Annotated in this window: 49 protein-coding genes and 1 pseudogene (1 of these 50 running past the window's edge); 22 read left to right on the top strand and 28 right to left on the bottom strand. The window is 73.6% G+C overall.

Annotation, left to right across the window (positions count from 1 at the left end):
* The 6 genes from ACGFX4_RS24505 to ACGFX4_RS24480 all read right to left on the bottom strand — a co-directional run.
* Window positions 1-731: the start of a uroporphyrinogen-III synthase gene (locus ACGFX4_RS24505; protein WP_393078162.1), read on the bottom strand. It extends 892 nt beyond the left edge of the window; 731 of the gene's 1623 nt are visible here — the first part of the coding sequence; its start codon is at window positions 729-731; the stop codon falls past the left edge of the window.
* Window positions 728-1702 carry a hydroxymethylbilane synthase gene (gene hemC / locus ACGFX4_RS24500; protein WP_393078341.1) on the bottom strand — a complete coding sequence of 325 codons (975 nt, stop codon included), beginning with the start codon at window positions 1700-1702 and terminating at the stop codon, window positions 728-730. The genes ACGFX4_RS24505 and hemC overlap by 4 nt, the downstream gene beginning before the upstream one ends.
* Before the next feature lie 41 nt (window positions 1703-1743).
* Window positions 1744-3126 carry a glutamyl-tRNA reductase gene (locus tag ACGFX4_RS24495; protein WP_393078159.1) on the bottom strand — a complete coding sequence of 461 codons (1383 nt, stop codon included), beginning with the start codon at window positions 3124-3126 and terminating at the stop codon, window positions 1744-1746.
* A gap of 34 nt (window positions 3127-3160) precedes the next feature.
* On the bottom strand, window positions 3161-4024 hold the full coding sequence (locus ACGFX4_RS24490; RefSeq protein ID WP_345697707.1) for a redox-sensing transcriptional repressor Rex: 864 nt from the start codon (window positions 4022-4024) through the stop codon (window positions 3161-3163).
* A 101-nt stretch (window positions 4025-4125) separates the two neighbouring features.
* On the bottom strand, window positions 4126-4803 hold the full coding sequence (locus ACGFX4_RS24485) for an exonuclease domain-containing protein (protein ID WP_393078156.1): 678 nt from the start codon (window positions 4801-4803) through the stop codon (window positions 4126-4128).
* 136 nt (window positions 4804-4939) lie between these two features.
* A complete protein-coding gene (locus tag ACGFX4_RS24480) occupies window positions 4940-5215 on the bottom strand; it encodes a glutaredoxin family protein (protein WP_393078154.1) in 276 nt (91 codons plus the stop codon).
* A 93-nt stretch (window positions 5216-5308) separates the two neighbouring features.
* Here ACGFX4_RS24480 and ACGFX4_RS24475 point away from each other — a divergent pair, with 93 nt between their 5' ends.
* The 3 genes from ACGFX4_RS24475 (at window position 5309) to ACGFX4_RS24465 (ending at window position 9067) form a co-directional block, all read left to right on the top strand.
* Window positions 5309-6265: an HAD family hydrolase gene (locus ACGFX4_RS24475; protein WP_393078151.1), complete on the top strand. Its 957-nt coding sequence runs from the start codon at window positions 5309-5311 to the stop codon at window positions 6263-6265.
* A gap of 480 nt (window positions 6266-6745) precedes the next feature.
* Complete coding sequence (locus tag ACGFX4_RS24470) at window positions 6746-7624, top strand: ECF subfamily RNA polymerase sigma factor, BldN family (RefSeq protein WP_393078148.1); 879 nt, start codon at window positions 6746-6748, stop codon at window positions 7622-7624.
* A 255-nt stretch (window positions 7625-7879) separates the two neighbouring features.
* Entirely contained in the window at window positions 7880-9067 is a 1188-nt protein-coding gene (locus ACGFX4_RS24465; protein WP_393078146.1) for a DUF5667 domain-containing protein, read from the top strand.
* A gap of 46 nt (window positions 9068-9113) precedes the next feature.
* Here the strand turns inward: ACGFX4_RS24465 and ACGFX4_RS24460 are convergent, their stop codons facing one another.
* The 9 genes from ACGFX4_RS24460 to proC form a co-directional block, all read right to left on the bottom strand.
* Window positions 9114-10118 (bottom strand): lysophospholipid acyltransferase family protein, encoded by a 1005-nt coding sequence (locus tag ACGFX4_RS24460; RefSeq protein ID WP_393078144.1) that lies wholly within the window; start codon window positions 10116-10118, stop codon window positions 9114-9116.
* Between the two features lie 7 nt (window positions 10119-10125).
* Window positions 10126-11208: an NAD-dependent epimerase/dehydratase family protein gene (locus tag ACGFX4_RS24455; RefSeq protein ID WP_393078141.1), complete on the bottom strand. Its 1083-nt coding sequence runs from the start codon at window positions 11206-11208 to the stop codon at window positions 10126-10128.
* Between the two features lie 142 nt (window positions 11209-11350).
* Window positions 11351-11449 (bottom strand): 30S ribosomal protein bS22, encoded by a 99-nt coding sequence (locus ACGFX4_RS24450; protein WP_003948845.1) that lies wholly within the window; start codon window positions 11447-11449, stop codon window positions 11351-11353.
* Between the two features lie 125 nt (window positions 11450-11574).
* Window positions 11575-11784: a helix-turn-helix domain-containing protein gene (locus ACGFX4_RS24445; RefSeq protein WP_253796863.1), complete on the bottom strand. Its 210-nt coding sequence runs from the start codon at window positions 11782-11784 to the stop codon at window positions 11575-11577.
* A gap of 127 nt (window positions 11785-11911) precedes the next feature.
* Complete coding sequence (locus ACGFX4_RS24440; protein WP_393078138.1) at window positions 11912-12811, bottom strand: phosphatase; 900 nt, start codon at window positions 12809-12811, stop codon at window positions 11912-11914.
* The gene (locus ACGFX4_RS24435; RefSeq protein WP_393078135.1) at window positions 12808-13995 is read right to left on the bottom strand and encodes an acetoin utilization protein AcuC; all 1188 of its coding nucleotides are present in this window, start codon (window positions 13993-13995) and stop codon (window positions 12808-12810) included. The genes ACGFX4_RS24440 and ACGFX4_RS24435 overlap by 4 nt, the downstream gene beginning before the upstream one ends.
* Window positions 13996-14012: 17 nt before the next feature.
* A complete protein-coding gene (locus ACGFX4_RS24430) occupies window positions 14013-15224 on the bottom strand; it encodes an MFS transporter (RefSeq protein WP_393078133.1) in 1212 nt (403 codons plus the stop codon).
* Window positions 15225-15321: 97 nt separating this feature from the next.
* A complete protein-coding gene (locus tag ACGFX4_RS24425; protein WP_393078130.1) occupies window positions 15322-15975 on the bottom strand; it encodes an HAD family hydrolase in 654 nt (217 codons plus the stop codon).
* Between the two features lie 42 nt (window positions 15976-16017).
* Complete coding sequence (gene proC, locus ACGFX4_RS24420) at window positions 16018-16839, bottom strand: pyrroline-5-carboxylate reductase (protein WP_345697719.1); 822 nt, start codon at window positions 16837-16839, stop codon at window positions 16018-16020.
* A gap of 191 nt (window positions 16840-17030) precedes the next feature.
* Here proC and ACGFX4_RS24415 point away from each other — a divergent pair, with 191 nt between their 5' ends.
* The gene (locus ACGFX4_RS24415) at window positions 17031-17462 is read left to right on the top strand and encodes a hypothetical protein (protein ID WP_393078128.1); all 432 of its coding nucleotides are present in this window, start codon (window positions 17031-17033) and stop codon (window positions 17460-17462) included.
* 115 nt (window positions 17463-17577) lie between these two features.
* A complete protein-coding gene (locus ACGFX4_RS24410; protein ID WP_393078125.1) occupies window positions 17578-18831 on the top strand; it encodes a hypothetical protein in 1254 nt (417 codons plus the stop codon).
* 7 nt (window positions 18832-18838) lie between these two features.
* Here ACGFX4_RS24410 and ACGFX4_RS24405 read toward each other — a convergent pair whose 3' ends face one another.
* The 5 genes from ACGFX4_RS24405 to ACGFX4_RS24385 form a co-directional block, all read right to left on the bottom strand.
* Window positions 18839-19357, bottom strand: a complete 519-nt coding sequence (locus ACGFX4_RS24405; protein WP_393078123.1) for a hypothetical protein — start codon at window positions 19355-19357, stop codon at window positions 18839-18841.
* A gap of 41 nt (window positions 19358-19398) precedes the next feature.
* Window positions 19399-21243, bottom strand: a complete 1845-nt coding sequence (gene ilvD, locus ACGFX4_RS24400; protein WP_393078121.1) for a dihydroxy-acid dehydratase — start codon at window positions 21241-21243, stop codon at window positions 19399-19401.
* An 84-nt stretch (window positions 21244-21327) separates the two neighbouring features.
* Window positions 21328-22083: a class I SAM-dependent methyltransferase gene (locus ACGFX4_RS24395; protein ID WP_393078118.1), complete on the bottom strand. Its 756-nt coding sequence runs from the start codon at window positions 22081-22083 to the stop codon at window positions 21328-21330.
* A 55-nt stretch (window positions 22084-22138) separates the two neighbouring features.
* On the bottom strand, window positions 22139-22972 hold the full coding sequence (locus ACGFX4_RS24390) for a sugar phosphate isomerase/epimerase family protein (RefSeq protein ID WP_393078338.1): 834 nt from the start codon (window positions 22970-22972) through the stop codon (window positions 22139-22141).
* A gap of 398 nt (window positions 22973-23370) precedes the next feature.
* Window positions 23371-24327, bottom strand: coding sequence for a Ppx/GppA family phosphatase (locus ACGFX4_RS24385; RefSeq protein ID WP_393078115.1), 957 nt, complete (start codon window positions 24325-24327; stop codon window positions 23371-23373).
* A 141-nt stretch (window positions 24328-24468) separates the two neighbouring features.
* On the opposite strand from ACGFX4_RS24385, the gene ACGFX4_RS24380 reads away from it, so the two are divergent.
* Window positions 24469-25224 (top strand): alpha/beta fold hydrolase, encoded by a 756-nt coding sequence (locus ACGFX4_RS24380; RefSeq protein WP_393078113.1) that lies wholly within the window; start codon window positions 24469-24471, stop codon window positions 25222-25224.
* On the opposite strand, the gene ACGFX4_RS24375 is transcribed toward ACGFX4_RS24380, so the two are convergent.
* The 4 genes from ACGFX4_RS24375 to ACGFX4_RS24360 all read right to left on the bottom strand — a co-directional run bounded on the left by ACGFX4_RS24375 (window position 25214) and on the right by ACGFX4_RS24360 (window position 30779).
* Window positions 25214-25600: a hypothetical protein gene (locus tag ACGFX4_RS24375; protein ID WP_393078110.1), complete on the bottom strand. Its 387-nt coding sequence runs from the start codon at window positions 25598-25600 to the stop codon at window positions 25214-25216. The two genes, ACGFX4_RS24380 and ACGFX4_RS24375, sit on opposite strands and share 11 nt — an antisense overlap.
* On the bottom strand, window positions 25597-26874 hold the full coding sequence (locus ACGFX4_RS24370; RefSeq protein WP_393078107.1) for an SUKH-4 family immunity protein: 1278 nt from the start codon (window positions 26872-26874) through the stop codon (window positions 25597-25599). The genes ACGFX4_RS24375 and ACGFX4_RS24370 overlap by 4 nt, the downstream gene beginning before the upstream one ends.
* Complete coding sequence (locus ACGFX4_RS24365) at window positions 26871-30260, bottom strand: toxin glutamine deamidase domain-containing protein (RefSeq protein WP_393078104.1); 3390 nt, start codon at window positions 30258-30260, stop codon at window positions 26871-26873. Before ACGFX4_RS24365 ends, ACGFX4_RS24370 begins: the two co-directional genes overlap by 4 nt.
* A gap of 153 nt (window positions 30261-30413) precedes the next feature.
* Window positions 30414-30779 carry a hypothetical protein gene (locus ACGFX4_RS24360; protein ID WP_393078101.1) on the bottom strand — a complete coding sequence of 122 codons (366 nt, stop codon included), beginning with the start codon at window positions 30777-30779 and terminating at the stop codon, window positions 30414-30416.
* A 286-nt stretch (window positions 30780-31065) separates the two neighbouring features.
* Here ACGFX4_RS24360 and ACGFX4_RS24355 point away from each other — a divergent pair, with 286 nt between their 5' ends.
* Window positions 31066-31845 carry a hypothetical protein gene (locus ACGFX4_RS24355; RefSeq protein ID WP_393078336.1) on the top strand — a complete coding sequence of 260 codons (780 nt, stop codon included), beginning with the start codon at window positions 31066-31068 and terminating at the stop codon, window positions 31843-31845.
* Between the two features lie 91 nt (window positions 31846-31936).
* Here the strand turns inward: ACGFX4_RS24355 and ACGFX4_RS24350 are convergent, their stop codons facing one another.
* The 4 genes from ACGFX4_RS24350 to ACGFX4_RS24335 form a co-directional block, all read right to left on the bottom strand.
* Entirely contained in the window at window positions 31937-32377 is a 441-nt protein-coding gene (locus tag ACGFX4_RS24350; protein WP_393078098.1) for a hypothetical protein, read from the bottom strand.
* Window positions 32377-38802 carry an RHS repeat-associated core domain-containing protein gene (locus ACGFX4_RS24345; protein WP_393078095.1) on the bottom strand — a complete coding sequence of 2142 codons (6426 nt, stop codon included), beginning with the start codon at window positions 38800-38802 and terminating at the stop codon, window positions 32377-32379. Before ACGFX4_RS24345 ends, ACGFX4_RS24350 begins: the two co-directional genes overlap by 1 nt.
* 295 nt (window positions 38803-39097) lie before the next feature.
* Window positions 39098-40261 (bottom strand): NADH-quinone oxidoreductase subunit D, encoded by a 1164-nt coding sequence (locus tag ACGFX4_RS24340; RefSeq protein ID WP_393078092.1) that lies wholly within the window; start codon window positions 40259-40261, stop codon window positions 39098-39100.
* Window positions 40258-41277 (bottom strand): SAM-dependent methyltransferase, encoded by a 1020-nt coding sequence (locus ACGFX4_RS24335; protein ID WP_393078090.1) that lies wholly within the window; start codon window positions 41275-41277, stop codon window positions 40258-40260. Before ACGFX4_RS24335 ends, ACGFX4_RS24340 begins: the two co-directional genes overlap by 4 nt.
* A 106-nt stretch (window positions 41278-41383) precedes the next feature.
* On the opposite strand from ACGFX4_RS24335, the gene ACGFX4_RS24330 reads away from it, so the two are divergent.
* The 15 genes and pseudogenes from ACGFX4_RS24330 (at window position 41384) to ACGFX4_RS24260 (ending at window position 57566) form a co-directional block, all read left to right on the top strand.
* Entirely contained in the window at window positions 41384-42598 is a 1215-nt protein-coding gene (locus ACGFX4_RS24330; protein WP_393078087.1) for a sensor histidine kinase, read from the top strand.
* Window positions 42599-42620: 22 nt separating this feature from the next.
* Complete coding sequence (locus ACGFX4_RS24325) at window positions 42621-43310, top strand: response regulator (RefSeq protein WP_393078084.1); 690 nt, start codon at window positions 42621-42623, stop codon at window positions 43308-43310.
* A gap of 141 nt (window positions 43311-43451) precedes the next feature.
* Window positions 43452-44309, top strand: a complete 858-nt coding sequence (locus ACGFX4_RS24320; protein WP_393078082.1) for a Rossmann-like and DUF2520 domain-containing protein — start codon at window positions 43452-43454, stop codon at window positions 44307-44309.
* Window positions 44309-45214, top strand: a complete 906-nt coding sequence (gene panC / locus ACGFX4_RS24315) for a pantoate--beta-alanine ligase (RefSeq protein ID WP_393078079.1) — start codon at window positions 44309-44311, stop codon at window positions 45212-45214. The genes ACGFX4_RS24320 and panC overlap by 1 nt, the downstream gene beginning before the upstream one ends.
* A 91-nt stretch (window positions 45215-45305) precedes the next feature.
* A complete protein-coding gene (gene panD / locus ACGFX4_RS24310; protein WP_345697735.1) occupies window positions 45306-45755 on the top strand; it encodes an aspartate 1-decarboxylase in 450 nt (149 codons plus the stop codon).
* A gap of 16 nt (window positions 45756-45771) precedes the next feature.
* A complete protein-coding gene (locus ACGFX4_RS24305) occupies window positions 45772-47487 on the top strand; it encodes an L-aspartate oxidase (RefSeq protein WP_393078075.1) in 1716 nt (571 codons plus the stop codon).
* Between the two features lie 70 nt (window positions 47488-47557).
* The gene (nadC, locus tag ACGFX4_RS24300) at window positions 47558-48520 is read left to right on the top strand and encodes a carboxylating nicotinate-nucleotide diphosphorylase (RefSeq protein WP_393078072.1); all 963 of its coding nucleotides are present in this window, start codon (window positions 47558-47560) and stop codon (window positions 48518-48520) included.
* Between the two features lie 25 nt (window positions 48521-48545).
* Window positions 48546-49340 (top strand): type III pantothenate kinase, encoded by a 795-nt coding sequence (locus ACGFX4_RS24295; protein WP_393078070.1) that lies wholly within the window; start codon window positions 48546-48548, stop codon window positions 49338-49340.
* Between the two features lie 204 nt (window positions 49341-49544).
* Window positions 49545-50969, top strand: a complete 1425-nt coding sequence (locus ACGFX4_RS24290; RefSeq protein WP_393078067.1) for a peptidoglycan-binding protein — start codon at window positions 49545-49547, stop codon at window positions 50967-50969.
* A complete protein-coding gene (locus ACGFX4_RS24285; RefSeq protein WP_393078065.1) occupies window positions 50966-51670 on the top strand; it encodes an ABC transporter ATP-binding protein in 705 nt (234 codons plus the stop codon). Before ACGFX4_RS24290 ends, ACGFX4_RS24285 begins: the two co-directional genes overlap by 4 nt.
* Before the next feature lie 2 nt (window positions 51671-51672).
* Entirely contained in the window at window positions 51673-52941 is a 1269-nt protein-coding gene (locus ACGFX4_RS24280; protein WP_393078333.1) for an ABC transporter permease, read from the top strand.
* Between the two features lie 129 nt (window positions 52942-53070).
* Window positions 53071-53739: a hypothetical protein gene (locus ACGFX4_RS24275; RefSeq protein ID WP_393078062.1), complete on the top strand. Its 669-nt coding sequence runs from the start codon at window positions 53071-53073 to the stop codon at window positions 53737-53739.
* Between the two features lie 249 nt (window positions 53740-53988).
* A complete protein-coding gene (locus tag ACGFX4_RS24270) occupies window positions 53989-55704 on the top strand; it encodes a hypothetical protein (RefSeq protein ID WP_393078059.1) in 1716 nt (571 codons plus the stop codon).
* Between the two features lie 127 nt (window positions 55705-55831).
* A pseudogene (lysX, locus tag ACGFX4_RS24265) lies at window positions 55832-57400 on the top strand (bifunctional lysylphosphatidylglycerol synthetase/lysine--tRNA ligase LysX); the annotation flags it as partial.
* Window positions 57401-57404: 4 nt separating this feature from the next.
* Window positions 57405-57566, top strand: a complete 162-nt coding sequence (locus ACGFX4_RS24260; RefSeq protein ID WP_345697744.1) for a hypothetical protein — start codon at window positions 57405-57407, stop codon at window positions 57564-57566.
* Window positions 57567-57671 lie beyond the last annotated feature (105 nt).

Here is a 57671-nt window from a genome sequence, read left to right as displayed (position 1 = left end):
GCGACCTGCTCGCCCACCACGGCTATCACCGGCGTCGCCGGGTCGACCGGGGCCGAGACCGGCGAGGGCAGCACCCGGGCGGCCTTGAGGTCGGCGGCGATGGTGGCCAGCGTGGAGGTGAAGGTGCGCTGGCGGGTGGTGGTGCCGGAGAGGGTCGCCGACAGCGCCGCGTCGGGCTTGCGGCCGCACGCCACCAGGGCGTTGGCGGTCGCGGGCAGCTGGCCCAGGGTGGTGCGGACGACCAGGGTGGTCTCGGGGGCGCCGAGGTCGACCGGCTGGCCGGCCAGCAGCGCGCTCGCGTCGACGAAGCGCAGGTCGGCGCCGTGGCCGCCGCGCAGCGGGACGCCCGCGTAGGCGGGCACGCCGACCGACTGGGCGACGCCCGGGATCAGCTCGAACGGGATGCCGGCCGAGGCGCAGCAGAGCATCTCGTCGGCGGCGCAGCCGTCCAGGCCGGGGTCGCCGTCGATGGTGCGGACCACGTGCTTGCCGGCCCGGACGGCGTCCGCGACCAGCCCGGCGACGTCGAGGGCGGGGTCCTCGGCGGGGTGGTGGACGGTCACGCCGGCCGGGCAGTGGGTGCGCACGGCGGCGGCGGTCATCGGGTCGGCGATCAGCACGTCCGCGGTGGAGAGCACGTCGACCGCGCGGAGGGTGAGCAGCCCGGGGTCGCCGGGACCGGCACCCAGGAAGGAGCAGCGGCCGGCAGCCGGAACAGGATTAGCGGTCATCGAACTCGCTCCCCCATCAGGTTGGCCGCGCCGGCTGCGAGCAGCCGGGCGGCGAGGGCGCGGCCCAGGGCGGCGGCCTGCTCCTCGGCGGCCTCGTCCTGGACGATCGGGCCGTTGGCGGTCATCTTCAGCAGGGTGGCGCCGTCGACGGTGCCGACCACGCCCTCCAGCCGCAGCTCGGTTCCGGTCCAGCCGGCCAGCGCGGCGACGGGCGCCGAGCAGCCGGCCTCCAGGGCGGCGAGCAGGGCCCGCTCGGCGACCACGGCGGCCCGGGTGGGCAGGTGGTCGAGGGCGGCGAGCCGCTGGGCGAGCGCGGGGTCGACGCACTCGACGGCGAGGGCGCCCTGGCCGGGGGCCGGGAGCATCAGCTCGGGGTCGAGGTGCTCGGTGATCTCGGTGGAGCGGCCGAGGCGGTTGAGGCCGGCGGTGGCGAGCACCACCGCGTCCAGTTCGCCCTTGGCGACGTAGCCGATCCGGGTGTCGACGTTGCCGCGGATCGGGACGGTCTCTATCGCGGCGCCGTTGGCGGCGGCCCAGGCGTTGAGCTGGGCCATCCGGCGCGGGGAGCCGGTGCCGATCCGGGCGGGGTGCCCGGCGAGCTTCTCGACGAGCTGCTCCAGGGCGAGGCCGTCGCGGGCGACCAGGGCGTCGCGGACGTCCTCGCGCTCGGGGACGGCGGCCAGCAGCAGCCCGGCGGGGGCGGCGGTGGGCAGGTCCTTGAGCGAGTGGACGGCGAGGTCGATCCGGCCTTCGAGGAGCGCGTCGCGCAGGGCGGAGACGAAGACGCCGGTGCCGCCGATCTGCGCGAGGGCCTCGCGGGAGGTGTCGCCGTAGGTGGTGATCTCGACCAGCTCGACGGGGCGGCCGGTGACCCGGGTCACCTCCCGGGCGACCATGCCGGACTGGGCCATGGCGAGTGCGCTGCGGCGCGTGCCGAGCCGCAGGGGCGTCACTGACTCTTGACCGTTCATGAGGGGATCGTCCTGGTCGTGCTGGTGGGCGGACTGGTGGTTCATCTGGCTGCTCCGGTGGGAGCGGTGCCGGACTGGGCGGCGGGAATGCCGCCTGCCGGGATCGACATCCCGGCCTGACTGCCGACCGGGGTGCCGGAGACAGCCTGCACTGCCGCGGGGTCCAAGTCGAACAGTTCGCGCAGCGCCTCCGCGTAGGAGGCGCCGCCGGGCTCGGCGGCGAGCTGCTTGACCTTGACCGTCGGCGCGTGGAGGAGCTTGTCGACCACCCGCCGGACGGTCTGGGCGATCTCCGCGCGGGAGCGCTCGTCCAGGTCGGGGAGGCGGGACTCGAGCCGGCCGAGCTCGCCGGCGACCACGTCGGAGGCCATCGAGCGGAGCGCGACCACGGTCGGGGCGATCCGGGCGGCGCGCTGGGCCTGGCCGAAGGCGGTGACCTCGTCGGCGACGATCCGGGAGACCGCGTCCACGTCGCCGGCGCCGGGGGTGGCGGCGTGCGCGTGGGAGAGGCTCTCCAGGTCGACCAGCAGGGCGCCGGGCAGGCCGTGCACGGCGTGGTCGACGTCGCGCGGCATGGCGAGGTCGAGGAAGGCCAGCGGGGCCGCGGCGGTGCGCTGGGCGATCGCGGCGGCCACCTCGGTGGCGCTGATCACGGTGCCGGCCGCGCCGGTGCAGGAGACCACCAGGTCGACGTCGGCGAGCGCCTCGGGGACCTTGGCGAAGTCCAGCGTCCGGGCGCCGCCGCCGAGGATCTCGGCGAGCCGCTCGGCGCGGACGGCCGTCCGGTTGGCGATCAGCAGGTCGTGCACACCGGCCCGGGCCAGGGTGGCGGCGGCCAGCGAGCTCATCGAGCCGGCACCGACCACCAGGGCGCGCTTGCCGGCGATCTCGCCGGCCCCGGCGGCGACCTGCTCCAGGCCGAAGGTGACCAGGGACTGGCCGGCCCGGTCGATGCCGGTCTCGCTGTGGGCGCGCTTGCCGACCCGCAGGGCCTGCTGGAACAGCTCGTTGAGGCCGCGGCCGGCGGTGTGCTCGTCCTGCGCCTTGGCGAGGGCGTCGCGCAGCTGGCCGAGGATCTGGCCCTCGCCGACGACCATCGAGTCCAGGCCGCAGGCCACCGAGAAGAGGTGGTGGACGGCGCGGTCCTCGTAGTGGACGTACAGGTGCGGGGTGAGCTCCTCCAGGTCGACGCCGCTGCGGGCGGCGAGCAGCTGGGAGAGCTCGGCGACGCCGGCGTGGAACTTGTCCACGTCCGCGTAGAGCTCGATCCGGTTGCAGGTGTTGACCAGGGCGGCCTCGGCGACCGTCGCGCTGGCGGCGGCGTCGTGCAGCAGGCGCGTCGGGGTCTCGCCGGTGAGCGCGGCGCGCTCCAGCACGCCGACCGGCGCGGTCCGGTGGCTCAGCCCGACTACGAGCAAACTCATGACTGCCCCCCTGCTGCGGTACAGGAATTGTGCTTCACGCCGGCATCACCGCGGAGATGTCGCCGTCCGGGCCCTTGCCCGACTTGCCCTTGCCCGCGTCGGACTTGGCGGTACCGCCCGCGGCGCGGCGCAGTTTGGCCGCGGCGGCGCGGACCGGGCCGGGGGCGCGGTCGAGGACGGAGTCGCCGGAGGTGGGCTCGTCGCCGGCCTTGCGCTGCTCGTGGAAGGCGAGGATCTGCAGCTCTATCGACAGGTCGACCTTGCGCACGTCGACACCGTCGGGGACGGTCAGCACGGTCGGGGCGAAGTTCAGGATGCTGGTCACGCCGGCCTCCACCAGCCGGTCGCAGACCTGCTGGGCGGCGCCGGGCGGCGTGGTGATCACGCCGATCGACACGTGCTGGGAGGCGACGATCTCCTCCAGCTCGTCCATGTGCCGCACCGGCAGCCCGGCGGCGGTGCTGCCGACCACGGCCGGGTCGGCGTCCAGCAGGGCGGCCACCCGGAAGCCGCGGGAGGCGAAGCCGCCGTAGTTGGCGAGCGCGTGGCCGAGGTTGCCGATGCCGACGATGACGACCGGCCAGTCCTGGGTGAGGCCGAGCTCGCGGGAGATCTGGTACACGAGGTACTCGACGTCGTAGCCGACACCGCGGGTGCCGTACGAGCCGAGGTAGGAGAAGTCCTTGCGCAGCTTGGCGGAGTTCACGCCGGCGGCGGCGGCCAGTTCCTCGGAGGAGACGGTGGGCACCGAGCGCTCCGACAGGGCGGTCAGCGCCCGCAGGTACAGCGGCAGCCGGGCCACGGTCGCCTCCGGGATGCCCCGGGCACGCGAGGGACGGCGCGCGGCGCCCGAGTCGGGCGTCTGCGGAGAGCTGGGTGAGGGTCGGCCGATTGCCACGGTGCTCCTGTGGGTGAAGCTGGGCTTGGACAGCCAGGCTATGCGTTTGTGAACGTGTGCACAAAGATGGTGTCCGATTTGTCCCTGCACAGTGACACGCATCACTCGCCACCGGCCGTGCTCGCCAGCCGGCCCGCCGGCCGGACACCGGGCAGCCACGGCCCGGCCGGCAGCGCCCGGCTCAGCACCGGGACCTGCCCCTCGCCGTCGAGCGAACGGGCCCGGCCCAGCCGCGGCCACGGCACCGCGGCCGCCACCGGCAGCTCGGCGGGCGGGCCCGCCTGCGCGTCCAGGCAGTGCCGCAGCAGCCCCGCGGCGGCCCGCGCGTCACCGAGCGCGGTGTGCGCCGGGTACCAGCCCAGGCCGGCCGCCCGGACGCACGCGGCCAGGCCCCAGCCGCCCGCCTCGGGCAGCAGCTCGCGGGCCAGCCGCATGGTGCACAGCAGCGGGACGGCGGGCAGCACCACCCCGATCCGGGCGAACTCCCGGTCCAGGAAGGCGTGGTCGCAGGTCACGTGGTGGCCGACCAGCACCCGGCCGGCCAGCAGGTCCAGCAGCTCCGGGGCGAGCTCGCGAAAGCGCGGGGCGCCGACCACGTCCTCCTGCGCTATCCGGTGCACGTGGGTCGGGCCGACCGGCCCCAGCGGGTCGACCAGCGAGGAGAACTCGCCCTCCGGCCGCAGCCCGTCGTCCAGCAGGACGACGGCGATCTCGACCACCCGGTGGCGCCACGGGCTCCGGCCGGTGGCCTCGACGTCGACGACGGCATAGCCGGGCATCGCGCCCTCCTCTGCAGGCAGCCCCCGGCGGACAACAAACGGGTTAGATCGTAAGCCCACCATTCAGGAAGTCGTAAGAATCCCGTCAGCTTCGTGAGCAACCCCACTCCGGGGCCGGGAAGCCGGGGCCCGGGGGCTACGCGCCGAGGGCGGTGCGCAGGCGCTTCTCGTCGACCCGCCAGAAGTCGTGCTGGCGGCCGTCGACCAGGGTGACCGGGATCTGCTCCCAGTACTTCTCGTACAGCTCCTCGTCGGCCAGGATGTCCTTCTCCTCGAAGGAGGTGCCCAGCTCCCCGGTCACCTTGAGGATCACCGCACGGGCCTCGTCGCACAGGTGGCAGCCCGGCTTGCCGATCAGCGTCACGGTGGACTCGGCCGGGTTCTTCTTCTCACGTCGCAGCAGGCTCACCACCCCATTCTGCCCGCCCGGCCGCCGCGCACCGTTAACCCTGCCTGCACGCCGCCGTCACGGGATCCACCTGCCCGGCTGGCTATGCTCGGTGCCATGGCCGCGCTGCGAAGGCTCACCCAGGCAAGGCGTTCCCCCGACGAGCGGACCGCACTGGCGGGCGAGGCCGCCGCCGAGGCGGCCGAGGCGGGCCTGGAGACGGCACCGGCCTCCGAGGCGGCACCGGCCGCCAAGGCCCCGCGCGCGCCCGCCGAGGACCACACGCCGACCCCGGGCGACCCGCGGGCCGCCGCGTTCTTCGACTGCGACAACACCATCCTGCGCGGCGCCGCGATCTTCTACCTCGGCGTCGGCCTGTACCGCCGCCGGTTCGTCACCCGCCGCGACGTCGCCCGCTTCGTCTGGCAGCAGGCGTGCTTCCGGCTGCGCGGCTCGGAGGACCCGGCGCACATCGCCGACGCGCAGGACACCGCGCTCTCGCTGGTGGCCGGGAAGCGCACCGCGGACCTGGAGCAGATCTGCGAGGAGATCTTCGAGCCGGTGCTGGCGGAGAAGATCTGGCCGGGCACCCGCGCCCTGGTGCAGATGCACCTGGACGCGGGCCAGCGGGTCTGGCTGGTGACCGCCGCCCCGCAGGAGGTGGCCCGGATCATCGCCCGCCGGCTCGGCATGACCGGCGCGCTCGGCACCGTCGCGGAGACCGCGGACGGCGAGTACACCGGCCGGCTGGTCGGCGGACTGCTGCACGGCCCGGCCAAGGCGGCCGCGGTGCAGGCGCTGGCCCGCCGCGAGCAGCTGGACCTGGCCCGGTGCGCGGCGTTCAGCGACTCGGCGAACGACATCCCGATGCTCGGCCTGGTCGGCCACCCGTACGTGATCAACCCGGACGCGGCGCTGCGCCGGCACGCCCGCGCGATGGGCTGGCGGGTGCGGGACTTCCGGACCGGCCGCAAGGCGGCCCGGGTCGGACTGCCGGCCGCCGCCGGACTGGGCGTGGCGGCCGGCGCGGCCGCCGTGCTGCTCGCCCAGCGCCGCCGCCGGGCCGCCGTCTGAGCCACGCTCGGGCCACCCGCCGGGCCGCCGCCCGAACCCCCGTCAACCTGCGGCGATCCGATCCACCCCGACGGTGATTCGGACTCACACCAAGGCGTGAACCGGGGCACCCCGACGGGTACTTCGAATCGGACCGCCGGTGACCGGAACTGATCGTTCGACGTCTCGGGAAAGTCGGGGGTTGCGAAGCGCCAAGGCTGGGAAACCGGCGCCCCCGCAGCGAAATCGGTCACACCGTGCGCACAGACGATCACGTTGAGCCGGATGGATGGCGGCAAATTCGATCAGTGACAGGTGAATATGCGCAAGAAGTGGACCTCATCCGACCACTTCGACCACAGGGTGTAGCTGTCATTGCACAAAGCGTTATTCTCTCCTGGACGCACGCCACCCGCGCGTCCCCGCTGACGAGGGGTCGGGAGTGTGCTCTCCGCGCCGGCGGAGGTGAATCCCGTCCACAGTTCTGCCTCTGGGAGTCCCGTGTACCCACCCGTCCGGAACGACGCGCCAGCCACCTCCCGCCCGTCGACCGCCACCCTGCGCCGCGGTGCGAGCCTGGAGCGACTGTGGGCCGCGATCCGCGAGTTCGAACTCCTGGCCCCCCAACCCGCCGTGGCCGGCGCCGCGTTCGTCAGCCCCGTCACCGTCCGCCCGCAGCTCCCCGGCGTCCTGCAGCGCTCCACCACCACCGGCACGTCCTCCGGCACCTCCGCCGGCTCCGCGACGGGCCGCGGCCGCGCCACCACCGTCGGCTCCCCGCGCACCCGCGCCCGGACGGCCCCCACCGGGCCGGGCACCGGCACCGAGACCGAGCACAACCCGATCGTCGACCTGGTCGAGCGCGCCCAGAACGGGGAGAGCGAGGCCTTCGGCCGGCTCTACGACCACTACGCCGACACCGTCTACCGGTACATCTACTACCGGGTCGGCAGCCGGGCCACCGCCGAGGACCTGACCAGCGAGACCTTCCTGCGGGCGCTGCGCCGGATCGGCACCTTCACCTGGCAGGGCCGGGACTTCGGCGCCTGGCTGGTCACCATCGCCCGCAACCTGGTCGCCGACCACTTCAAGTCCAGCCGCTTCCGGCTGGAGGTGACCACCGGCGAGATGCTCGACTCCAACGAGTGCGAGCGCAGCCCGGAGGACTCCGTGCTGGAGTCGCTCTCCAACGCCGCACTGCTGGAGGCCGTCCGGCGGCTCAATCCGCAGCAGCAGGAGTGCGTCACCCTCCGCTTCCTGCAGGGCCTCTCGGTCGCCGAGACGGCACGGATCATGGGCAAGAACGAGGGCGCCATCAAGACCCTCCAGTACCGCGCCGTCCGCACCCTGGCCCGGCTGCTGCCGCCCGACGCCCGGTGACCGCGTGATCCGGACCGCAATATCCGACGGACCGTCACCGGCCTTCCGGCACGCACACGTGCGGGTGAAGAGGCGGTCACATGATCAGAGCTGCGTAACCGACCGCCGACACCGCTCGTTGGCCAGCGTGCAGTCCGCCACCGGGTCTTCAGTCAAGTGGGATCCAGACCTGTCACCCGATGGTGTGGTTTCGGCCAGCCGGGGCAACCGTCCGGCCGGCCACGGTGTCGAACACGACGAAGGGAGGTGTGGCCCGTGACGGCAAACGTGCTGGAGCACCGGCGGGCGAAGTCCTTCGCCGAGGCGCTGGAGGCCCACCAGGCTGAGAACGGGAGCACCGGCTCGCACCGGGCCGGCTCCACCGCGATGGCCGAGCTGTTCGCCATCGCCGACTCGCTCGGCGCACTGCCCGAGCCCGAGCTGAGCCCCGAGGTACGGACGGTCCAACGCGCTCAGTTGATGGCCGCGTTCGAGCAGGAGTGGGCCGGTGGCGGGGCCGCGTCGGCCGTGCCCAAGCAGCGCGGCCACCGGGCCGCCCGGGCCCGCCGCACCCGCTGGAGTCGCCGCCTGGTGATCGGCGGCCTGGTCGGCGCCGTCGCCGTCGGCAGCTTCGCCGGCGCCGCCGCCGCGGCCGGCAACGCGCTGCCCGGGGACGCGCTGTACGGCATGAAGCGCGGGCTCGAAGGCCTCCGCCTGGACTGGGCCGACTCCGACGCCGAGCGCGGCGCCCTGCTCCTGCAGCAGGCCTCCACGCGGCTCGACGAGGCGCAGTCCCTGCTCAACCGGGACGGCTCGCCGACCGCGCTCAGCCCCGGCACCGTGGAGCAGGTCCGCCGCGCGCTCGACGACATGCACGCCGAGGCGCTGCGCGGCCGCGACCTGCTGCGCTCGGTGTACCGGTCCAACGGCTCGCTCGCCCCGATGCAGAAGCTGGCCAGCTTCGCCGGCGGCCAGGACCCGCGCTGGACGGCGATGCAGAGCCGGCTCCCGTCCGGTCTGGCCACCCAGGCCGGCAAGGTCGACCGCCTCTTCGAGGACATAAGCGAGGACGTCGCGCCCCTCCGCCTGGAGCAGCCCACCGGCACGACCGGTGGCTCCGGCGGAGGGACGGGCGGCGCCCAGCAGTCCCCCGGCACCACCGACGGCACCGGCACCACGGCGGGGACGGGCACCCAGCGCGGCGGCCCCGGCTCCGCGCCGACCTCGCACGGCACCGGCACCACGTCCGGGACGGGCACCGCGCCGTCGACCGCGCCGGGCCTCGGCTCGGTCCTCAACCCACTGACCGGTCCGCTGACCGGCGGCGGCGCCACGCCGAGCCCGTCGGCCGGCGCGCAGGACGCGGGCTCCAGCCCTTCGGGCACGGCCTCGCCGGAGCCCCAGCAGGGCCTGAACATCCCGCCGCTGATCCCGGGCCTGCTGCCCGGTCTCACCCTGGGTTAGCGGAACGCCCGTCGGAACGCCCCGCCCCCGGCGGGGCGTTTCCGTCTCAGAAGAAGACCGACCGGCGCTGCACCAGCAGCTTGTAGAGCGTGTGCTGGATCGTCTCCCGGACCTGGTCGGTGAGGTTGAAGACCAGCATCGGGTCGTCCGCCGCCTCCGGCGGGTAGCCGTCGGTCGGGATCGGCTCGCCGAAGCGGATGGTCCACTTCGTCGGCAGCGGCACCGCCCCGAGCGGCCCCAGCCAGGGGAAGGTCGGCGTGATCGGCACGTACGGCAGGCCCAGCAGCCGGGCCACCGACTTGAGGTTCCCGATCATCGGGTAGGTCTCCTCCGCCCCGACGATCGAGCAGGGCACGATCGGCACCCGGGCCCGCAGCGCCGAGGCGACGAAGCCGCCGCGGCCGAAGCGCTGCAGCTTGTACCGCTCGCTGAACGGCTTCCCGATGCCCTTGAAGCCCTCCGGCCAGACGCCGACCACCTCGCCGCGCTCCAGCAGCGCCTGCGCGTCCTCGTTGCAGGCCAGGGTGTGCCCGGCCTTGCGGGCCAGCTCGTTGACCACCGGGAGCAGGAAGACCAGGTCGGCGGCGAGCATCCGCAGGTGCCGCTGCGCGGGGTGGTGGTCGTGCACGGCGACCTGGGTCATCAGGGCGTCCAGCGGGACGGTCCCGGAGTGGTTGGCGACGATCAGGACGCCGCCCTCGGCGGGGATGTTCTCGATGCCCTGCACGTCGACCCGGAAGTACTTCTCGGCGAGCGGCCGCAGCAGCGAGAGGAAGACCTCCTCGGTCAGCTCCTGGTCGAAGCCGAACTCGTCGACCTCGTAGTCGCCGGTGATGCGGCGCCGCAGGAAGCCGAGCCCGCTCGCGGCCCTGTCCTCCCAGCCCTTGCCGAACACCTTCTCCGCGGTCGCGCCGAGCCGGCCGGCGAGCGCGCCGCCGACCGCGTCGGCGATCCGGTCGGCGAGGTCGGGCCCGGGCGCGTGCCAGCTGGGCGCGGACTCGATCGGGATCACCTTCGCCGCACCGGCGGCCTGCTCCCTGGCGGCGGTCATCGCGTCCTCAACTCCTGGTCCGGGAAGGGCCGGTAGGGCGGTCGGTCGGGGGGTCGGTGCGGGGGGTGTCGCCGAGCAGCCCGGCGATCCGGTCGGTGACGGCGGTCAGCCGCTCGGGCGGCAGCAGGCCGGTGCGCTGCGCGGCGGCGAAGTCCGCGAAGGCCTCGGCGGTGCTGAACGCCGGCGTGTAGCCGAACGTGCCGCGCAGCTGGGAGGTGTCCACCACCCGGCCGTGGGTGAGCAGTTGGAGCTGCTCGTGGGACATGTCGGCGAGCCGGGTCTGCCGGACCAGGCCGGCCACCACGCCGAGCGCGGGCCGCAGCAGCGGGACGGTGGGCCGGCCGAGCCGGCGGGCGCACTGGGAGAGCAGCAGGACGCCGTCCCCGGCGACGTTGAAGGTCCCGGTGTTGCTGGTGCCCGGCCGCGGGTCGAGCGCGGAGCGGCGGAGCACCTCGACCGCGTCGTCCTCGTGGACGAACTGCAGCCGGGGGTCGAAGCCGAGCACGGTGGGCAGCAGCGGCAGCGCGAAGTACGCGGCGAGCGGGGTGTCACCGGCCGGGCCGACGATGTTGGCGAAGCGCAGCACGGTCACCGCGACGTCGGGGCGGCGGCGGGCGAAGCCGCGGACGTAGCCCTCGACCTCGGCGGCGTCCTTGGCGAAGCCGCCGGCGGGCAGGTCCTTGGGCTGCATCCGCTCGCCGAACACGGCGGGGTCGCGCGGCGCGGAGCCGTACACGGCGGTGGTGGACTTCACCACCAGGCGCCGCACCCCGGGGGCCTTCTGGCAGGCGCCGAGGAGCTGCATGGTGCCGATGACGTTGGTCTCCTTGACCGCGGCGCGGCCGCCGTGGCCGGTGGCGCTCACGTTGAGGTGGACCACGGTGTCGACGTCGTGCTCGGCGATCACCCGCGCGACGGCGGGGCGCCGCAGGTCGACCGTGGCGAGGTGCACCTTGGCGGGCAGCTCGGCGGCGGGCGGCTGGAGGTCGACGCCGACCACCCGGTCGACGCCCGGGTCGGCGGCGATCTCGGCGGCGAACCGTGCCCCGAGGTTCCGGGCCACACCGGTGACGAGCACGACCTTGCCCACGTTCCCGGATCCTCCTCGCGCTCGGCTCCCGACCTGCACCGTACCGCGTCACCGTTTCGCCGGTGGAAACGCCACTGCCCGCCCCGGAGGTTTCTCCGGAACGGGCAGTCGCTGACACCTAGGACGCGAGGCGCCGTGGGTGCTACTTCTTGTTGCGACGCTGCACGCGAGTGCGCTTCAGAAGCTTGCGGTGCTTCTTCTTGGCCATACGCTTGCGACGCTTCTTGATGACAGAGCCCACGGAACATTCCTCGCTCACTCGGACCCGCGCCCGTGAGAGACGGGAGTCCATACGACTGACGGAGGCCTTAGCCTACCCTCCACGCCGCGTTTGCCGTAATCGGTGCCCCCGGTTACGTGTCCGGCCTACGCGCTCTGCAACCTCACGTAGGACTCCTCCAGGTACTCGTGGACCTTCTGCTCGGGCACGCGGAAGGAGCGGCCGACCCTGATGGCCGGAAGCTCACCGCTGTGTACCAACCGGTACACCGTCATCTTGGACACCCGCATGACAGCGGCCACTTCGGCCACGGTCAGAAAGACGACATCCTGCAGAGGGCGCTCGCCGGAACTCATGACCTCACCCGACCCTTTTCCGTGTGTGCAAGGCACCGGCTTCCCCTCCGGTGACTCCACCGGCACACGCGTATCCCCAGAGTAGTTATGCGTGGTACGGGTGGGAAGAGGGAGTCCGCGGGTCCTTCTACGGTGCGAGATCCGCCCGTTGCAGTACGTAGTCGCTCAGCGGTCTGTAGCAGGCGGGCGCAGACCCGTCGTCCACCGGCACCACCACGGCGACCGTGCCCTCCTCCTCCGCGGCGAACGGGGCGACGTCGTTGCAGTCGGCGAGGCCGCCCGCGGGGATGCCGAGGCGGCCGGCCCCGCAGAGCCAGCCGTGGTCGCCCAGTACCAGGTCGGGCGGGGGGTGCCCGGCGTCGGCGAGGGCGGCCAGGGTGAGCCGGACCGGCTGCGGGGAGTGGGTGTGGCGCAGGTCCCCGGCCGCCGTTCCGCCGCGGCCGCGGGCGCCGCCGGACGGCCGGCCGGCGAACTCCGGGTAGCCGTCCAGGTCGCGGATCACGGTCACCGGGCCGACCGCGTCGGTGATCCGGCCCCGCTCGCCCTCGGGGGTGGGCTCACGGAAGCGCAGACCGCGCACCGGGGCGTGCACCCGGCACCCGGCTGCTTCGAGCGCCCGCACGAGCGCCCCGTGGAAGCCGGGCAGCTTCTGCGGGTGCCCGGTGCCGGCCAGCACGGTGCCGCGGGCGTCGGCGGTGGCCCGGAGCAGCGCGGCGAGGCGGTCCAGGGCGTCCAGGGTGCGTTCGGGGTCGATGGTGTCGGGCCCCTCGGTGTACCGGGGGTCGGGGTCGACGCCGACCCTGGCCGCCATCATCGCGAGGACGGCGGCCTCGTCCCAGCGGCGCTCGGGGTCGAGGCCCATCAGCGCCTTGGGGTCGGCCTGCGCGAAGAGCCGGTAGTGGCGCAGGTTGTTCTGCCGGGGCGTGGGGACCTCGGGGCCGGCCAGCCGGGTGCGCAGCAGGTGGTCGCGCAGCGCGTCGCGGGTGATCGGCGGGCGGCCGGCCGAGGTGCGGCCCGGGGCGGTCACGGGATCAGCCCGTGGTGCGGGAGGACGGCCCGGCGGGCGGCCAGGATCGCCTGGTCGAGGCGGTCGCCGGGGTCGTAGCCGCCGTCGTGGAAGTCCTTCCAGTCGGGGGTGGCGCCGTCGGTCATCCGCAGCGGTGCCTGCTGCCGGGTGAGCCGGTAGACCTCGGCGCGCCACTCCTCGGGGGTCTCGGTGGCCGGGTCGACGGGTCGGCCGGCGGCGGTGGCGACCAGGTGCGTCCAGGCTCTGGGGACGACGTCCACCACCGCGTACCCGCCGCCGCCGGTGGCGATCCAGCGGCCGTCGGCGTGCTCGTGGGCGAGCCGGTGGATCGACTCGGCGATCACCCGCTGGGCGTCCAGCGACACCGCGAGGTGGGCCAGCGGGTCCTCGACGTGGGTGTCGGCGCCGTGCTGGGTGACCAGGACCTGGGGGCGGAAGGCGGCGAGCAGCTCGGGCACCAGCGCGTGGAAGGCGCGCAGCCAGCCCGCGTCGCCGGTGCCGGCCGGGAGCGGCAGGTTGGCAGCGGTGCCGGGGGCGTCCGGGCCGCCGGTCTCGGTGGACCAGCCGGTCTGCGGGAACAGCGTGGCGGGGCTCTCGTGGAGCGAGACGGTGAGCACCCGGGGGTCGTTCCAGAACGCCTGCTGCACGCCGTCGCCGTGGTGGACGTCCACGTCGACGTAGGCGACCCGCTCGGCGCCGAGCTCCAGCAGGCGGGCGATGGCGAGCGCCGGGTCGTTGTAGATGCAGAAGCCGGACGCGGTGTCCGGCATGGCGTGGTGCAGGCCGCCGGCGAAGTTCACCGCGTGCGGGGTCTCGCCGCGCCAGACCGCCTCGGCGGCGGCGACCGACTGACCGGCGATCAGCGCGGAGGCCGTGTGCAGGCCGGGGAACGTCCAGTTGTCGTCGGTGCCGAGGCCGTGCGGGGCGTCCTCGCCCGCCGGGTCGGCGGCGACCCGCTTCACGGCCTCGATGTACCCGGCGCTGTGCACCAGCCGCAGCGTCGACTCCCCGGCGGCCGGCGCCGACCGGACGGTGACCGCCGGGTCCCGGGCGAGGCCCAGGGACTCCACCAGCCGCATGGTCAGGGCCAGTCGGGTCGGGTCCATCGGGTGGCCCGGACCGAAGTCGTACGCGGTCGCGGCCTCGTCCCAGAACAGTTGCAGGGCACAGCGGGTGTCCACCATGGGCCCCACGCTATCGGTCAGGCCACGCTCTGCGCTGCGCGCTCCTCGTCACGCTCGGCCGCGGTCGGCTCCGGGGCGAAGTACCCGCCCAGCGGGACGATCGCCAGGATCAGCACCATCGGCGCGAGGAACGCCCAGCGGTAGGAGCTGGCGTCGGCGATCGCGCCGACCAGCGGGGAGCCGATCAGGAAGCCGACGTAGTTGAACAGGTTGAGCCGGGCCACCGCCGCGTCGGAGTCGTGCGGGAACAGCCGCCCGCCCGCGGCGAACACCTGCGGGATGATCGCGCAGATGCCGAAGCCCAGCAGCGTGAAGCCGAGGATGCCCGCCCAGGTGCCGGGCGCGGCCGCCGCGACCGCGAAGCCGGCGGCCGCCAGCATCGCCCCGCCGCGGACCACCGGCACCGCGCCGAACCGCTGGACCGCCCGGTCGCCGAGCGCCCGGCCGAGCAGCATCGCCACCATGTAGCCCAGGTAGGACAGCTTGGCGAGGTCCTCCGGGCTGTTCAGCCCGTCGGTGAGGTACTTGACGCTGTAGTTGGAGACCGAGGCGTCGGCGATGTACGCGAACGCCATCGCCAGGCAGAGCGGCAGCAGCGGCTTCCACGGGATCGAGCGGGCGGCGGCCTCGGCGGCCTCCCGGACGGCGTCGCCCAGTTCGGCCGGCCCGGCGAACCAGCGGCCGGCCACCAGCGCGGCGGGGATCAGCACCACCGCCGCGCCGCCGAACAGGGTCGGCAGGCCCAGGTGGTAGTGCGCGCCGAGACCGGCGACCGCGGCGCCGAGGATGCCGCCGAGGCTGAACGCGGCGTGGAAGCCGAGCATGATCGAGCGGCCGTAGCGGTGCTGCAGGCCGACCCCGAGCATGTTCATCGAGGCGTCGAGGGCGCCGACCAGCAGGCCGAACAGGCCGAGCGCGAGGGCGAGCGCCCACAGCCGGTCGCCGAAGCCGGCCAGGGCGAGGGCGGCGCAGACCGCCGGCTGCACGACCCGCAGCACGCCGCGGGCGGTGGTCCGCTTCACCACCCACTCGGAGGTGATCGAGCCGACGCCGGCCAGGATCGGCACCGCCGCCAGGAAGACCGGCAGCAGCGAGTCGCTGAGCCCGTACCGGTCCTGGATCTCCGGGATGCAGGTGACCAGCAGGGCGAAGGTGGTGCCCTGCAGCAGGAAGCTCACCGCCAGCGCGGCGCGCGCCTGCTTCAGGCGTCCGGTGATCTCTGCCTGCATCGCCGACCTCGCTCACCACCGGCGCTACCCGCCGGTACGAAAAGTGTTGGCGCGAGCGTAGGCGTTCGGCGCGTCCGGCGGGAGGGGGTCGGAGCGATCAGTTCGCCAGCAGCCGCAGGACGTCGGCGAGGTCGGTGAACAGCCCGGTCGCGCCCGCGCCGGTCAGCCTGGCCGGGTCGGTGAGCGCCGCGTAGCCGTACACGTCCATGCCGGCCGCGCGGGCGGCGAGCACGCCGTTGCGGCTGTCCTCCAGCACCAGGCAGCGCTCCGGGGCGACGCCCATGGCGCGCGCGGCGTGCAGGAACAGGTCCGGGGCGGGCTTGCCGACGCCCACGTCCTGGGCGCTGAAGACCAGGTCGTCGGTGAAGTACGGGTCCAGGGCGGTCAGGCGGTGGGCGGTGCGGATCCACGCGTGGTGCGCGGAGGACGCCACGCAGTACCGGACGCCCTGCTCGCGCAGCGTCTTCAGCAGGGTGTCCGCCCCGCGGACGGGCGTCAGCTCCGCCTCGAACGCGGCGAACACCCGGGCGTGGAACAGCTCGTCGAACCCCTCCGGCAGGGTGGCGCCGTAGCGCTCGCCGATCACGTCGTGCACGGTGTGCGCGGCGCAGCCCATGAAGTCCCGATAGGAGTCCTCGACCGAGGTGGGGTACCCGAGTTCGGTCAGGTACTCGGCCAGCACCCGGTTGGAGATGGGCTCGCTGTCCACCAGGACGCCGTCGTTGTCGAAGACCACCAGCTCGTAGCTCACCCGGCCGAGCCTAGTACCCCGCCGGGTGGGCCCCGGGTGCGGCTACTTGCCGCCGGTGGCGAGCTCGCGGGAGCGGTCGCGGGCGGCTTCGAGGGCGCCGAGCATCGCGGCGCGCACGCCGTGGTTCTCCAGCTCGCGGATGGCGGCGATGGTGGTGCCGGCCGGCGAGGTGACCGCCTCGCGGAGCTTGACGGGGTGTTCGCCGGAGTCCCGGAGCATGATCGAGGCGCCGACCGCGGACTGCACGATCAGCTCGTGCGCGACCTGCCGGGGCAGGCCGAGCAGGATGCCGGCGTCGATCATCGCCTCGACGAGGAAGTAGAAGTACGCGGGCCCGGAGCCGGACAGCGCGGTGGCGGCGTCCTGCTGGCTCTCGGGGACGCGCAGCGCCTTGCCGACCGAGCGGAAGATCTCCTCGGTGCGGGCGAGGTGCGCCTCGGCCGCGTGCGAGCCGCCGGAGATCACGCTCATGCCCTCGTCGACCAGGACCGGGGTGTTGGGCATGACGCGGACGACCGGCGTGCCGGCCGCGAGGCGGGCCTCGAACCAGGTGGTGGGGATGCCCGCGGCCGCGGAGACGACCAGCTTGTCGGCGGCGACGTGCGGCGCGAGTTCGTCGAGCAGGGCGCCCATGTCCTGCGGCTTGACGGCGAGGATCAGGGTGTCGGCGAGCTTGGCGGCGTCGGCGTTGGTGACCGCGGTGACGCCATACCGGGCGGTGAGTTCCTCGGCGCGTTCGGTCCGCCGGGCGGTGACCATCACGTCGGCGGGCGCCGTGCCGGCCCGGAGCAGGCCGGAGAGCAGCGCCTCGCCGATCTTGCCGGTGCCCAGAAAGGCGATCTTCTGTCCGCTCGTGCTGCTCATGAGCCGCTCTCCTCACGTCCGTTCCTGTCGGCCATCCTCGCACCGGGGGGCCGCGCGGCGCGGATCCGTCCACGGTGCGGGCAGCCGCGCCGGGCCGGACCCCGGCGCTCCCCGTAGGGGGAAAGTCAGGGGTCCGGGCTCTGGTGCCGGGGCCGCCGGGGGCGCACCGTGGAGTCATGGGACACGGTGAAATGTCACGACGTGAGACTCGTCAGGTCGCGGTCGCCTCGGCGACGCTCGGGCCGTGGCGGACGGCCACCGCGGTCGGTGCGGTGGTGGGCGGCGCCGCGCTGGCGGTGGACGTGGTCACGCTCGACTGGGGGCTCGACATCCTGGCCTGGCCGGCCAGCCTCGGCCTGTTCTTCTTCTTCCTGGTGGGGACGGTCGGCGCCCGGCTGCGCAAGGACTCGGGCGACCGGCGGCTGCACCGCTGGATGGCTGAGCACCCGTGGCAGTCGGCGCTGCCGGCCGCCGGGGCGCTGTGGGGGCTGAACACGGTGGCGCTGTGGGTGCTGAGCAGCGCGGGGCTGTTCGAGGCGCTGTTCACCTCGCTGCTGCCGGCCGGCATGCTGCTGGCGGTGGCCGGTGTGGTCGGCTCGGTGAAGCGCTCCCGGAAGGGCTGACGGCGGATCGGGGCGCGACAAAGCGCCCCAATTCCGCACGCACCGAACACTGTTCATCCACAGTGCCCCTCCCCGGTGGAGCGCCTGTCGGCACCGGTCGGCATACTTCCGACCCGTGCCGATAGCCGAAGACCCCGAACCCCGCCCCGCCGCCGAAGACGACCCGTTCGAGGGACTCGTCCTGGACGACGACTTCGTCCGGGGCGCGTCCGTGAAGGAGCCGTCCGGGCGGGCCCGGATGCTCACCGAGAAGTGGAAGCGCCAGCCGCCCGAGGCGGAGCCGTGGCGCCCGGTGACCGAGATCCGGCGCAGTCGCTTCGGCCGCCGGGCCCGCCGGCTGGACGCCTGGGGCAACCCGGTGCGCCGACCGCGCCGGGGCGGGTGGCAGGCGCCGCTGTTCGTCGTGCTGGCCGTGGCGGTGACGCTGGCCGCGCTCAACATCGACAAGCTGCGCGACTGGTACCACTCCGGTGGCGCCCCGGCGTCCTCCGCGCTGCCGTCGGTCGGCCCGGAGACCGCGGCGCCGACCACGGCCGCGCCGAGCGTCGCCCCGGACGTGCCGACCGCCGAGCACCCGTGGGCCGGCTCCCCGGCCGAGGCGTGGCCGGAGGGCGCGGACGCGCTGGTGCTGCCGGAGGCGCAGGCGGTGGGCGTGTTCGGCAAGGACGAGGTCGCCGAGCAGCTGAAGAACGTCAAGGCGTTCCTGGTCGCCGCCAACATCGACCCGGCCACCCTGCACGGCGCGACCCCGCAGTCCGCGCTGGCCCTGCTGGACCGCAAGGACCGGGACTCGGTGGAGAACACCCTCGCCCACCCCTCCGAGGAGAACGACCCGGCCTCGTACTTCAGCCGCTTCAACCCGAAGCTGGCGATCCCGGTCACCGACCGGGTGAAGGTCCAGGGCCGGATCACCTTCGAGAGCGACGGCGACAAGGGCGTGCTGGTGCATACCGACGTCAGCTACGTGTACGCGCTGCGCCCGGGCCCCGAGGTCGGCAAGCAGCAGTCGGCACCGTCCGCCGCGCCGTCGGCCGGCGGGTCGGGCGGGGGCGACGGCGCCAAGCCGGTGTCGCTGCGCGAGGGCACGGCGACCGTGGTCGAGCGGGAGATCGTCCGCCGCCGGCAGGACTTCCGGTTCTACGACCCGGCGCGCTACCAGGTGAAGCGCGGCAAGCTGGTACTGGACCGCGGCTACAGCGACTTCGCCAACAACGTGTGCGCGATGGGCAGCGGCTACCTGGAGACCGACTTCCCGACCAGCGCGCCGACGGGCAGCCCGGAGCCCAAGGACGGGTCCACCACCGACCCGTACGACCGCTCGAAGCCGCTGGAGCAGCACGACGGCTGCGGCACCATCACCCGCAGCTGACCCGCGGTCAGCTCCGGCGCTTCTTCCCGCCGCTCCGTCCGTTCCGGGCGGAGCGGCGGCGCTCCCAGGTCGCGGTGGCCTGGTCGTGGACGGCGCGCTGCAGGCCCTCGCCGGGGGCCTCGACCAGGCTGCGCAGGAAGTACGCGGCGAGCGCGCCGACGAAGCCGATCGCCCAGACCGCGCCCAGCGACCGGTCGGCCGTCCAGCCGCTCAGCGACTGCCGGCCCTCGGTGAGGATCTTCCAGTTCCGAAGCCCGGCCATCGCCGAGCAGACCGCGATCCCGCCGATCAGCAGCGCGTCGACCAGCGACCCGGCGTCGGACATCTGCACGCCCTGGACGGCGAACCGCAGCAGGAATGCCCCGGCAACGGTGGCGATCAGCGCGCCGAGCGCGACGGCGACGCGGCGCAGCCAGTAGTCGGTGCCGTGCTCCACCCAGCTGGTGCCGAACCAGCGGATCGGCTCCGGCGCGGGTGCGCCGTCACGGTCGGTCTTCGGGGTGCTCTGCTCGTCCACGTGTCCCATTGTCACCGGGTGGACGGGCAGAGCCCCCGTACGGCGTGTCGTCAGCCGAGCTTGGAGACGTCGCGGACGGCGCCCTTGTCGGCGGAGGTGGCCATCGCGGCGTACGCCTTGAGCGCGGCGCTGACCTGGCGGTCGCGGTTCTTCGGGCGGTAGCCGCCCTCGGACTCCAGCTGGAGCCGGCGCTCGTGCAGCTCCTCGAAGGAGACGTCGAGGCTGATGGTGCGGGCGGGGATGTCGATGGTGATCGAGTCGCCGTCCTCGACCAGGGCGATGGCGCCGCCGGAGGCCGCCTCGGGCGAGATGTGCCCGATGGACAGGCCCGAGGTGCCGCCGGAGAAGCGGCCGTCGGTGATCAGCGCGCAGGCCTTGCCCAGGCCCCGGCCCTTGAGGAACGAGGTGGGGTAGAGCATCTCCTGCATGCCCGGGCCGCCCTTGGGGCCCTCGTAGCGGATGACGACGACGTCGCCCTCCTTGACCTGCTTGGTGAGGATCTTCTCGACCGCCTCGTCCTGCGACTCGCAGACCACGGCCTTGCCCTGGAAGCGCCAGATCGACTCGTCCACGCCGGCGGTCTTCACCACGCAGCCGTCCTCGGCGATGTTGCCGTACAGCACGGCCAGGCCGCCCTCGACCGAGTAGGCGTGCTCGACGCTGCGGATGCAGCCCTTGGCGGCGTCGGTGTCCAGGGTGTCCCAGCGCTCGGACTGGCTGAACGCCTCGGCGGAGCGGACGCAGCCGGGGGCGGCGTGCCACAGCTCGACGGCCTCGGCGGACGGGGAGCCGCCGCGGACGTCCCAGGTCTTCAGCCACTCGTCCATCGAGGCGGAGTGCACGGTGGAGACGTTCTCGTTGAGCAGGCCACCGCGGTACAGCTCGCCCAGGATGGCGGGGATGCCGCCGGCCCGGTGCACGTCCTCCATGTAGTACGAGCCGTTCGGCGCGACCTTGGACAGGCACGGCACCTTGCGGGAGATCGCGTCGATGACGCGCATGTCGAAGTCCAGCTCGGCCTCCTGGGCGGCGGCGAGCAGGTGGAGGATGGTGTTGGTGGAGCCGCCCATCGCGATGTCGAGGGCCACGGCGTTCTCGAACGCGGCGCGGGAGGCGACGGCGCGCGGCAGCACCGAGGCGTCGTCCTGCTCGTAGTAGCGCTTGGTGATCGCCACGACGGTCTCGCCGGCGGCCTCGTACAGGTCCTTGCGGGCGGTGTGGGTGGCCAGCACCGAGCCGTTGCCGGGGAGGGCGAGGCCGATCGCCTCGGTCAGGCAGTTCATCGAGTTCGCGGTGAACATGCCGGAACACGAGCCGCAGGTCGGGCAGGCGTTCTCCTCGATGATCGCGATGTCCTCGTCGGAGACGTTCTCGTTCACCGCCTGGGAGATCGCGTCGACCAGGTCCAGCTTGCGGACGGTGCCGTCGACCAGCACCGCCTTGCCGGCCTCCATCGGGCCGCCGGAGACGAACACGGTCGGGATGTTCAGGCGCAGCGCGGCCATCAGCATGCCCGGGGTGATCTTGTCGCAGTTGGAGATGCAGATCAGGGCGTCCGCGCAGTGCGCGTTGACCATGTACTCCACGCTGTCGGCGATCAGGTCGCGGGACGGCAGCGAGTAGAGCATGCCGTCGTGGCCCATCGCGATGCCGTCGTCCACCGCGATGGTGTTGAACTCGCGCGGGATGCCGCCGGCGCGCTTGATCGCCTCGGAGACGATCCGGCCGACCGGCTGCAGGTGGGTGTGGCCCGGCACGAACTCGGTGAAGGAGTTGGCCACCGCGATGATCGGCTTGCCGAAGTCCTCGCGGGCTACGCCGGCCGCGCGCAGAAGGGCGCGCGCGCCCGCCATGTTGCGACCCTGGGTGACCGTGTTCGACCTCAGCTGGGGCATTCCGACCGCTCCTTCGGAGACTATCCGTGTCAGTCGAGCCTACGCCCCCGGTCCCGCCCGGCGGACACGCTGTCCGCGATGCGGTCAGGCCCGGCCCGCCACGAACAGGTCCAGCACGTACGGCTCGGTCAGCACCCCGTCCGGGAACTCGGCGAGCAGCGCCGCCCGCTCCGCGGCCAGCACCGGCGCCCGCCGCTCCTCGGTGAGCACCGCGAAGTACGAGCGCGAGGTCAGGTCGGTCAGGTGGCTGTCCACCGTGACCTGCCGCTCCCAGTGCAGGGTGACGTGCTCCACCGCCAGGCCGGCCGCGGTCAGCTGCTCGGCGCCGGCGATCACCCCGCCGTACGCGTGGTAGCTGGGCAGCGCGACGACCAGCCGGTCCTCCTGCGCCTTGATCCAGCCGGTGGCACGGTCCTTGACGTTCCACCACAGAGCGAGCTTTCCACCCGGACGGAGGACCCGCAGGGCCTCCGGGACCGACTTCGCCGGGTCGGTCCAGTGGAAGGCCTGCGCGTAGCCGACCAGGTCCAGCGAGGCGTCGTGGAAGGGCAGCTCGTCGCCGACGCCCTTGACCACCGGGATCCCCGGGCTGACCTGCCGCAGCAGGGCCGCCATCCCCGCGCTCGGCTCCAGCGCCACCACCCGGGCGCCGCGGGCGGCCAGCAGCCGGGTCGCGATGCCGGTGCCGGCGCCCACGTCCAGCACGTCCGCGTCCTTCAGCGGGCGGCCGAGCAGCCGCTCCAGCTCGTCGAACAGCTCCGCCGGGTAGGACGGCCGGGCCGCCTCGTACTGGGCGGCCACCGGGCCGAAGGAGAGCGCGTGCTGCTGGATGTCGGTCATGGTCCCTGGTCCCCCCGTCGGTTCGGGCCCACCCTAGGCGAGGCCGGACGGAATGTCAGGGCCGCTTCGGCCGGTGCGGGGTGGTCAGGTGGAGCCGGGTGAAGGCCAGCGCCTCCGCCAGGTCGGCCTCCCGTTCGGCGGGCGACGCCGAACGGCGGGTGTTGACCTCCAGCACCACGTGCCCGTCGAACGACGACCGGGCCAGCCGCTCCAGCAGCTCCGCGCAGGGCTGCTTGCCGCGGCCCGGGATCAGGTGCTCGTCCTTGCCGGAGCCGCTGCCGTCCGCCAGGTGCACGTGCGCCAGCCGGCCGTCCATCCGGTCGACCATGCCCAGCGCGTCGATCCGCGAGGTCGCCGCGTGGGAGAGGTCGATGGTGAAGTGCCGGTAGTCCTCGTCGGTGACGTCCCAGCCCGGCGCGTACGCCAGCATCTCGCGGTCCCGGTAGCGCCACGGGTACATGTTCTCCACCGCGAAGCGCACCTGGGTCTCCCCCGCCATCCTGGCGATGCCCGTCACGAAGTCCTTGGCGTACTGGCGCTGCCAGCGGAACGGCGGGTGGACCACCACGGTGTCCGCCCCCAGCTTCTCCGCCGCCGCCCGGGCCCGCACCAGCTTGGTCCACGGGTCGGTCGACCACACCCGCTGGGTGATCAGCAGGCAGGGGGCGTGCACCGCCAGGATCGGGACCCGGTGCATGTCGGAGAGCCGCCGCAGCGCCTCGATGTCCTGGCTGACCGGGTCGTTCCACACCATCACCTCGACGCCGTCGTAGCCGAGGCGGCCCGCCAGCTCGAAGGCGATCGCGGTGTTCGCCGGGTACACCGAGGCAGTGGACAGCGCGACCTTGGTGTCCGGGATGTGCAGCGCCGGGTGGGGGGGCAGCACCAGGCGGTCCGTGGTGCGCAGCAGCGGGTCGCGGCGGGCGGGCGCCTTGCGGGCGGTGCGGGCGGTCTTCACCGCCTTCGCGACCTTCTTCACCTGCGCGCTCTTCGCCGCCTTCACCGACCGCGCGGCCTTCGCCACCCGGCCCCGGCCGGCGGCCTGCTCCCCCGGCGCGGCGGGCGCACCCGGCACCGAGGGGGCGCCCGGTGCGGTCCGGCTGCCCTGCTCGTCGCCCGCGGGCGGCGACGGGGCGTGCCCGGGCGCGGCGGTCGCCCGGGGCGTACGGCGCGGACGCGGAGGCCGTGCCTGCCGGCGCCCGGCAGCACGACCCGCTCCGGATGACTCCTCGTCCGCAGGATGGCCCACGCGCACCAGCGTAAGCGGATCCGCCCTCCGCCGAGCGGCTACGTGGTCAGCGCGGGGCGGCGGTCGACCGGGCCGGACATGGTGTCCAGGCGGCGGAGGATGATGCCCTCGCGCAGCGCCCAGGGGCAGATGTCCAGTTCGTCGAGGCCGAAGAGGTCCATCGCGGCGTCGGCGACCAGCGCGCCGGCCAGCAGTTGGCGGGCCCGGCCCTCGGAGACGCCGGGGATCTGGGCGCGCTCGGTGGGCGTCATCGCGGCCAGCCGGGGCAGCCACGCCGACAGCCCGGCCCGGGTGATCTTGCGCGGGACCCGCGCGCCCGCCCCCTCCGGCGCCGCGCCGGTCATCCGGGCGAGCTGCTTGAAGGTCTTGGAGGTGGCGACCGCGTGGTCGGGCGTCCCGATCCGGGCGAATTCACCCACCACCTGGGCGATCTCGGCGCGGATGTCGCGTCTCAGCTCGCGCAGGTCCTCGGGGTCGGCGAGGTCGCCGGGCAGCCGGGCGGTGAGCCGGCCCGCGCCCAGCGGCAGCGAGCACGCGACGTCGGGCTGCTCGTCGATGCCGCAGGCGATCTCCAGCGAGCCGCCGCCGATGTCCAGGTTGAGCAGCCGCCCGGAGGACCAGCCGAACCAGCGGCGGACCGCGAGGAAGGTGAGCCGGGCCTCGTCCTGCCCGGACAGCACCTGGAGCTCGACCCCGGTCTCGGTGGCGACCCGGTTCAGCACCTGCTCGCCGTTGGCGGCCTCGCGCACCGCGGAGGTGGCGAACGGCAGCATCGCCACCACGCCCTTGTCCTCGGCGACCCTTATCGACGAGGCGACCATCGACACCAGTTTGTCGACGCCGACCTCGGTGATCGCCCCCCGCTCGTCGAGCAGCTCGGCGAGGCGCAGCTCGGCCTTGTGCGAGTACGCGGGCAGCGGGGCAGCACCGGGGTGGGCGTCCACCACGAGGAAGTGGACGGTGTTGGAACCTACGTCGAGCACACCGAGTCGCATAACCGTCCACGCTAACCGATCGGTGACCGCTCACCTGCCCGAATCGGTCCTCCCCGGCCTGTTCGATTGCCCGGCCGGCGGTCGGGGGAGGACACTGCCCGGCATCGTCCCCCTCACCATCTTCCGCGAGGAGAACCCGACATGACGATCACTCACCGGATCATCGGCAGCGGCGAGCACCGGGTCATCGTGCTGCACGACTGGTTCGGCACCAGCGCAGGCTGGGGCGCCTTCCTGGACTGCCTGGACGGCGACGTGTTCACCTACGCCCTGCCGGACTACCGGGGGTACGGCGAGCGGCTGGACGTCCCCGGCACGTACACCCTGGCGGAGATCGCCGAGGACGTGCTGGCGCTCGCCGACGAGCTGGGCTGGGAGGAGTTCTCGCTGGTCGGGCACTCGATGGGCGGCAAGGCGGTGCAGCGGGTGCTGGCCGAGGCGCCGCACCGGGTCCGCAAACTGGTCGGACTGACCCCGGTGCCGGCCTCGGAGTACCGGCTGGAGGGCGACGCGTACGAGCTCTTCCACGGCGCCGTGGAGCGGCCCGCGAACCGGCGGGCCATCCTCGACCTGGTCACCGGCCGGCGGGCGGGCGCGGTGTGGCTGGACCGGATGACCGCCCAGTCGCTCGCCCAGTCCCGCCCGGAGGCCTTCGCCGGGTACCTCGCCGACTGGACCACCCAGGACTTCGCCGCCAAGATCGCCGGCTCCCGCCTCCCCGTGAAGGTCTTCATCGGCGAGCACGACGTCGCCCTGAACGAGCCCCTGATGCGCGCCACCTGGCTCACCCACTACCCGGAGGCGGAGCTGGAGGTGCTGGGCAACTGCGGCCACTACCCGCAGTACGAGCTGCCGGTGCGCCTCGCCGCCCGCCTGGAGGCCTTCCTCAACGAGTGAGCAGCACCGCCGAGGCGCCGTAGCCGTGGGGCGGGCACTCGTCGCCGGACGGCCCCGAGAGCAGGGTCAGGGCGACGAACGCGGAGAACAGGACCGCCCCGCCCATCACCGCGATCATCACCCGCGCCGGGTGGGGTGCCTGCTCCACCCGGCGCAGGGTGAGCGTGATCATCAGCGCGACCGCGCCGACCACGAACGCCAGCACCGAGACGACGACGAACGCGCCGTTCGCGGTCATGGCGGAGCTCGCGTCCAGGTGCCCGTAGCAGGCCCGGAGCTGGTGGGCGATCATCCCGGCGACCACCCAGGCAACCGCCGGGGCCGCCACCAGGCCGAACACCACGGCCGGCGCGGGGCTCTTGGTCCACTTGGTCACAGCACACCGTGCCAGAGCTGCTCGACGATCACGGCCCACCAGTTCTCCGGGTCCGCGAAGGCGGTGGCGTCCAGCGTGGCCAGCGCCCACTGGAGCTCGGCGACGGCCGGCCCGGCGGCCGCCGGCGGCAGGTCGCGCAGCCGCGGGTAGCGCTCGGCGAACAACAGCAGCGACCGGATGAACGCGGTCAGGTCGGCATTGCAGTGCCGAGCCGTGCAGTCGTCCGGGTCGACCGCGCGGACCCGCCCCTGCGCGGTGTCCACGGTGATCAGCGCCCAACCGTCCGAACCGACCAGCAGCTGTCCGAGCAGCGCCGCCCGGGCGGCCGCGGTCGCCCGGGTGCCCCGGCCGAGCGCCTCGACCAGCGCGGCGACGTCCGGCAGCACCGGACCCGCCGCCTCGGCGACACCGTCCGCCGCCGGATGGTGCACCACGAAGAAACCCTCGACCCGCCTCGGCAGACCCACCTCCAGCAGCGGACCCGCCACCGCCGCCGGCAGATCCGCGGCGGCCACCGCGTCCGGGTCGAACCGGCACACGCCGTCCACCCCGAACACCGCCGCCAGCCGGCCCGCCAGCGCCTCCGCCGACTCGACCGGCGCCGGCGCCACCGCGACCGGGAACGGCACCCGGTTGAACGGGGTCCCGCGCCGCGCCGCCAGGGTCCGGACGTCCGCCGCCCGGTGGTCGAACCTCGGCCCGTACGGCAGGTCGTAGCCGACCGGCACCTCGGGCAGCTCCGCCAGCAGGCGCTGCGCCCAGTAGCCGCCCGGCAGCATCGTCGGCCGCAGATCGGTACGGATCGCCAGCACGTCGGCCGCGGTCACGCCCTGCCGCTGCAACTGCCGCCAGCCGCGCAGCGCCGGATGCGGCAGCCCCGGCGCCGACTCCACCACCAGCGACTGCGGCTCGCCCGCCGCGTCCCGGTAGGCGAGCTCCGTCCGTGAACCCGGGCCGGTCACCGGCGGCAGCGCCGGATCGTGACTGCCCGCACCCAGCCGGTCCCGGTACACCCGGACCACCTCCGGCACCGGCACCGACGGCCACACGCTCAACTCACCGCTCGCCCGGTCCACCACCGCGCACGCGGCGCCGATCTCCTCCGGCGCCCGGCGCGCCCCGGTCAGCGGATCCACCTGCACCGGCGACGGCTCCGGCCACACCACCCAGCCCAGGTCGAACTCGAACGAACGCACCGGCCGCGCGGTGTCCTGCGGAAGGTCGCCGTTCACCCAGCGGTGGGCGGCGGCGAGAGCCTGCTCTCGGGTGATCATCGCTTGCTGCTCCCGGCGGTGCGGTGGACAGTGAGCCGCGACCGCGGCGCGGCAGGCACCGGCTCCGCCGGACGCCCGGAGGGCTCCGCCGGAACGGCAACGGCAACCGGCTCCGCCGGACCGACGGGCGGCTGCGCCGGGACGGCCGGCGCGGCCGGAACGGCAACGGCGTCCACCGGCCCGGCCTGGGCCGGCTGCGGCGGTGCGACGGGCACCGGCTCCACCGGGCGATCGGCGGGCTGCGTCGCGGCGCCTGCGGTGGCCGGAGCGGCCACGGTGTCCACCGGCTCCGCGGGGCGCACGGGCGGCTGCGGTTCGGCTGCGGCCGGGGCGGCAGCGCCGCTCCTGGGCTCCGCCGGGGTGGTGGCAACCGGCTGTGCCGGCTCGGCCGGGACGGCGGTGGTGGCGGGGAGGGGTTCGGCGAGGTCGAGCGGGCGGTTGTCCGCGGCGACGGCGATGGCCCAGAGGCCGTTGTCGGCCGGGTAGAGCGGCCGGTCGGAGCGGTAGCCGGTGAGGTGGTCGAGCCAGGTGATCTCGCCCTGGTGGTTGACCGCGTTCCAGGTGTGCGAGCGCCCGAACCCGTCCAGGGTGAGCAGGACCGCGCGGCTGCCGCTGCCCGCGGCCCGCAGCGCCCCCGCCACCTGCCGGTAGCCGCCGTCGCCGTCCCCGAGGTCGAGGAAGAGCGCGCCGAGTTCCCGTTCGGCGCGGTCGCGTCCGCCGCGCTCGCCGGCGGGCCCGTCGGGCAGCCGGGGTGCGGCGCAGGTGGGGTACCCGCCGACGGTGTCCACGCCGGACAGCGCGACGTCGACGGAGTTGTTGGCGCGCCCGGCCTCACGGGGGCCGCCGCCGTTGAGCGCCTCGATCCAGTCGCCGGCCCGCGGGTCGGGCGCGGGCAGCGGGGTGCGCCGGACGGCGTCCGCCTGGTGTGCGGGGTCGACCGGGCCGAGTCCGCCGGGCAGGCCGTACGGGCGGCTGTCGGCGATGGTCCGCGGGGTGCCGGGTTCGGCGGGCGGCGCGGGGGGCGCGGTGCGGTAGGTCTGCCAGACGAGCCAGGCGGCGGCGACCTGTCCGGGGTGGACGGGCAGCGCGGAGAGCGGTCCGCCGTCGGGGCCGCGGCGGCGGTCGGTGTCGGTGACCGGGTCGAAGCGGACCGGGTTGGCGGGCGTGTACTGCCCGATCGCACCGCCGCCGGGCTGCGCGGGGCCGCCGGCGGGCGGTCGCGGGCCGGCGCCGGGTGCCTGCTGGGTGGTGTGCTGGCCGACGCCGATGACGGCGGCGCCGCCCTGCTGGGCACCGGCACCCGCCGAACCGGCGGCACCGGGCGCCCCGGCCGCGCCGGGCGTGCCGGCGACCGGACCGGTCTGGACGGGGGTGCCGCCCGTACCGGCCGCGGGGGCGGCGCCGCCGGGTGCCGCGCCGGCGACCGGACCGGCGCCGACCGGACCTCCGCCGGCGACGGGTGCACCGGCGACCGGGCCCGCGCCGACCGGGCCGCCGAGCATGCCGCCGGACGCGACGGATCCGCCGCCGAGCGGGGAGCCGCCGCCGACCGGACCGAGTTGGAAGTTCCCGGAGCCAGCCGAGGCGTGGCCGCCGCCGGACGCGCCGCCGCCGAAGGACGGCTCGGCCGCCCGGTGGCCGCCACCGCCGGACCAGATGTCACCGGTGGAGACGGGCGCGCCGGGCGCGGGGGCGACCGCGACGGAGTCGGTGTGCACGGCCGCCGGGCCGTGGTGGACCGGGGGCGGCGTCCAGCCGTCGTCCGGGTCGAAGGCCGCCGCCGGCGCCTGGTACCCGCCGGTGTAGCCGCCGTTGGCGTGGCCGGTGTAGGTGCTGCTGCCGCGGCCGTGTCCGTTGCCCTGGCCGCCGTTGCCCTGGTCGTTGCCGCCGCCGTTCGGCCAGATACCGCCGTCGGCCGGGGTCTGGACGCCGGCGGACATGCCGGCCGCCTGGACGGTGATGCCGCCGCGCCCGTCCGGCCCGTCGGGGCCGATCACGACCTGCGGGCCGCCGTGCTTGCCGTGCGGCGCGGGGCCGTCGCCGGGGGTGTCGGCGCCGATCTGGACGCCGTGCTGGTCCACGCCGAGCACCGGCTGTCCGCCGATGTTCACCTGCAGCCCGCCGTGGTCGCCGGGGCCGCCGAGCGGGACCGGCCGGCCGTGCTGGTCGAAGACCACGGTGCGGCCGTCCGGGCCGGTGGCGTGGCCGTCCTGACCGACCGTCACCGCCGTGCCGTCGACGCCGGCCAGCAGTCGGCCCTGGGAGTCGGCGGCGAGCGCGGAGACCTGTCGGCCGTCCGCGCCGAGCAGTACGGGGTGGCCGTCGGCGCCGACCTGCGGCCGGCCGTCGGCGGACAGGGCCAGGGCGAGGCCGGTGCCGATCAGGACGCCGGTGCCGCCGACCAGCAGCGGCTTGCCGTCGGTGCCGCGCAGCGGGCGGCCGTCCTCGCCGACGGCGAGGCCGCTGACCGGCTTGCCCTCGGCGTCGACCACCTGCGCGCGGCCGTCCTCGCCGACGGTGATCTGCACGCCTTCGACGCCGCGGACCTCCTTGCCGTCCGCGCCGACCAGGATCGGGTTGCCGTGCCGGTCGGTCTTGATCGCGCCGTCCTGGTCGACGGCGGGGCGCAGTTCGCGGACCCCGGCGACCTCGACCGAGCGGGCGACCTTCGCGGCGGCGGCCCCGGCCGCCCCGCCGGCGCTGCCGGCGGACATCACCCGGGCGGCGCTGTACTCGCGCTTCTCGCCGTGCAGGCCGCGCCCGTCCGCCTGGGCGATCCGCTCCAGCGCGATGACCGCCGGCTCCTTGGCGGCGGCCTGGACGGCGTCCTTCATCTCCCGGGCGAGCTCGTGCAGCAGCCCGGCGATCTTCAGCTTGGCACCCTCGACGGCGACCGCCTCGCCGACCTCGGCGACCACGTCCTTGACCGCGCCGACGGCGGCGCCGACCAGCCCGGCCAGGCCGTCGCCGGCGTGCGACATCTGCTGCTCGGCCTTCGCCTCGGCGGCGTCGGCCTTCTTGATCTCCTCGGCCAACTCGGTGAGGACGGCGATCACTTCGGCCTTGCAGTGGTCGACGGCGCAGGCCGCCCGGTCGAAGGCCCGGCCCATCGTCTCGGCGGCGCCGTGCGCGTCGTCCAGGTGGCCGCGGCCGCTCCCGGCGAACGCCCGCCAGTGCTCGGCGAAGGCGTCGACGGCCGGACCGGAGTTCTCGGCGGTGACCCGCTCGGCGGACGACGCGCCGCGCCGGGCCAGCTGCTCGGCGTCGGCGCCGAACTCCCGCCACACCGCCGCTGCCCGGCGCAGCCCGTCCTCGTCCGCCTGCGGCCAGTGGTGACCGGTCCGCGCCAGCGCGGGGGCCAGCTCCTCGGGCAGCTTCCTGGACACGTGCTCTCCCCCTTCGGGTGGTGCGGGATCAGGCGTGGTGCGCATGCGCGTGCGATGTCAGGTGCGATGTCGGGTGCGACGTCGGGTGCGACGTCGGACACGGTTCAAGCCGGCGTACGGCAACTGCGTGCCGCCGCCCACCTGTTCCGGGAATCAGACGGCGCCGGGGCCGTGCCCGGTTGCGCCGGGCGCGGCGGAGCCGAGTCCGCCCTCCAGCCCGGTGAAGTCGACCTTGACCTGGCGGTCGGTGTGCTCGACGCTGTCCGCCATGGTGTGCAGGCCGGTGCCGATCCGGCCGAGCCGGTCCGCCAGGCCCTGCAGTCCGGCCAGCACGCCCTCGCGCGCCTCGCCGTACGCGCCGCCGAACGGCACCCCGGGCTCGTCGGTGCCCCACGGGGTGCCGAGGCCGGCCAGCTGCTGCTCCAGGTTCACCGCCGCGCGCTGGAACTCGCCCGAGACGGTCTCGAACTCCCGCCCCTCGCCGTGGACTTCCCACGTGTTGATCCTGACATCGGCCATCGCCGCGTCCCTCCCCCGTCCCCGTGGGCGCCGGAGCACCCGGCCGTCGTCCGGCCTCGCGCCATCCTAGGCCCGCCCCCCGGGCCCACCGCCCCGGCTGCGGCCCTTTTCACAGCGGTTTCACCACCCTCGACCGGACCATTGCGGACGTTCGCCGAGAAATCATCGCAATTGCCACCGCCGACCGGGCCGGTCCGGCCCTCCGAGGCCATACCCTTGCCGGGTGGCAGCAGCAGAGACCGCGAAGAGCAAGAAGTCCAAAAAGAGCAAGGCCGTCGACCTGGCGATGCCGACCGTCGGCGAGGTGCCGCTCGACTTCCCGCGCGCCTGGGTCGAGTTCACCGACCCGGCCGACGCCGACCAGGTGTTCCGCTGCGACCTGACCTGGCTGACCTCCCGCTGGGGCTGCATCTTCGGCAAGGGCTGCCACGGCATCCGGCCCGGCCGCGGCGAGTCCGACGGGTGCTGCACGCTCGGCGCCCACTACTCCGACGAGGACGACGAGCAGCGCGTCATCGGGCACGCCTCCCGGCTCACCCCGGACATCTGGGAGAACCACGAGCACGGCACCGACGCCGAGGGCCGGATCCTGGTCGACGGCGGCATCACCATGTTCGACGAGGACGGCGACCGCCAGACCCGCCGGGTGAACGGCGCCTGCCTCTTCCTGAACAGCCCCGGGTTCCCCGGCGGCGCGGGCTGCTCGCTGCACATCCTGGCCCTGCGCGAGGGCAAGGAGCCGCTGGAGACCAAGCCGGACGTCTGCTGGCAGCTCCCGGTCCGCCGCACCTACGACTGGATCGACCGCCCCGACGACACCCGCTACCTCCAGGTCTCCATCGGCGAGTACGACCGCCGCGGCTGGGGCCCCGGCGGCCACGACCTGCACTGGTGGTGCACCGGCTCCCCGGAGGCGCACAACGCCCCCGACCCGGTCTACGTCAGCTACCGCCCCGAGCTCACCGAGCTGATGGGCAAGCCCGCGTACGACGTCCTGGTCGAGCTCTGCGAGGCCCGCATCGCGGCGAAGGGCCACAAGAAGCTGGCCCCCCACCCCGCCGACTGACCGTCGCCCGGCCGTCGACGAAAACGCCGGTGGCCGGCCTGATCGGCCGGCCACCGGTTCGCACTATCTGTGCGCGGTCCTCAGGACCGGCTCACTCACTGACCCGGTCCTCCTGGACCGTGTAGGTCCGGCCGGCCCTGTCGGGGTCCGCCGCGAGGTTCGCCACGAAGAGCCCGAGGTCGAAATCCTCGGCCTCGACGAACGCCGTCGTGTCGAATTCGAGCTGACCGATCTCCTCCGGCTCCTGGTAACCGATGGCGGTGTCGACATCGAGGTGGAGCGTGCAGACGCCGCCGCGGCTTTCGTGGCGGATCGCTCCGGACGAAACCCGGAACGTCCGACCGAGCGCGCGCAGCAGGATCTCGCCGCCTTCGCGAAACACCACCAGCAGCTTCCCGTCGAGGTACCCGTAGCATCCCGCCGGTCGGTCCTGCGCCTGGTTTCGGACCCGCTCCGGCCCCAGCTCCCCGGTGGCCGGAGTGAACTCCGCCACCGACTGGAAGACTCCATACGATTCAACGAGCACGGTCATCACTTCTTGTTCAGTCCGAGGTCGGCTCCACCGGTTCGCGTGGCGCCTTCGATGATCTGCTCCCAGCTCTTGCCCTTGGCCCGCAGCCAATCCACCGTGGGGCCGAGCGGGTCGCCGTACTTGGCGATGTTCCGCTCGTAGATGGTGCTGCGAAGGGGTTCCGGGGTGAGGTCCTTGTACTTTACTCCGATGTCCCTACGGGCCTGGTGGAGTGCCCTGGCGATGTCCTCGACGCTGGACCCCGCCGCCCGCATGGCGGCCCCGGTCTCGCCCAGCGCTTCCACCTCGCCGATGTAGGCGAGGCGGAGCGGGGGAAGGCCGGCCGTGGCACTCGCGGCGGCACCGGTTGTGGTCTCCGCCGCGGCTCCTGCCGCACCGGCCGCCTCCGCCTCTGCGGCGACGCCGGCCGCCGGGGCCGGGGTGAGCTTCTTGGTCAGCGCACCGACGACAATGACCGTGGTCACCTGCCCGCCCAGGTAGGCGTACTCGCCGTCACTGATCTCCTGATCGACCATCTTGTAGGTGTCGATCACGCCGTTCACGGTCCGGTAGGCGGCAACCGGCGGAAGGCCGTTGAGCAGGTCGGATCCGAACTCTCCGCAGGAACCGTCGCGGCCCTTGATGCATCCGCCGAGGTCGGTGAGCGGCTTCACGGCGCCCTTGATCATGCCGACACCGGTGTCCAGGACTCCGTCCCAGAAGCCTCGCTTCTTCTTCTTCTGGACCGCGTTGCCGACCTGGCTGTCCGAGGTGGACGGCCCGAGGTCCGCCAGCTGGGCCGCCTGGCAGGCGACGTCGCAGGCGGGAGTGGTGGGGGTCCAGTCCCCGCCGCCGTCGATGAAGGCCATGTTCATCATGCCGGTCGGGTCGCTGGACGAGACCGGGTTGTGGTTGCTGTAGGCGTAGCCGCCCATCTGGGTGGGGTCGGTGAGGTCGATCAGCGGGTCCGGGCTGAGGAAGCGTCCGGTCACCGGGTCGTACTCACGGGCTCCGATGTGGGTGTAGCCGTCGGCGGTGTCGGTCGTGCCGCCGACGAATCCGCGCTCGCCCGGCCAGGCCGCCGGGGCCGCCCCACGAAGAGCGCCGTACGGGGACGACTTCTTGCGGTTGAACGCCATGGTGGTGGCGTTGATCGACAGGTTGTTGGTGCCGTGGTGGTCGGCCAGCAGGTACCGGACCTTGCCGTCGCTGCTGGTGCGGACCGCGGTCGCCTCGGGCACCGAGCAGTACCGGGTGCCGGTGACGGTGTTGCCGGCGAGGTTGAGCGCCAGCTCCTGGTCGCCGGGCAGGTAGAGCGTCACCGTTGCCGGGTCGCGGCGCAGGATCCGGGTGCCGTCCGCCTCGTAGACGTCGGAGCTGGTGGTGGCGCCGGCCGTCGGCCCGGGGGTGGAGGTGGCCAGGTGTCCTTCCAGGTCCCAGGTGAGGGTCTGCTGGACGGTGCCGTTCACGGTCTTCGACTTCAGGTTGCCGTTGTTGTCGTACCCGAAGCCGGTGGTGGCGGTGCTGGCGCCAGTGGTGGCCACCTGGGTGGTGGCGTGCGGGCGGGCGGCACCGGTGGTGGTCGGGTAGCTGTAGGTGTTGACCGTGTCCGCGGTGGCGGCACCGGCCTTGTGCTGGGTCTCCTTGGTGCGGTTGCCCGCGGCGTCGAAGGTCCAACTCGTCCAGTACGGGTCGACGCTGCCCAGGTTCGGGCCGCCGACACTGGTCGGGTTGGTGGAGCAGCTGTCACCGGAGGTCCACGCCTCGGTCAGGCGCCGCGACCAGTCGGTCTGGAAGCACTGGGTGTCGGTGACGGTCTTGTCGTTCTGCTCGTCCTTGATCTGAGTGATGTCACCCACCGGGTTGTAGGTGTACGTGGCGTTGGTCAGGGTCTGCGGACCGGACGCCTCGCGGTCGTCCGCCACGTTGACCAGGCGGCGGGTCGGCTCGTCGAAGGTGTTCGTCCGCACCACGCGGCCGCCGATCGTGCCCAGCTGCGCCTGCAGGGTCTGGCCGAACGCCGAGTACTTGGCACCGCCCAGGTAGCTGGTCCCCAGCGAGCTGGAGACCGATCCCAACTGCCCGTACTTGTCGTACCCGTTGGTCAGCGTCTCCGCCGGCAGCGCCGACGACGCGTTGGTGTTGGTCGTCGAGTACGCGGTGGTGTTCGGCAGACCGGTGTTCGGGGTGTAGGTGTAGTCGAGGGTGTAGTCACCCGCGAGCTTCTCCTCCTTGGGCACGCTCGGCACCGTGAACGTGGTGCCGGTGGACCGGCCCGCCGTGTCGTAGCCCTTCACGGTGGTCTTGTAGGTGTAGGTCGCCCCGCCGACGGTGCTGTAGCGGGAAGAGGTGGCGGGCAGACCGACTCCGCCCGGGGCGGTGTCGTACGTCCACTCGTCGAGCACCGTGCCCGTGGTCGAGCCGGAGCGGAGGGTCCGCTTACGGCCGAGGTTGTCGTAGGTGTATCCGATCGTGGCCTGATCGGCGGTGCCCACCGCGGCGGTCATGGTCGCCAGGCGACCGTCAGCGCCGTAGACGCTGTCGGCGGTGCCCTTGTCCGGATCCACCGTGTGGACCTGACGACCGCGCAGGTCGTAGCTGTACGACCAGCTGTTCTTCCCGGTCGCATCGGTCACCTTGGTCAGCCGGCCCCCGAGGTCGTACTGGTAGGTGATCGCCTCGTACTGGGTGGCGGCCGCGCCGATCAGCGGGTTGCGGTCCTTGTAGTTCCGCAGCTCGACCGTCTGGCCCTTGGCGTTGGTGCGGATCAGCGTCGCGGTTCCGCCGGCCGGCGGAACCTTCGAGGTCCAGTCTCCGCCGTAGGCGGTGGTGGTCCGCCACTTCTCCACGTTCAGCGACTTCAGCACCGAGGCCGTCGGCCGGGAGCGGCCGTCGAACTCGATCACGGTCTGGGACGGGATCTGGTTGTCCGCCACCGAGTACATCGTGGAGGAGACGCCCAGGCTGTTCCAGTAGTCCGCGTTGGTCTTCCACTCCCGGCCGTGCGAGTCGTAGAAGGTGTCGGTGATCGTCCGACCCGTCGTGGTCGACTCGACCTGGTTCTGGCGCAGCCTCAGGAAGGAGTCCATGATTCCGGTCGCCGTCCGGTAGGACCCGTCCTCCAGCAGGACCTTGGTCGTGACGGCCGTCGGCGCGGTCGCGGACAGCGCGTACCCGAAGGTCGCGTTGGCGGCCAGGTTGGTGGCCCGTCCGGCGTCCCAGGTCGACGTGAGCCGGCCGGCCGCGTCGTACTTGCTGTTGGTGGTGCGGCCCGCGACATCACCGGAAGCCAGGGTCAAGCCGCGCAGACCGTCGTAGGTCGTGGTCGTCGACTGACCCGCGGGGTTGGTGACCTTGACCGACGTGGGCTGCTCGCCGTCGGCGGGCGTGTAGACCGTGGTCGCGGTCTGGTTGTCCTCGCCGGTGACCGAGGTCGGACGGCCGTAGCGGTCGAACGACGAGCCGTTCAGCGTGGTGTTCCACACCGCCGTCGAGCCGTTGTAGCGCTCCAGTTGCTCGGTCTTGGTCACGTACGCCTTGCCGTACACCGGCACCGTGCCGACAGGCTGGCCGTCGTACGAGGTCCGGGTCCCGCCGATGGCGGTCGCCGGGGCCGACGGGGTCGAGCAGAGCGTGGAGTCCGCGATGGACGACGCGGGGAAGCTGTTCAGCCAGTTGGTGGTGTCCGGCGCCGTGTAGACGGTGCGGGTGCAGGACTCGTCGCCGGTCACGGCGGTGTCGCCCTCGTCGCTGACCTCGGTGAGCCGCCCGTACGTGGAGTCGTACGTCTGGTTCAGCTTCGTGGTGCGCCAGGTGGTGCCGGAGAGCCAGGTGCGGGTCTGCTCGGAGGCCGTGCCGGAGAAGCGGGCCTCGACGGCGGGCAGGTCGACACCGGCTTGGCCGTCCTTGCCCGACAGGCTCTTCGGCGTGTACGAGGCGTTCGCGGCACTCTGCCAGGGCGTGCTGGTCGCCTCGACGACCACCGTGCCGTTGTCCTGGTCGAAGGTCGAGACCTTCGCCGGGCGGCCCTCGAACCCGTCGGCGTCAGTGATGCCGTTGACACTCACCGCGCGCTTGCCGCCGCCGGGCAGGACGTCGCCGTCCATGCCGCGGAAGTACTCGGTCTCGGTGAGGGTCTTGTTGACCGAACCGACGCGGGTGCGGACCTTGGCGTAGCCGCGGAACTGGTTGTAGGTGCGGGTGGCGTCCGGGGTGAACTCGGAGTCGTCGCGGTGCCAGGCGGCGCCGCCGAGGTACTCGTACGAGGTGACCTTGGACTCGGAGCCGGAGCCGGCGGTGGTGTCGTCCTCGGTGACCGAGGCGACCAGGTACTTGTGGAACCAGTCCAGCACCTGGGCCTGGCCCTCCGGCGTCCAGTAGGACGGGAAGCAGGCCTTGTCGTTGGACTCCGGCGCCGGGGTGGAGCCGTAGACGCACTCGGTGGGCCGGTAGGAGATGAGGGTGTCACCGCCGGTCTCGTTGGTGATCTTGATCATGCGGTACTTGTGCATCGGCGGTCGGCCCTCGGCCGCGTCCACCCGGTTGTCGTACAGGTCACCGGTGAACTTCATCGGTTGCGGCAGCTTCACGTCCGTGAGCGAGCCGGCCTGGAAGGTCCGGTCGATCGAGGCCAGCCACAGTGACGGCGTCGAGGAGTCACCGGTCGGCGGCAGCGTCTGGCTCAGCGCCCACTGGTCCACCGGCGTCAGCGTGCCGCCGAGCCGGGAGAAGGTGCTGATCTGGGTCAGCCGCTTGCGCGACCAGAACGTCGGAGAGACGTTCAAACAGGCGGAGTTGGCGGCGCAGTCCTGGTCGACCGGAACATCCGGCCAGTCCGTCGCGTGCGCCTTGTCGAACGTCGTGCAGGTGGTCAGGCAGCGCTCGCCGACCGTGAACTGCACCTGGCCCGACGCCTTCGACGGCGCCCCCAGGTCGCCGCGCAGACCGTAGTCGATCCGCTTCAGGTAACCGCCGCGCACATACGACACCGCACCCGAATCGGTCTTCATGTTCTGGCCGTACGCGTTGGTCTCGCGGTCGTAGTAGTACGCCATCGCGTTGCCGTGCGCGTCGACGACGTAGTCGAGGTTCCAGCGCCAGGCCTGGGTCTTCACCGACGCGGCGAAGGTGCCGGCGTTGCCCGGCTCGCCCGCGTGGTTGCCGTAGACCGGCACCGTCCAGGCCGAGTTGGTGTCCTCGGTCGACTCCAGCGAGATCGGCAGCTTGTTCCGGCCGAACCAGAACTGGGTGCCGGAGGTGTCGGTGACCTTCCAGTACTCGTTGTCGTCGTCGCCGTTGCCGATCGCCTCACCGCGGATCCGCTCGATCCGGGATCCGTCGTCGTTGGCCGGGCGCCAGGTCCGGTCGTCCACCTTCACCAGCGGAGTGGACGAACCGTTCAGCGACATGGTCGCGTTGTCGGACTTCCAGCACAGGTCACCGGTCTTCGCCGAGTTGTTGCCTTGGTACTGGTCGTCCCCGCAACCGGTGTAACTGCGCTCAATGAAACCGGGGTTGTAGTCCCAGCCCTCACCGATCCACGACACCTGGTTGTTCGTCGACGCCGTCCGACCGTCCGTGCTCGACGAGCTGTATCCGAGCGCAATGTTCGGCACCAGACCGCCCGGCGCGGCCGGAACGTTGATCGGGTAGTTCCAGCTGAATCCACCGGTGTTGCCGGTGTGCGACCAGGAACCCGAGTTGGCCAGCGAGGTGGCCTTGTAGTCGCCCATCGGGCTGGACGCGGAGGACGAGGTCTCCGCCGCCAACAGCGTCACGGTCGGCGCGGCGAATGCTGACGGAGCCGACTCGCCCGAAGCCTTCGCCCCTCCCGACGCCTTCGCAGCGGCCGGAGCGGCGTCGACCGTCGCGGTCAGCGTCCCCGCGACCGGGTCGTTGACCGTCGGCACCGCCGTGCGCGTCCGGCATTCCGCCTTCTCCGGCGTGGTCAGCGCACACGCCGGCAGCGACACCAGCGTCAACCGCGAGGCGGCGTCCGCCGAGAAGGCGCCCTTGATCTGCGAGTAGTCCACCGAGACGGACACGGGTGCGCCGGCCGAGGCGGCGTCGTCCCGCCGCAGTCCGACCAGCAGGCCGTCCACCCCTGCCTTCTTGGCCGTGGCATGGTCGGTGACCTGCACCGATACCGCACTCGGGGCGTTCTGCTCCGATGCGGCGGCCACCTTGACCGGGGTACCGGCCGCCTGCCGGGCCGCCTTCCCCGCACCGGTCAGGTCGACCCGGCTCTCCGCCGCCCCCGGCCAGTTGACCGCCGCGGGCTTCCACGTCCCCATGGCGGGAACGGACGCCTTGCCCTGCGGGGCGAGGTCGGTTCCGTTCACCGATTTCTGCTGCTGGACCGGCCGGACCTTGAAGCCCGGCTTTCCGCCTGCGGCCATGGCCGCGGGCGCCGAGAGCACACCGACCACGAGCGCCGCCGCGGTCACACCCCCGACCGTTCGTCTTCTGCGTGAACCCTTACCCAGGAAGGATTCTGACGGTCTGTGTCTCACTCGTTCCCACCCCTGATCCTGCGTCACCGAAAATGACTGCGAGATCTTCCAGCTCTGATCACAACTCCCGCAAGGAAGTGTGATGGAGCTCGCACGCGGGATGCCCGATTGCCACTGGTTCGATAGCGATCGTCCGCCGCGCGGCATGGCTGTCGTGCGGTCCGGCATCGCGCCAGGGGTGGGTGGGACGAGGAAGGCCGGGGACGAATTGGTGCCGCCCGGTCGGCGGTTACTTGTCGATGTCTCCGACGACGAAGAACATCGAGCCGAGGATCGCCACCATGTCGGCGACCAGCGTGCCCGGCAGCAGTTCGGTCAGCGCCTGGATGTTGTTGTAGGACGCCGAGCGCAGCTTGAGGCGCCACGGCGTCTTCTCGCCGCGCGAGACCAGGTAGTAGCCGTTGATGCCGAGCGGGTTCTCGGTCCAGGCGTAGGTCTCGCCCTCGGGGGCCTTGAGCACCTTGGGGAGCCGCAGGTTGATCGGGCCCGGCGGGAGTTCGGCGAGCCGGTCGAGGCAGGCGTCGGCGAGCTCCAACGCGTTGATCGTCTGCTCCAGCAGGCACTCGAACCGGGCGAGGCAGTCGCCCTCGTCCCGGACCGAGACCCTCAGGACGTCCTGCAGCTCGCCGTACGCGAGGTAGGGCTCGTCCCGGCGCAGGTCGAAGTCGACGCCGCTGGCCCGACCGAGCGGGCCGCTGACGCCGTACGCGTGGACCTGCTCGCGGCTGAGTACGCCGACGCCGGCGGTGCGGCCGCGGAAGATCTCGTTGCCGAGGACCAGGTCCTCGAAGACCGGGAGCTGGGAGCGGACCACGCCGACCGCGGTCCGGACCCGGCCGAGCCAGCCGGCGGGCAGGTCCTCCTTGAGGCCGCCGACCCGGTTGAACATGTAGTGCATGCGCCCACCGGAGGCCTCCTCCAGGACGTGCTGGAGCTCCTCGCGGCCGTTGAAGGCGTGGAAGATCGGGGTGATGCCGCCGAGCTCCAGCGGGTACGAGCCGAGGAACATCAGGTGGTTGAGCACCCGATTGAGCTCGGCCAGCAGCGTCCGCAGCCAGACCGCGCGCTGGGGGACCTCCATGCCGAGCATCCGCTCGACGGCGAGGACGACGCCGAGCTCGTTGGCGAAGGCGGAGAGCCAGTCGTGCCGGTTGGCCAGCATGATGATCTGCCGGTAGTCGCGGGCCTCGAAGAGCTTCTCCGCGCCGCGGTGCATGTAGCCGATCACCGGCTCGGCGGCGACGATGCGCTCGCCGTCGAGCACCAGCTTGAGCCGCAGCACGCCGTGGGTGGACGGGTGCTGCGGGCCGATGTTGAGCACCATGTCGCTGGTGCCCAGCTCGCCCGTCAGCGTCTGTGCGCCCGCGCCGATCCCGACCGTGGTCTCCCTCATGGGGACAGAGTCTGCCACCCCGGCAGGGCCTCCAGCCCCTCCGGTACCGGCATGCGGACAGCCTGGACCAGCCACTGGAAGCCGCCGAGCCCGGCGGGGTCGGTCAGCTCGGCGGCCTCGCCCGCCCCGGACAGCGCCCGGAGGTAGCCGGCCGGGTCGCTGCTCGCCAGGGCCAGTGGCGGCCGGTCGCCGCGGACGCCGAGTGTCCGCAGCGCCTCCCGCTGGGTTGTCCACAGGCTGTGGACGATGCGCCCCTCGGTCGAGGGGACGGCCACCGCGTCCAGCGCGACGTGCGCGGTGACGTCGCAGCCGCCGTCGGGTACGGGGGCGACCTCCCGACCGTCCCGGAAGCCGGTCAGCGTGCCGAACCAGGGCCGGGTCCCCGTCGTGTGCGCGTAGTCCACGGCCACCGCGAGCCCGCGGTCCAGCGCCCCGACGGCCGCCGCCCACGCCTCGTCGCGGGGCCGCCCGAGCTCGATCCGCTCGCCCTGCGGCCACCAGCGGCGCGCCCAGGCCGCGTCCTCGGGCTCCAGCTCGGCGCCCGGCCGCTCCTCGCCGTCCGCCGCGACCTCGACGTAGCGCAGCACCCCGTCCTCGTCCGGCTCTGCGACGTCCAGCGGCACGTTGTCCAGCCACTCGTTGGCGAACAGCAGGCCGGTGACGCCCTCGGGCACCCGGTCCGTCCACACCACCGCGTCCGGCAGCCCGGCGGGGCGGTCGGCCAGCTCGACGGCGTACGGGCGCAGCCGCCCGGCCAGCTCCGGCGCGGCGGCGGCGAGCACGCCGGCGGTCAGTTCGCCGCGGCCGGCCCCGAGGTCGACGAAGGCCAGCTCCGCCGGGCGGCCGAGGGCGAGGTCGGTCTCCGCGAGGAGGCGGGCGACCGCCCGGGCGTAGTGCGGCGAGGCGTGCACGGAGGTTCGGAAATGGCCCGCCGGGCCCTCCGGCCTGCGGTAGAAGCCGCCGTCGGGCCGGTAGAGGGCGTGTTCCATGGCCGGTCGCCAGCGCATCCACGTCATGGTCGAGGACGGTACCGAAGGTCGGGGCGCCTCCACCCTGCGGAGTAGACCGGGATCGCCCTCCCGGCGGACCTGGGAGGTGGTCCGGACTCCCTAGGCTTGAAGGGTGCATCGACTCAACGCGTGGCTCCGCCGACACCCGATGGTGGTGGACGCTGCCTGGGCGCTGCTGCTGTTCGCCTTCGGCCTGCTGGTCGCGATCGAGGACTCCGGCTCCCCGGAGGACCCGGTCTCGTCCTGGCAGCACGCGGTGGGCATCGCGCTGGCGGTGGTGATCCCGGCCCTGATGGTGGTCCGCCGGCGCTGGCCGAACACGGTGGCCTCGGTCGGCCTGGGCCTGGGCCTGGCGCAGTGCCTGATGGGCGTCAATCCGGGCATGTCGTCGATCGGCTACCTGGTCTTCACGTACACCGGCGCGGCGTTCGGCTCGAAGTGGACCTCGCGGCTGGCGCTGGCCGCCTCCCTGACGGCCGGTCCGCTGACCCTGCTGCTGATCTCGCCCGAGAACGAGCGCAGCGACGCGCTGCGGGCGCTGTTCCTGGCCGGGCTGCTGACCACGCCGTTCATCCTCTGCTGGGCGTGGGGCCGGCTCACCCGGGTCCGCCGGGCGTACCTGGTGGAGCTGGAGGACCGGGCCGCCCGGCTGGAGCGCGAGCGCGACGCCCAGTCGAAGGTGGCGGTCGCCGCCGAGCGGGCCCGGATCGCCCGCGAGCTGCACGACGTGGTCGCGCACAACGTCTCGGTCATGATCGTCCAGGCCGACGGCGCCGCGTACGTGCTGGACAACTCGCCGCAGCAGGCCAAGGAGGCGCTGGCCACCATCGCCTCCACCGGCCGGCAGGCGCTGGTGGAGATGCGCCGCCTGCTCGGCGTGCTGCGCACCGCCGACACCGCCGAGGAGTACGTGCCGCAGCCCAGCGTGGAGGAGCTGCCGGAGCTGCTGGAGCAGGTCCGCTCGGCCGGGCTCCCGGTGGACTTCGACGCCACCGGCGAGGTCCGCGAGCTGCCGCGCGGCGTGGAGCTGACGGTCTACCGGATCGTCCAGGAGGCGCTCACCAACGTCCGCAAGCACGGCGGTCCGGGCGCCCGGGCCCGGGTCGCGGTGGACTTCCGCGAGCGCGACCTCGAAGTGCTGGTCGAGGACAACGGGCGCGGTTCCACCGCCGAGCAGCTGGCCGCCGGTGGTACCGACGGCCAGGGCCATGGTCTGATCGGCATGCGGGAGCGGGTCGGCATGGTCAGCGGCAGTCTGGACGTCGGTCCGCGGCCGGGCGGCGGCTTCCGGATCCGGGCCGTGCTTCCCCTCAAGGCCGCCAAGTGAAGCAAGAGAAGGAGAGTCTCCAGTGACCATCCGGGTGATGCTCGTCGACGACCAGGAGCTGCTGCGCACCGGCTTCCGGATGGTCCTGCAGTCGCAGGGCGACATCGAGATCACCGCCGAGGCGGGCGACGGGGCGCAGGCGCTGGAGGTGCTCCGGTCGACCGAGGTCGACGTGATCCTGATGGACGTCCGGATGCCGCGCCTGGACGGCGTCCAGGCCACCCGGCGGATCTGCCTCGACGAGGCGGGCAGCCCGCTGCCGGACGCCCCCCGGGTGCTCATCCTGACCACCTTCGACCTGGACGAGTACGCCTTCGCCGCGCTCAAGGCCGGGGCCAGCGGCTTCCTGCTCAAGGACGTGCCGCCGACCGAGCTGGTCGCCGCGATCCGCTCCGTGCACGGCGGCGACGCGGTGGTCGCCCCGACCACCACCCGGCGCATGATCGACCGCTTCGCCGAGGTCCTGCCCACCCCGTCCAGCACGCCGGGCGCCCCGATCCTCGCCCCGCTCACCGAGCGCGAGCGCGAGGTCTTCCTGCTGGTCGCCCAGGGCCTGTCCAACGGCGAGATCGCCGCCCGGCTGACCCTCTCCGAGGCCACCGTGAAGACCCACGTCGGCCGCATCCTCGCCAAGCTCGGCCTGCGCGACCGCGTCCAGGCCGTCGTGCTGGCCTACGAGAACGGTCTCGTCCGGGCGGGAGCCTCCGACTGACCCCTGCGGCGGGCCGTACGATGGTCCGGTACGTCTGGTACCCGCCGAGGACTGGAACGGAAGTTGCACGAGGAATTCGGCCCGCTCGCCGACCCTTTCGGTGATCCGGGAGACCCCGGGAACCGCCCGGGGCGGTTGGCCGTGGGGGTGGTCGGCACCGGCCGGGTGGGGCCCGCGCTGGGCGCCGCGCTGCAGTTGGCCGGGCACCGGGTGGTCGCCGCCTCCGGCGTCTCCGATGCCTCCCGCCGTCGCGCCGAGGCGCTGCTGCCGGGTGTCCGCCTGGTCACGCCGCCGCAGGTGCTGGCCGCGGCCGACCTGGTCCTGCTGACCGTCCCGGACGACGCGCTGCCCGAGCTGGTGGCCGGCCTGGCCGCGACCGGCGCGGTGCGGCCGGGGCAGCTGCTGGTGCACACCTCGGGCGCGCACGGCGTCGCGGTGCTGGAGCCGGCGACCAGGGCCGGTGCGCTGCCGCTGGCCCTGCACCCCGCGATGACCTTCACCGGCACCTCGGTGGACGTGGCCCGGCTGGCCGGCTGCCCGTTCGGGGTGACCGCGCCGGAGGAGCTGCGGCCGGTCGCCGAGGCGCTGGTGGTGGAGATGGGCGGCGAGCCGTCCTGGGTGCCGGAGGAGGTCCGGGCGACCTACCACACGGCCCTGGCGCACGGCGCGAACCACCTGGTCACCCTGGTCGCCCAGGCGATGGAGCTGCTGCGCACCGCGGGCGTCGCGGAGCCGGGCCAGATGCTCGGCCCGCTGCTCGGCGCGGCCCTGGACAACGCGCTGCGCTCCGGCGACCTGGCGCTGACCGGCCCGGTCGCCCGCGGAGACGTGGGCACGGTGCGCAAGCACCTGGACCGGCTCGCTACGGTGTCCCCCGACATCGGGCAGGCGTACCGGGCGATGGCCCGGGCGACCGCGCAGCGGGCCGTCCGCAACGGGTCGCTCAAGGCAGAACCGGCGGCGGCGCTGCTGGACGTACTGAACGAGGAGAACCACTGATGGCACGTGACCGGCGCCCCGCCAAGGCCCCGAAGGCTCCGAAGGTCCGCAAGGCGGAGCTGACCCGTACGGTCGAGGAGTTCGAGGCGGCGTTCTGGCCGGACGAGCAGCCGGTCGACAACGCCGTGGTGATGACCATGGGCGCGCTGCACGACGGGCACGCCGCGCTGATCCGGGCGGCCCGCCGCCAGGTCGGCCGGGACGGCCGGGTGGCGGTCACCGTGTTCGTGAACCCGCTGCAGTTCGGCGCCGGCGAGGACCTGGACCGCTACCCGCGGACCCTGGACGCCGACCTGGCGCTCGCCGAGGAGGCCGGCGCGGACGTGGTGTTCGCCCCGACCGCGGAGGAGATGTACCCGAACGGCGAGCCGCAGGTCCGGCTGGCGGCCGGACCGATGGGCGCCGGCTTCGAGGGCGCGTCCCGCCCGGGCCACTTCGACGGCGTGCTGACCGTGGTCGCCAAGCTGCTGCACATCACCGACCCGGACTTCGCGTTCTTCGGCGAGAAGGACGCCCAGCAGCTGGCGCTGATCCGCCGGATGGTCGCCGACCTGGACTTCGACGTGGAGATCGTCGGCGTGCCGACCGTCCGCGAGGAGGACGGCCTGGCGCTGTCCTCGCGCAACCGCTACCTCTCCGAGGACGAGCGCAAGCAGGCGCTCGCCCTCTCCCGCGCCCTGTTCGCCGGCCGCGACGCCGGTGCCCAGGGCGCGACCGCCGTGCGCGAGGCGGCCACCGCCGCGCTCGCCGAGGCGGACGGCATCACCCTCGACTACCTCGCCCTGATCGACCCGGACACCTTCACCGAGGCGCCGGACGACTTCCAGGGCGAGGCGGTGCTGGCTGTCGCGGCCAAGGTCGGCTCGACCCGGCTCATCGACAACACCGGCGTCATCTGCCGCTAGGCAGATGACAATCAAGCGCAGAATCGTTCGGTAATTCGGTAATTCGGTAAGCAGCAATCCCTCAGGCATGCACTCACAGGAGGCGTGACCCATGCTCCGCACCATGCTCAAGTCCAAGATCCACCGGGCCACCGTGACCCAGGCCGACCTGCACTACGTCGGCTCGGTCACGGTGGACGAGGACCTGCTCGACGCCGCGGACCTGCTCCCCGGCGAGCTGGTCCACATCGTCGACATCAACAACGGCGCCCGGCTGGAGACCTACACCATCGCCGGCCCGCGCGGCTCCGGCGTGATCGGCATCAACGGCGCCGCCGCCCGCCTGGTGCACCCGGGCGACCTGGTGATCCTGATCGCCTACGGGCAGATGGAGACCGCCGAGGCCAAGGCGTACATACCCAAGGTCGTGTTCGTGGACGGCGAGAACAAGATCACCGGCTTCGGCGGCGACCCCGCCGAGGCGCCCGAGGGCAGCGGGCTGCTCCGCGGCGACGCGGCGTACGGTGATGCCAACGGCGCGGCCCAGACCGCCGCGCGCTGAAGGAGCCTGTGAAGCCATGTCCTACCGTCTGACCGCCCCCGCACCGGGCTGGACCACGACCACCGACGTCGTCGTGGTCGGCTCCGGCGTGGCCGGCCTGACCGTCGCGCTCAACGTCCGCAAGGCCGGCCTGAGGGCCATGGTGGTCACCAAGGCGATGCTGGACGACGGCTCCACCCGCTGGGCCCAGGGCGGCATCGCCGCCGCCCTGGGCGACGGCGACACCCCCGAGCAGCACCTCGACGACACCCTGGTCGCCGGCGCCGGCCTCTGCGACGAGGACGCGGTGCGCACCCTGGTCACCGAGGGCCCGGACGCGGTCCGCCGGCTGATCGCCGTCGGCGCCGCCTTCGACCGCGACGCGGACGGCGGGATCCTGCTCACCCGCGAGGGCGGCCACCACCGCCGCCGGATCGCCCACGCCGGCGGCGACGCCACCGGCGCGGAGATATCGCGCGCCCTGGTCGCCGCCGTCCGCTCCGACCCGGGCATCGAGCTGATCGAGCACGCCCTGGTCCTCGACCTGCTCAAGGACGCCGACGGCCACGCCGCCGGGATCACCCTGCACGTCATGGGCGAGGGCCAGCGCGACGGCGTCGGCGCGATCCGCGCCCGCGCCGTGGTCCTCGCCACCGGCGGCATGGGCCAGGTCTTCTCCGCCACCACCAACCCGGCCGTCTCCACCGGCGACGGCGTGGCGCTCGCGCTGCGAGCCGGCGCCGAGGTCACCGACCTGGAGTTCGTGCAGTTCCACCCCACCGTGCTCTTCCTCGGCCCGGACGCGGAGGGCCAGCAGCCGCTGGTCTCCGAGGCGGTCCGCGGCGAGGGCGCGTACCTGATCGACCGCGACGGCGTGCGCTTCATGGTCGGGCAGCACGAGCTGAACGAGCTCGCGCCGCGCGACATCGTCGCCAAGGCCATCACCCGCCGCATGCAGGAGCACGGCACCCTGCACATGTACCTGGACGGGCGGCACTTCGGCGCCGAGATGTGGGCCGAGCGCTTCCCCACCATCCTCGCCTCCTGCCGCGCCCACGGCATCGACCCGGTCACCGAGCCGATCCCGGTCGCCCCCGCCGCGCACTACGCCTCCGGCGGCATCCGCACCGACCTGCACGGCCGCACCACGGTGCCCGGCCTGTACGCCTGCGGCGAGGTCGCCTGCACCGGCGTCCACGGCGCCAACCGGCTCGCCTCCAACTCCCTGCTCGAAGGCCTGGTCTTCGCCGAGCGGATCGCCGCCGACCTCACCGCCCGGCACACCGCCGGCGAGCTGACCGAGCGCACCGTGGACGTCGCCGCCGCCCGCGCCGACCGCCCCGTGCCGCTGCTCGCGCCCGAGGCCCGCGCCCGGGTCCAGCACCTGATGACCACCGGCGCCGGCGTGATCCGCTCCGCGGCCTCGCTGGCCGCCACCGCGCAGGGCCTGGAGCAGCTCGCCGAGGACGCCCACGAGCGGCTCGCCGACGAGAAGCCCGCCGACCCGCGGGTCGAGACCTGGGAGGCCACCAACCTCCACCTGGTCGCCTCCGCGCTGGTCGCCGCCGGGACGCTCCGCGAGGAGACCCGAGGCTGCCACTGGCGCGAGGACTTCCCCGACCGCGACGACACCCACTGGCAGCGCCACATCGCGCTGACGGTGGACCACCAGGGGCGCGGGGAGCTGCGCACCCGGCCCACCCCGGACAGCAGGATCGCGGCACCGGCAGCCGACCCTCGTGGACGCGACTGACCCGCCGTACCCACCGCCTCGCGCAGTTCCCCGCGTCCCTGACGGGTCGCCCCCAAGATTGGAGTTCCCCATGAGCCACGACGAGCTTCCGCTCGCGTCCGACGGTTGCGGCGACGGCTGCGCGTGCGGTGACGGCGAGGCGTACGAGACCGGGCTGGACCCCGCGCTCGCCGCGCTGCTGGAGGAGGCCGGCCTGGACCCGGTCGAGGTGGAGGACATCGCCGCGATGGCGCTGTCCGAGGACCTGGCCGGCGGCGAGGACGTGACGTCGGTGGCGACGGTGCCGGCGGACGCGGTGGCGACCGCGGACTTCACCGCCCGCCAGGCCGGTGTGGTCGCCGGCCTGCGGGTGGCGGAGGCGGTCGTCTCGCTGGTCTGCGAGGAGGAGTTCGAGGTCGAGCGGCACGTCGAGGACGGCTCCGCGGTCGAGGCGGGCCAGGTGCTGCTGAGCGTCCGCAGCCGGACCCGCGACCTGCTGACCGCCGAGCGCAGCGCGCTGAACCTGCTCTGCCACCTGTCCGGCATCGCGACCGCGACCCGCGCCTGGGCGGACGCCCTGGAGGGCACCGGCGCGACCGTCCGCGACACCCGCAAGACCACCCCTGGCCTGCGCTCGCTGGAGAAGTACGCGGTGCGTGCCGGCGGCGGCGCCAACCACCGGATGGCGCTCTCCGACGCGGCCCTGGTCAAGGACAACCACGTGGTGGCGGCGGGCGGTGTCGCGGAGGCGTTCAAGGCGGTCCGCGCCGCGTACCCGGAGCTGCCGGTCGAGATCGAGGTGGACACCCTGGAGCAGATCCCGCCGGTGCTGGAGGCCGGGGCGGACCTGATCCTGCTGGACAACTTCACGCCGGAGCTGATGCGCGAGGCGGTGGCGCTGGTGGCCGGCCGGGCGAAGCTGGAGGCTTCCGGCGGTCTGACCCTGGCCACGGCGCGCGAGGTCGCCGAGACTGGTGTCGACTACCTGGCCGTCGGCGCGCTGACCCACTCCTCGCCGATCCTGGACATCGGCCTGGACCTCCGCAGCTCCTGACCCCTCCGACCGCAGAAAGCAGCCCATGCTCCTCACCATCGACGTCGGCAACACCCAGACCACGCTCGGCCTGTTCGACGGCGAGGAGATCGTCGAGCACTGGCGGATCTCCACCGATCCGCGCCGCACGGCGGACGAACTGGCCGTGCTGCTGCAGGGGCTGATGGGCGCCCACCCGATCGTCTCCGCGGACGACCGGGTGGCGGGGATCGCGATCTGCTCCTCCGTCCCGGCCGTGCTCCACGAGCTCCGCGAGGTGACCCGCCGGTACTACGGCGACGTGCCCGCGGTGATCGTGGAGCCGGGCGTGAAGACCGGGGTGCACGTCCTGATGGACAACCCCAAGGAGGTCGGCGCCGACCGGATCGTGAACGCGCTGGCCGCCAACCACCTGTACGGCGGCCCGTGCATCGTGGTCGACTTCGGCACCGCGACCACCTTCGACGCGATCAACGCGCGCGGCGACTACGTGGGCGGCGCGATCGCGCCCGGCATCGAGATCTCGGTGGAGGCGCTGGGCATGCGCGGCGCCCTGCTGCGCAAGATCGAGCTGGTCAAGCCGCGCAACGTGATCGGCAAGAACACCGTGGAGGGCATGCAGTCCGGCGTGCTGTTCGGCTTCGCCGGGCAGGTCGACGGCATGGTCAACCGGATGGCCAAGGAACTGGCCAAGGACCCGAGCGACGTCCAGGTGATCGCCACCGGCGGGCTGGCGACGCTGGTGCTCGGCGAGGCCGAGGAGATCGACGTCCACGAGCCGTGGCTGACCCTGATCGGCCTGCGCCTGATCTTCGAGCGGAACCGCCCCGCCACCACCTGATGCGATCCGCGACACAGGCCCTCCGCTCCCAGCGGGGGGCCTGTCGTCACATGGGCCGACAGGTGCGGGCCGACGATCCGTCCAGTGGCGTCGAGCGAGGAGGCGGCCCGGTCAACTCGTCTGCCTTCCGAAGCAGTTGGCCGTGTACACTCTGGCCCCGCGCTCCGGGAAGCGGTTGGTGACGGACAGTCAGGTGGTCGGCTCGTGTCAGAGGGATCCGGCGGACTCGCGAAGCGGCGGCGGTTGCTCGTTCTCGTCGCGGCAGGTGCGGTCCTCCTGTCGGGCGGGGGCGTGGCCGCGTCGTTCGGCATCAAGTCGCCCGCCCAGGCCGCCGCGGACGCCGAACCGCCCGCGCCGGACACGCTCACCGCGCCGGTCGAGCGGCGGGTGGTGGTGGACACCGTGGTGACCCGCGGGACGGTGACCGCCGAGCAGTCCTTCGAGGTGGCCCCCACCGGTTCCGCCGGCGGCGGCTCCCGGGCGGTGATCACCAAGCTGCCGCTGGCCGCGGGCGCCCGGGTGGACCCCGGCCAGGCGGTGCTGGAGGTGGCGGGACGGCCGGTGTTCGCGCTGCCCGGCGACGTCCCCGTCTACCGCGACCTCAAACCGGGCGCCACCGGGCAGGACGTCCGGCAGCTCCAGAGCGGCCTGCGGTCGCTCGGCTTCGACCCGGGCGACGACCCCGCGGGCACCTACGGCAGCGCCACCAAGTCCGCCGTCCGGGCGTTCTACGCCGCCCGCGGCTACGAGCCGCTGCCGGCCTCCCCCGACGGGCAGGAACGGACGACGGCCGCCGAGGACGGCGTCACCGCCGCCGAGCGGGCCGCCGAGGACGCCAGGGACGCGCTGGCCGCGGCCCGGAGCGGTCAGGGCACCGCGGCACCGGGCGGGGCCCCTCCGGTCGAGGCGGCCCGGAAGCAGGCGGCCCGGGCGGCGGAGGACCTGGCCCGGGCCAGGAGGCGCCTCGCCGAGGTGGTGGAGGCCAACGGGCCGATGGTCCCCAGCTCCGAACTGCTCTTCCTGTCGGGCTTCCCGGCCCGGGTCGACAGCGTCGCGGGGCGGGTCGGCGGTCAGGTGACCGGCACCGTGATGACCGTCTCCGCCGGGGCGCTGATCGTCAGGGGCGAGCTGGACGGCGCCGACAAGGGGCTGATCCGCGCCGGGCAGCAGGTGGAGATCCTCTCCGAACTGGCCGGCCGGAAGGCCGCCGGCACCGTCGCGGACGTGTCGGACACCCCCGGCCCGGCCACTGCCGCCCAGTCCGGTGCCGGCGGTTCCGGGCAGCAGCCCGCCTCCCGCGCGGGCTCCGGCGGCTACCGGCTCCTGGTGAAGCCCGACAACCCGCTCGACCCCGGGCTGGCCGGCCAGGACGTCCGGATCACGGTCCAGGCCGCGGCCTCCAGCGGGCCGGTGCTGGTCGTCCCGCTGTCGGCGGTCTCCGCCACCGCGGACGGCCGGACGGTGGTGACCCTGCTGCGCGACGGACGGCGCAGCCAGGTCGAGGTGACACCGGGGACGGTGGGCGGGGGCAGCGCCGAGGTCCGCCCGCTGGTGCCCGACAGCCTCGCCGAGGGTGACCGCGTCGTGGTCGGCACCCGGTCGGCGCCGGGCCGGACGGAGGCCCGGTGACCGTGCCCGTCCCCCCGGTCGTGGAGTTCCGGCAGGCCGGGCTCACCTACCCGGGCCCGCCCCCGGTCACCGCCCTCAGGCCCTGCGACCTGACCGTGGACCGGGGCGAGTACGTCACCGTGGTCGGCCCGTCCGGGTCCGGCAAGTCGAGCTTCCTGAACCTCGCCGGGCTGCTCGACGCGCCGACCACCGGCCGCTACCTGTTCGACGGCGTGGACACCGCCCAACTGCCGGACCGGGAGCGCACCGCCCTGCGCGGACGCCGGATCGGCTTCGTCTTCCAGTCCTTCCACCTGCTCCCGCACCGGACCGCCGCCGAGAACGTCGCGCTCGCGATGCTGTACGTGTCGCCGTCCGGCCGCCGGGCCGCCGCGGCACGGCGGGAGCGGGCCGAGGAGGCGCTGGTCGAGGTCGGCCTGGGCCACCGGCTCCGGACGACCACCGACCGGCTGTCCGGCGGGGAGCGCCAGCGGGTCGCCATCGCGCGGGCCCTGGTGAACCGGCCGGCCCTGATCCTGTGCGACGAGCCGACCGGCAACCTGGACTCGGCGACCGCCGAGTCCGTCCTGACCCTGCTCGACGGGCTGCACGCGGACGGGCTGACCGTCGTCCTGATCACCCACGACCCGCAGGTCGCCGCGCGCGGCCGCCGGACGGTGGCGATCCGCGACGGCGAACTGCACGAGACGGAGCGGGAGTGAAGGTGTTCGGGCCGCCCCGACGAGGCCCACGTGGCGCACGCGGCGCACGCGGCACCGACCGGACGGCGCCGACCCGGCTCGCCGCCCGGGACCTGCTGGCGGAGGCCGTGACCGGCCTGCTGCAGCGCCCAGCCCGCTCGGCGCTCACCGCGCTCGGCACCGTGCTCGGGGTCGGGGCCCTCGTGGCGATCCTCGGCCTGACGGCGACCGCCTCCTCCCGGATCGACGCGCGCTTCGACGCGCTGAGCGCCACCGAGGTCACCGTGGAGGACATCGGCGGCGGCCGCCCGGGCGCCACCGGGCTGTCCTTCCCCGCCGACGCCGACCGGCGCGTCGGGCAGCTGAACGGCGTGCAGGCCGCCGGCGTCTACTGGCCGGTCGACCTGGCCGACGACACCGTGCGCGCGGCACCGGTCGGCCCGCGGCGGACCGGGGAGCAGGTGACCGTGGTCGCGGCGTCCGCCGGGGCGATGGCCGCGGCCGTCCCCCACTTCGCCCAGGGGCGGGGGTTCGACCAGTGGCACGACTCGACCGCCCGGCAGGTGGCCGTGATCGGCTCCGGCACGGCCGCCAGGCTCGGCATCACCACCCTGGACACCCAGCCCGCCGTCTTCATCGGCGGCCGGCCGTTCGCCGTGATCGGCATCGTGGACGAGGTGCAGCGCAAGGCCGACCTGCTGCTGTCCGTGACCGTGCCGCGCGGAACCGCGGCGAAGCTCTGGGGCGGGCCGGGCCGGGAACGCGCCAGGATGCTCATCGCCACCCGGCTCGGGGCGGCCCGGCAGGTGGCGGCCGAGGCCCCGCTCGCCCTGGACGCCACCCATCCCGAGTACTTCAGGCCGCTGCCCCCGCCGGACCCCCGGGCCCTGCGCGGCGGCGTGTCCTCGGACCTGAACCAGCTCTTCCTGCTGCTGGCCGGCATCTGCCTGGTGATCGGGACGGTCGGCATCGCCAACACCACCCTGGTCGCCGTCCTCGAACGGGTCGGGGAGATCGGCCTGCGCCGCACCCTGGGCGCCCGCCGGCGGCACATCACCGCCCAGTTCCTCGCCGAGTCCGCCTCGCTCGGCCTGCTCGGCGGGCTGGTCGGCACCTCGCTCGGGGTGCTCACCGTCCTCGGCGTGGCGGTCGGCCGGGACTGGACCCCGGTGATCGACCCGGCGACCGTCGCGGCGGCGCCCGCCATCGGTCTGGCCACCGGCCTGCTGGCCGGTGCCTACCCGGCCTGGCGGGCCGCCCGAATCCAACCCGCGGAGGCGCTCCGCCGCTGAACCGGCACCGCCCTGTCAGACGATCCGCAGATAGGCCGAACCGGGCCTGTCACCTCGTCAATCGCCATAAATCGGACGTACGCCACGTAGTGTCGTGCCATGCCAACGCCACACGGATCGCGAGGCGGCATGGCCTTCAGCGCCGACGAAGTCCGGGTGCTGCGCCGTGTCCTCGCCCAAGCCCTGCACCCCGCCGACCGGATCCAGCCGACCACCGCCACCGAGCTGTGGACCGAGGACGTCCAGGACGCACTGCGGCTCACCGAGGCCATCGACGAGGCGGTGCAGGAGGGCGGCCGACTGCGCGCCTTCCTGCTCGCCGACCTCGCCCGCTACCGCAGCGCGCTGCCCGGCGGCGCGGCCGGCTACCTGGAGCGGCTGGAGGAAGCGGTCGCCGACGGCTACCTGCCCACCCCCGAGGACCTGGCCGCGCTGCGCTCGCTCTCCCGGATGCCGTGCGGCACAGCCGAGCGCTCCCGCCGGTCCCGGCTGGCCGGGCGCTGCCACGCGCTCGCCGAGGCCGAGATCCGCGAACGGCTGTTCCTGACGTCCGGGCAGCGCCACCTCACGGCGGTGCCCAGCCCGGCGCCCGAACCCCTGCCCACCATCCCCGTTGGAGGACGGATCCCGATGAGCACCCAGAAGCCCCCGCCCCCCGCGGACCGCCCCCAGCCCCGCCGCATGCCCACCCCCGCCGAGCTGTTCGGCCGCCGCCCCCAGCCCGCTCCCCACCCCCACCCGGACGACCGCGCCGGCGACGACGAGCGCCCCGAACTCGCCACCGGCACCGACGGCTGACCGTCCGCCGGCCCCGAACCGCCCCGTCGGCCTCCTCCCGGCGGGGTCTTTTCCGTTCCGGGGGTCGCCCTGTCGACAATGCCCCTTCACCTGGCGGCACGTCAGATCACGGCTGGGCAAAACTTCGCATTGATACGAACCTTCCTGTCCCGAACTGTCCGATTCATTTCCGGCCACCCCGCTCCCGGAACCCCTAGGGTCTGCGACGCATCGCCTGTCTGCACATCCTTTGGGGGGACCATGCGCATCGTGCGCACCCGCACGCTCGGGCTGACCGTGGCGGCCGCCGCCGCGGCCGCCACGACCTTCTCCGCCCTTCCCGCGCACGCCGCCGCCGACGAGCTCCGCCTCGAGGTGGCGAAGGCCGTCGCGATCGCGCCCGCGCCGGACAGCGGCGACGCCACCGCGACCCCGCTGCTGGTGGGCGTCAACGGCCACCTGGGCGGGGGCGTCCAGAAGACCATGACGCTGACGTACGACACGACCGGCCTGGCCGGCGTCGCGAGCTTCACGCCGGACACCGGCTGGGGCAGCAAGTGCACGGTCCAGGGCCAGGTGCACACCTGCAGCTTCGCCCAGTACGGCAACGACAAGTACCCGGACTTCAACCACCAGCTGCAGCCCAAACTGACCCCGCTGAAGGGCGTCAAGCCGGGCACCTCCGGCCACATCAGAATCACCGAGACCTGGGACGGCGGCCCGGTCAACACCGCGGACACCACGGTCTACGTCGGCGGCCCCGACCTGCAGTTCGTGACGGACGCGCAGAACCCGGAGAACGTGGAGGCCGGCAAGCCCGGCTCCACCGTCAAGCAGGTCTTCAGGATCACCAACAAGGGCACGGTGGAGAGCGGCCGGCTCGTCCTGGTGGTGAACGCCTCGACCAGCCTCACCTTGAAGCAGCGCTTCGCCAACTGCGAGTACGCCCACCGCGGCGCCGGCGACAACGGCCAGTACTCCTGGACCGACGAGGACGTGGCGATCTGCGCCATCGACACCTCGGTCAAGCCGGGCGAGACGGTCACCGTCGACCCGATCGAGCTCGGTCTCGGCGCCGACGCGCTCTACACCGACGTCGAGGTCCTCGCGCTCTCCGACGAGGGCGACGGCACCGAGTGGTGGCGCAAGAACCTCCACTTCGAGCCGGTGAAGAGCGGCCCGCGCCTGACCGTCGGCAAGCCGGAGACCCCGGGCGCCAAGTCCGGCCCGCCGAACGTCGGGCCGTACTCGCACAACACCCTCATCGTCCAGTACCACGCCGACAGCACCGCGGACTTCGCGGCGCAGGGCGGCTGGGCGCCGACCGACGGCGGCAAGAAGGGCGTGCTGACCATCGGCGCGCACAACGCCGGCCCGGCCTCGGTGGGCTACCTGCGCAGCGGTGAGCCGGTCGCCCAGATCCTGGTCAAGCTCCCGGCCGGTGCCGCGGTCTCCGGCAAGCTGCCGGAGGGCTGCGGAACCCCGAGCGACCAGCCGAACACGGTCAACTGCAGCACCGACATGTGGCTGCCCAACGGCGGCCAGCGCGTCTTCGCGCTCCCCCTGACGGTGAGCGACCCGGCGTCCGCCCCGAAGGCGAAGGTCGGCCTCACCACCTCGGAGGGCACCTACAACGGCGGCAAGTACCTCGACCTGCCGTTCGACCGGAACAGCGCCAACAACACGGTCGACGTCGCCCTCGGCAGCAAGCCCAGCGGCAGCGTGCCGACCGGCCCGACCGCGCACCCAACGCCGACCGACCCCCAGCCGACCCGGCCCCGGCCGAGCGGCTCGGCCTCCGGCTCCGCCCACCCGTCCGCGTCGGCCACGGCGAGCGGCACGGCGGCGCACACCGGCGGCAACCTCGCCTCCACCGGCGCCTCCGGCATCGGCCCGATGGTCGGTGGCGGCATCGCCGCGATCGCCCTCGGTGGCGGCGTGATCGCCCTGGTGGCCCGCCGCCGCAAGGCCGGCGCGCACCAGTAGCACCCGCCCGACCCTCCGGTCGCCGGCCCCCGGGACGCCCTCGCGGCTCCCGGGGGCCGTTGCGCCGCAGGGGTAATCCCGTGGCGGGAGTGCCCGTGAGCCTGGCTACCCTTGTGGGGTGAGCGATCAGAGCAGCGTCCCCCAGGCCGACGACCTTCCGGAGCAGATGCGCGTCCGGCGCGAGAAGCTGGACCGGCTCCGGGCGGCCGGCATCGACCCGTACCCGGTCGGTTTCCCCCGTACCTCCACCATCGCGGACCTGCGCGCCAAGCACCCCGACCTGGAGCCGGACACCGCCACCGGCGAGCGGGTCGGCATCACCGGCCGGGTGATCCTGGCCCGGACCGGCGGCAAGCTGTGCTTCGCGACGCTCCGCGACGGCTCCGGCGACCTGCAGGTGATGCTCTCGCTCGACAAGCTGGGCGAGGAGCGACTGGCCGCCTGGAAGGCCGACATCGACCTGGGCGACCAGGTGGGCGTCGAGGGCGAGGTGATCACCTCCCGCCGCGGCGAGCTGTCGGTGATGGTGGACCGCTGGGAGCTCACCGCCAAGTGCCTGCGCCCGCTGCCGGAGAAGCACAAGGGCCTGACCGACCCGGAGGCCCGGGTCCGCCAGCGCTACGTGGACCTGATCGTGAACCCCGAGGCGCGCGAGATGCTGCAGCTGCGCACCAAGGTGGTCCGCTCGATCCGCCGCACCTACGAGGACCGCGGCTACCTCGAGGTCGAGACCCCGATGCTGCAGCCGATCCACGGCGGCGCCAACGCCCGTCCGTTCAAGACGCACATCAACGCGTACGACATCGAGCTCTACCTGCGCATCGCGACCGAGCTCTACCTCAAGCGCCTGGTGGTCGGCGGCGCCGAGAAGGTCTTCGAGATCAACCGGAACTTCCGCAACGAGGGCGCCGACGCGACCCACAACCCGGAGTTCACCGCGCTGGAGTCGTACGAGGCGTACGGCGACTACGACACCCAGGCCGAGCTGATCCGGGCGATCATCATCAACGCCGCCCGCGACGCGCTGGGCACCACCGTGGTGCGCGGCCTCGGCCCGGACGGCCAGGAGCACGAGATCGACCTGGCCGAGCCGTGGGAGGAGGTGTCGGTCTACCCCGGCATCTCGGCCCGCCTGGGCGCCGAGGTCACCCCGGACACCTCCGTCGAGGAGCTGCGCCGGCTCGCCGACGGCGCGGGCGTGCCGTGGGAGAAGGAGTGGGGCCACGGCCAGATCGTCCTGGAGATGATCGAGCGCCTGCTGGAGCACCACGCGATCCGGCCGACCTTCATCAAGGACTACCCGACCGAGGTCTCCCCGCTGACCCGCCAGCACCGCTCGATCCCGGGCGTGGCGGAGAAGTGGGACCTGGTCATCTTCGGCACCGAGATCGGCACCGCCTACTCCGAGCTGATCGACCCGGTCGAGCAGCGGGCCCGCCTCACCGCCCAGTCGCTGCTGGCGGCCGGCGGCGACGTCGAGGCGATGCAGCTGGACGAGGACTTCCTGCGCGCCCTGGAGTACGCGATGCCCCCCACCGGCGGCCTCGGCCTCGGGGTGGACCGCCTGATCATGCTGCTCACCGGCAAGAACATCCGCGAGACGGTGCTCTTCCCGCTGGTGAAGCCGGCCGCGAAGGCCGGCGCCGGGACGGACGCCGGGACCGGCGCCGAAGCCGAGAGCTCCGAGGAGGAGTGACCTGATGGACTACGTCAGCGCAATCGTGCCGCCGCTCGTCATGGCGATCGGCTTCGGCTTCCTGGTGCGGGCCATCATCCGCAGCCAGGGCGGTGCCCAGAAGGCCAAGGAGGACGCGGCCGCCGAGGCGCTGGCGGCCCGTTCCGCGGGTGCCGCGGGCGAATAAATCCACGGATCGCACCGGGGGGGGGGGGGGCCCGCGGGGGGGGGGGGGGGGGGGGGGGGGGGGGTGGGTTTTTTGTTTTTTTAATTGGCGGGGTTGAGCGAGGAC

Source organism: Kitasatospora sp. NPDC048365, from assembly GCF_043200835.1.
Classification (GTDB): Bacteria; Actinomycetota; Actinomycetes; order Streptomycetales; family Streptomycetaceae; genus Kitasatospora; species Kitasatospora terrestris.
Note: the sequence above shows the minus strand (reverse complement) of the source record. Positions and strands in the feature narration are given on the sequence as shown.

Excerpts from the sequence above, each read along its gene's own strand:
- hemC (WP_393078341.1), bottom strand. The coding sequence starts at position 1,702 with ATGAACGGTCAAGAGTCAGTGACGCCCCTGCGGCTCGGCACGCGCCGC.
- ACGFX4_RS24495 (WP_393078159.1), bottom strand. The coding sequence starts at position 3,126 with ATGAGTTTGCTCGTAGTCGGGCTGAGCCACCGGACCGCGCCGGTCGGC.
- ACGFX4_RS24485 (WP_393078156.1), bottom strand. The coding sequence starts at position 4,803 with ATGCCCGGCTATGCCGTCGTCGACGTCGAGGCCACCGGCCGGAGCCCG.
- ACGFX4_RS24475 (WP_393078151.1), top strand. The coding sequence starts at position 5,309 with ATGGCCGCGCTGCGAAGGCTCACCCAGGCAAGGCGTTCCCCCGACGAG.
- ACGFX4_RS24460 (WP_393078144.1), bottom strand. The coding sequence starts at position 10,118 with ATGACCGCCGCCAGGGAGCAGGCCGCCGGTGCGGCGAAGGTGATCCCG.
- ACGFX4_RS24445 (WP_253796863.1), bottom strand. The coding sequence starts at position 11,784 with ATGAGTTCCGGCGAGCGCCCTCTGCAGGATGTCGTCTTTCTGACCGTG.
- ACGFX4_RS24435 (WP_393078135.1), bottom strand. The coding sequence starts at position 13,995 with ATGGTGGACACCCGCTGTGCCCTGCAACTGTTCTGGGACGAGGCCGCG.
- ACGFX4_RS24430 (WP_393078133.1), bottom strand. The coding sequence starts at position 15,224 with ATGCAGGCAGAGATCACCGGACGCCTGAAGCAGGCGCGCGCCGCGCTG.
- proC (WP_345697719.1), bottom strand. The coding sequence starts at position 16,839 with ATGAGCAGCACGAGCGGACAGAAGATCGCCTTTCTGGGCACCGGCAAG.
- ACGFX4_RS24415 (WP_393078128.1), top strand. The coding sequence starts at position 17,031 with ATGTCACGACGTGAGACTCGTCAGGTCGCGGTCGCCTCGGCGACGCTC.
- ACGFX4_RS24405 (WP_393078123.1), bottom strand. The coding sequence starts at position 19,357 with ATGGGACACGTGGACGAGCAGAGCACCCCGAAGACCGACCGTGACGGC.
- ilvD (WP_393078121.1), bottom strand. The coding sequence starts at position 21,243 with ATGCCCCAGCTGAGGTCGAACACGGTCACCCAGGGTCGCAACATGGCG.
- ACGFX4_RS24395 (WP_393078118.1), bottom strand. The coding sequence starts at position 22,083 with ATGACCGACATCCAGCAGCACGCGCTCTCCTTCGGCCCGGTGGCCGCC.
- ACGFX4_RS24385 (WP_393078115.1), bottom strand. The coding sequence starts at position 24,327 with ATGCGACTCGGTGTGCTCGACGTAGGTTCCAACACCGTCCACTTCCTC.
- ACGFX4_RS24380 (WP_393078113.1), top strand. The coding sequence starts at position 24,469 with ATGACGATCACTCACCGGATCATCGGCAGCGGCGAGCACCGGGTCATC.
- ACGFX4_RS24370 (WP_393078107.1), bottom strand. The coding sequence starts at position 26,874 with ATGATCACCCGAGAGCAGGCTCTCGCCGCCGCCCACCGCTGGGTGAAC.
- ACGFX4_RS24360 (WP_393078101.1), bottom strand. The coding sequence starts at position 30,779 with ATGGCCGATGTCAGGATCAACACGTGGGAAGTCCACGGCGAGGGGCGG.
- ACGFX4_RS24355 (WP_393078336.1), top strand. The coding sequence starts at position 31,066 with ATGCCGACCGTCGGCGAGGTGCCGCTCGACTTCCCGCGCGCCTGGGTC.
- ACGFX4_RS24350 (WP_393078098.1), bottom strand. The coding sequence starts at position 32,377 with ATGACCGTGCTCGTTGAATCGTATGGAGTCTTCCAGTCGGTGGCGGAG.
- ACGFX4_RS24340 (WP_393078092.1), bottom strand. The coding sequence starts at position 40,261 with ATGAGGGAGACCACGGTCGGGATCGGCGCGGGCGCACAGACGCTGACG.
- ACGFX4_RS24335 (WP_393078090.1), bottom strand. The coding sequence starts at position 41,277 with ATGACGTGGATGCGCTGGCGACCGGCCATGGAACACGCCCTCTACCGG.
- panC (WP_393078079.1), top strand. The coding sequence starts at position 44,309 with ATGGCACGTGACCGGCGCCCCGCCAAGGCCCCGAAGGCTCCGAAGGTC.
- panD (WP_345697735.1), top strand. The coding sequence starts at position 45,306 with ATGCTCCGCACCATGCTCAAGTCCAAGATCCACCGGGCCACCGTGACC.
- ACGFX4_RS24305 (WP_393078075.1), top strand. The coding sequence starts at position 45,772 with ATGTCCTACCGTCTGACCGCCCCCGCACCGGGCTGGACCACGACCACC.
- nadC (WP_393078072.1), top strand. The coding sequence starts at position 47,558 with ATGAGCCACGACGAGCTTCCGCTCGCGTCCGACGGTTGCGGCGACGGC.
- ACGFX4_RS24295 (WP_393078070.1), top strand. The coding sequence starts at position 48,546 with ATGCTCCTCACCATCGACGTCGGCAACACCCAGACCACGCTCGGCCTG.
- ACGFX4_RS24275 (WP_393078062.1), top strand. The coding sequence starts at position 53,071 with ATGGCCTTCAGCGCCGACGAAGTCCGGGTGCTGCGCCGTGTCCTCGCC.
- ACGFX4_RS24260 (WP_345697744.1), top strand. The coding sequence starts at position 57,405 with ATGGACTACGTCAGCGCAATCGTGCCGCCGCTCGTCATGGCGATCGGC.